53 protein-coding genes (2 of these 53 only partly in view) are annotated in these 56,312 nt (G+C 61.3%); 34 read left to right on the forward strand and 19 right to left on the reverse strand.

The features are described from left to right. From pyk to gcl, 5 genes are all read right to left on the reverse strand, one after another. Positions 1-59, reverse strand: partial view of a pyruvate kinase gene (gene pyk, locus BLU85_RS17475; protein ID WP_092201768.1) — the 5' end (the start) only. It extends 1,357 nt beyond the left edge of the window; 59 of the gene's 1,416 nt are visible here — the first part of the coding sequence; it begins with the start codon at positions 57-59; its stop codon lies beyond the left edge, outside the window. Further along, positions 49-1,329 carry a glycerate kinase type-2 family protein gene (locus BLU85_RS17480; protein ID WP_092201770.1) on the reverse strand — a complete coding sequence of 427 codons (1,281 nt, stop codon included), beginning with the start codon at positions 1,327-1,329 and terminating at the stop codon, positions 49-51. Before BLU85_RS17480 ends, pyk begins: the two co-directional genes overlap by 11 nt. 144 nt (positions 1,330-1,473) lie before the next feature. Beyond that, positions 1,474-2,364 (reverse strand): 2-hydroxy-3-oxopropionate reductase, encoded by an 891-nt coding sequence (locus tag BLU85_RS17485; protein WP_092201772.1) that lies wholly within the window; start codon positions 2,362-2,364, stop codon positions 1,474-1,476. Between the two features lie 116 nt (positions 2,365-2,480). Further along, entirely contained in the window at positions 2,481-3,275 is a 795-nt protein-coding gene (gene hyi, locus BLU85_RS17490; protein ID WP_092201774.1) for a hydroxypyruvate isomerase, read from the reverse strand. A 137-nt stretch (positions 3,276-3,412) separates the two neighbouring features. After that, positions 3,413-5,188 (reverse strand): glyoxylate carboligase, encoded by a 1,776-nt coding sequence (gcl, locus tag BLU85_RS17495; protein ID WP_060741149.1) that lies wholly within the window; start codon positions 5,186-5,188, stop codon positions 3,413-3,415. A gap of 268 nt (positions 5,189-5,456) precedes the next feature. Between gcl and BLU85_RS17500 the strand changes: the two genes are divergently transcribed. After that, positions 5,457-5,897 (forward strand): GlcG/HbpS family heme-binding protein, encoded by a 441-nt coding sequence (locus BLU85_RS17500; protein ID WP_092201777.1) that lies wholly within the window; start codon positions 5,457-5,459, stop codon positions 5,895-5,897. A gap of 216 nt (positions 5,898-6,113) precedes the next feature. Beyond that, on the forward strand, positions 6,114-6,572 hold the full coding sequence (locus tag BLU85_RS17505; RefSeq protein WP_092201780.1) for an REP-associated tyrosine transposase: 459 nt from the start codon (positions 6,114-6,116) through the stop codon (positions 6,570-6,572). 132 nt (positions 6,573-6,704) lie between these two features. Here BLU85_RS17505 and BLU85_RS17510 read toward each other — a convergent pair whose 3' ends face one another. After that, on the reverse strand, positions 6,705-7,310 hold the full coding sequence (locus BLU85_RS17510; protein ID WP_092201782.1) for a TetR/AcrR family transcriptional regulator: 606 nt from the start codon (positions 7,308-7,310) through the stop codon (positions 6,705-6,707). Positions 7,311-7,441: 131 nt separating this feature from the next. Between BLU85_RS17510 and BLU85_RS17515 the strand changes: the two genes are divergently transcribed. Further along, the gene (locus BLU85_RS17515; protein WP_092201784.1) at positions 7,442-8,356 is read left to right on the forward strand and encodes a DUF808 domain-containing protein; all 915 of its coding nucleotides are present in this window, start codon (positions 7,442-7,444) and stop codon (positions 8,354-8,356) included. A 132-nt stretch (positions 8,357-8,488) separates the two neighbouring features. Here BLU85_RS17515 and BLU85_RS17520 read toward each other — a convergent pair whose 3' ends face one another. Both BLU85_RS17520 and BLU85_RS17525 read right to left on the reverse strand, forming a co-directional pair. Next, positions 8,489-9,277, reverse strand: a complete 789-nt coding sequence (locus BLU85_RS17520) for an MlaA family lipoprotein (RefSeq protein WP_092201786.1) — start codon at positions 9,275-9,277, stop codon at positions 8,489-8,491. After that, positions 9,270-10,568, reverse strand: coding sequence for an alpha/beta fold hydrolase (locus tag BLU85_RS17525; RefSeq protein WP_092201788.1), 1,299 nt, complete (start codon positions 10,566-10,568; stop codon positions 9,270-9,272). Before BLU85_RS17525 ends, BLU85_RS17520 begins: the two co-directional genes overlap by 8 nt. A 423-nt stretch (positions 10,569-10,991) precedes the next feature. On the opposite strand from BLU85_RS17525, the gene BLU85_RS17530 reads away from it, so the two are divergent. The 3 genes from BLU85_RS17530 to BLU85_RS17540 all read left to right on the forward strand — a co-directional run bounded on the left by BLU85_RS17530 (position 10,992) and on the right by BLU85_RS17540 (position 14,130). Next, positions 10,992-11,846: a glycine betaine ABC transporter substrate-binding protein gene (locus tag BLU85_RS17530; protein WP_092201790.1), complete on the forward strand. Its 855-nt coding sequence runs from the start codon at positions 10,992-10,994 to the stop codon at positions 11,844-11,846. 317 nt (positions 11,847-12,163) lie between these two features. Beyond that, positions 12,164-12,475, forward strand: a complete 312-nt coding sequence (locus tag BLU85_RS17535; RefSeq protein WP_092201792.1) for a DUF485 domain-containing protein — start codon at positions 12,164-12,166, stop codon at positions 12,473-12,475. After that, positions 12,472-14,130, forward strand: coding sequence for a cation acetate symporter (locus BLU85_RS17540; RefSeq protein ID WP_092201794.1), 1,659 nt, complete (start codon positions 12,472-12,474; stop codon positions 14,128-14,130). Before BLU85_RS17535 ends, BLU85_RS17540 begins: the two co-directional genes overlap by 4 nt. A 305-nt stretch (positions 14,131-14,435) precedes the next feature. Here the strand turns inward: BLU85_RS17540 and gltA are convergent, their stop codons facing one another. Beyond that, positions 14,436-15,725 (reverse strand): citrate synthase, encoded by a 1,290-nt coding sequence (gene gltA, locus BLU85_RS17545; protein ID WP_003204440.1) that lies wholly within the window; start codon positions 15,723-15,725, stop codon positions 14,436-14,438. A gap of 365 nt (positions 15,726-16,090) precedes the next feature. On the opposite strand from gltA, the gene sdhC reads away from it, so the two are divergent. The 11 genes from sdhC to BLU85_RS17600 all read left to right on the forward strand — a co-directional run bounded on the left by sdhC (position 16,091) and on the right by BLU85_RS17600 (position 30,158). Then, positions 16,091-16,465: a succinate dehydrogenase, cytochrome b556 subunit gene (gene sdhC / locus BLU85_RS17550; RefSeq protein ID WP_003179220.1), complete on the forward strand. Its 375-nt coding sequence runs from the start codon at positions 16,091-16,093 to the stop codon at positions 16,463-16,465. Further along, on the forward strand, positions 16,459-16,827 hold the full coding sequence (sdhD, locus tag BLU85_RS17555; protein WP_003204438.1) for a succinate dehydrogenase, hydrophobic membrane anchor protein: 369 nt from the start codon (positions 16,459-16,461) through the stop codon (positions 16,825-16,827). Before sdhC ends, sdhD begins: the two co-directional genes overlap by 7 nt. A gap of 3 nt (positions 16,828-16,830) precedes the next feature. Further along, on the forward strand, positions 16,831-18,603 hold the full coding sequence (sdhA, locus tag BLU85_RS17560; RefSeq protein ID WP_092170923.1) for a succinate dehydrogenase flavoprotein subunit: 1,773 nt from the start codon (positions 16,831-16,833) through the stop codon (positions 18,601-18,603). Positions 18,604-18,614: 11 nt separating this feature from the next. Then, a complete protein-coding gene (locus BLU85_RS17565; protein ID WP_053123967.1) occupies positions 18,615-19,319 on the forward strand; it encodes a succinate dehydrogenase iron-sulfur subunit in 705 nt (234 codons plus the stop codon). A 262-nt stretch (positions 19,320-19,581) separates the two neighbouring features. Then, a complete protein-coding gene (locus tag BLU85_RS17570; RefSeq protein ID WP_092201796.1) occupies positions 19,582-22,413 on the forward strand; it encodes a 2-oxoglutarate dehydrogenase E1 component in 2,832 nt (943 codons plus the stop codon). A 43-nt stretch (positions 22,414-22,456) separates the two neighbouring features. Next, the gene (gene odhB, locus BLU85_RS17575; RefSeq protein ID WP_092201798.1) at positions 22,457-23,680 is read left to right on the forward strand and encodes a 2-oxoglutarate dehydrogenase complex dihydrolipoyllysine-residue succinyltransferase; all 1,224 of its coding nucleotides are present in this window, start codon (positions 22,457-22,459) and stop codon (positions 23,678-23,680) included. Between the two features lie 111 nt (positions 23,681-23,791). After that, a complete protein-coding gene (lpdA, locus tag BLU85_RS17580) occupies positions 23,792-25,228 on the forward strand; it encodes a dihydrolipoyl dehydrogenase (protein ID WP_092201800.1) in 1,437 nt (478 codons plus the stop codon). Positions 25,229-25,424: 196 nt separating this feature from the next. Then, positions 25,425-26,591: an ADP-forming succinate--CoA ligase subunit beta gene (sucC, locus tag BLU85_RS17585; RefSeq protein ID WP_003179235.1), complete on the forward strand. Its 1,167-nt coding sequence runs from the start codon at positions 25,425-25,427 to the stop codon at positions 26,589-26,591. After that, the gene (gene sucD, locus BLU85_RS17590; RefSeq protein ID WP_003179236.1) at positions 26,591-27,475 is read left to right on the forward strand and encodes a succinate--CoA ligase subunit alpha; all 885 of its coding nucleotides are present in this window, start codon (positions 26,591-26,593) and stop codon (positions 27,473-27,475) included. Before sucC ends, sucD begins: the two co-directional genes overlap by 1 nt. Before the next feature lie 399 nt (positions 27,476-27,874). Then, positions 27,875-29,188, forward strand: a complete 1,314-nt coding sequence (brnQ, locus tag BLU85_RS17595; RefSeq protein ID WP_092201802.1) for a branched-chain amino acid transport system II carrier protein — start codon at positions 27,875-27,877, stop codon at positions 29,186-29,188. Positions 29,189-29,420: 232 nt separating this feature from the next. Next, positions 29,421-30,158 carry a DUF599 domain-containing protein gene (locus BLU85_RS17600; protein WP_092170908.1) on the forward strand — a complete coding sequence of 246 codons (738 nt, stop codon included), beginning with the start codon at positions 29,421-29,423 and terminating at the stop codon, positions 30,156-30,158. Positions 30,159-30,228: 70 nt separating this feature from the next. On the opposite strand, the gene BLU85_RS17605 is transcribed toward BLU85_RS17600, so the two are convergent. Then, positions 30,229-30,480, reverse strand: a complete 252-nt coding sequence (locus BLU85_RS17605) for a hypothetical protein (protein WP_092201804.1) — start codon at positions 30,478-30,480, stop codon at positions 30,229-30,231. A gap of 158 nt (positions 30,481-30,638) precedes the next feature. Between BLU85_RS17605 and BLU85_RS17610 the strand changes: the two genes are divergently transcribed. The 4 genes from BLU85_RS17610 (at position 30,639) to BLU85_RS17625 (ending at position 34,440) form a co-directional block, all read left to right on the forward strand. After that, on the forward strand, positions 30,639-31,115 hold the full coding sequence (locus BLU85_RS17610; RefSeq protein ID WP_092201806.1) for a PaaI family thioesterase: 477 nt from the start codon (positions 30,639-30,641) through the stop codon (positions 31,113-31,115). Beyond that, entirely contained in the window at positions 31,112-31,573 is a 462-nt protein-coding gene (locus BLU85_RS17615; protein WP_092201808.1) for a PaaI family thioesterase, read from the forward strand. Before BLU85_RS17610 ends, BLU85_RS17615 begins: the two co-directional genes overlap by 4 nt. Positions 31,574-31,660: 87 nt before the next feature. Beyond that, the gene (htpG, locus tag BLU85_RS17620) at positions 31,661-33,565 is read left to right on the forward strand and encodes a molecular chaperone HtpG (protein WP_060743152.1); all 1,905 of its coding nucleotides are present in this window, start codon (positions 31,661-31,663) and stop codon (positions 33,563-33,565) included. Positions 33,566-33,711: 146 nt separating this feature from the next. After that, positions 33,712-34,440: a dienelactone hydrolase family protein gene (locus tag BLU85_RS17625; RefSeq protein WP_060741166.1), complete on the forward strand. Its 729-nt coding sequence runs from the start codon at positions 33,712-33,714 to the stop codon at positions 34,438-34,440. Positions 34,441-34,599: 159 nt separating this feature from the next. On the opposite strand, the gene BLU85_RS17630 is transcribed toward BLU85_RS17625, so the two are convergent. Continuing rightward, positions 34,600-35,460, reverse strand: a complete 861-nt coding sequence (locus BLU85_RS17630; RefSeq protein ID WP_092201810.1) for a pirin family protein — start codon at positions 35,458-35,460, stop codon at positions 34,600-34,602. Between the two features lie 126 nt (positions 35,461-35,586). On the opposite strand from BLU85_RS17630, the gene BLU85_RS17635 reads away from it, so the two are divergent. Beyond that, positions 35,587-36,597: an amidohydrolase family protein gene (locus BLU85_RS17635; protein ID WP_092201812.1), complete on the forward strand. Its 1,011-nt coding sequence runs from the start codon at positions 35,587-35,589 to the stop codon at positions 36,595-36,597. Positions 36,598-36,780: 183 nt separating this feature from the next. Further along, on the forward strand, positions 36,781-37,245 hold the full coding sequence (locus BLU85_RS17640; RefSeq protein ID WP_018610122.1) for a DUF3859 domain-containing protein: 465 nt from the start codon (positions 36,781-36,783) through the stop codon (positions 37,243-37,245). 238 nt (positions 37,246-37,483) lie between these two features. Here the strand turns inward: BLU85_RS17640 and fabB are convergent, their stop codons facing one another. The 5 genes from fabB to BLU85_RS17665 form a co-directional block, all read right to left on the reverse strand. Further along, the gene (gene fabB / locus BLU85_RS17645; protein WP_092201814.1) at positions 37,484-38,704 is read right to left on the reverse strand and encodes a beta-ketoacyl-ACP synthase I; all 1,221 of its coding nucleotides are present in this window, start codon (positions 38,702-38,704) and stop codon (positions 37,484-37,486) included. Positions 38,705-38,715: 11 nt separating this feature from the next. Continuing rightward, positions 38,716-39,231 carry a 3-hydroxyacyl-[acyl-carrier-protein] dehydratase FabA gene (gene fabA / locus BLU85_RS17650; RefSeq protein ID WP_003204400.1) on the reverse strand — a complete coding sequence of 172 codons (516 nt, stop codon included), beginning with the start codon at positions 39,229-39,231 and terminating at the stop codon, positions 38,716-38,718. A 248-nt stretch (positions 39,232-39,479) separates the two neighbouring features. After that, a complete protein-coding gene (locus tag BLU85_RS17655) occupies positions 39,480-41,381 on the reverse strand; it encodes an ATP-binding protein (RefSeq protein ID WP_092201816.1) in 1,902 nt (633 codons plus the stop codon). After that, on the reverse strand, positions 41,378-42,310 hold the full coding sequence (locus BLU85_RS17660; RefSeq protein WP_092201818.1) for an ABC transporter substrate-binding protein: 933 nt from the start codon (positions 42,308-42,310) through the stop codon (positions 41,378-41,380). Before BLU85_RS17660 ends, BLU85_RS17655 begins: the two co-directional genes overlap by 4 nt. After that, the gene (locus BLU85_RS17665) at positions 42,311-44,434 is read right to left on the reverse strand and encodes a TonB-dependent receptor plug domain-containing protein (RefSeq protein WP_092201820.1); all 2,124 of its coding nucleotides are present in this window, start codon (positions 44,432-44,434) and stop codon (positions 42,311-42,313) included. It lies immediately after the preceding gene. A gap of 199 nt (positions 44,435-44,633) precedes the next feature. Here BLU85_RS17665 and BLU85_RS17670 point away from each other — a divergent pair, with 199 nt between their 5' ends. The 8 genes from BLU85_RS17670 (at position 44,634) to BLU85_RS17705 (ending at position 50,967) form a co-directional block, all read left to right on the forward strand. Then, entirely contained in the window at positions 44,634-45,659 is a 1,026-nt protein-coding gene (locus BLU85_RS17670; protein ID WP_092201822.1) for an NAD(P)H-dependent glycerol-3-phosphate dehydrogenase, read from the forward strand. 31 nt (positions 45,660-45,690) lie between these two features. Continuing rightward, entirely contained in the window at positions 45,691-46,038 is a 348-nt protein-coding gene (locus BLU85_RS17675) for a DUF4389 domain-containing protein (protein WP_053123936.1), read from the forward strand. Next, positions 46,035-46,487, forward strand: a complete 453-nt coding sequence (sixA, locus tag BLU85_RS17680; protein ID WP_092201824.1) for a phosphohistidine phosphatase SixA — start codon at positions 46,035-46,037, stop codon at positions 46,485-46,487. Before BLU85_RS17675 ends, sixA begins: the two co-directional genes overlap by 4 nt. Before the next feature lie 52 nt (positions 46,488-46,539). Beyond that, the gene (locus BLU85_RS17685; protein WP_092201826.1) at positions 46,540-46,983 is read left to right on the forward strand and encodes a hotdog fold thioesterase; all 444 of its coding nucleotides are present in this window, start codon (positions 46,540-46,542) and stop codon (positions 46,981-46,983) included. A 292-nt stretch (positions 46,984-47,275) separates the two neighbouring features. Beyond that, a complete protein-coding gene (locus BLU85_RS17690; protein ID WP_013694026.1) occupies positions 47,276-48,070 on the forward strand; it encodes an alpha/beta fold hydrolase in 795 nt (264 codons plus the stop codon). Then, positions 48,067-48,918, forward strand: coding sequence for an alpha/beta hydrolase (locus tag BLU85_RS17695; protein WP_092201828.1), 852 nt, complete (start codon positions 48,067-48,069; stop codon positions 48,916-48,918). Before BLU85_RS17690 ends, BLU85_RS17695 begins: the two co-directional genes overlap by 4 nt. A gap of 129 nt (positions 48,919-49,047) precedes the next feature. Next, positions 49,048-49,866, forward strand: coding sequence for a DUF4892 domain-containing protein (locus tag BLU85_RS17700; protein ID WP_092201830.1), 819 nt, complete (start codon positions 49,048-49,050; stop codon positions 49,864-49,866). A 63-nt stretch (positions 49,867-49,929) separates the two neighbouring features. Next, the gene (locus tag BLU85_RS17705; protein ID WP_092201832.1) at positions 49,930-50,967 is read left to right on the forward strand and encodes an AI-2E family transporter; all 1,038 of its coding nucleotides are present in this window, start codon (positions 49,930-49,932) and stop codon (positions 50,965-50,967) included. Between the two features lie 35 nt (positions 50,968-51,002). Here BLU85_RS17705 and BLU85_RS17710 read toward each other — a convergent pair whose 3' ends face one another. Beyond that, a complete protein-coding gene (locus tag BLU85_RS17710; protein ID WP_092201834.1) occupies positions 51,003-52,046 on the reverse strand; it encodes a sensor histidine kinase in 1,044 nt (347 codons plus the stop codon). Continuing rightward, positions 52,046-52,804, reverse strand: coding sequence for a response regulator (locus tag BLU85_RS17715; RefSeq protein ID WP_092201836.1), 759 nt, complete (start codon positions 52,802-52,804; stop codon positions 52,046-52,048). Before BLU85_RS17715 ends, BLU85_RS17710 begins: the two co-directional genes overlap by 1 nt. Positions 52,805-53,093: 289 nt before the next feature. On the opposite strand from BLU85_RS17715, the gene pyrF reads away from it, so the two are divergent. Then, entirely contained in the window at positions 53,094-53,792 is a 699-nt protein-coding gene (gene pyrF / locus BLU85_RS17720) for an orotidine-5'-phosphate decarboxylase (protein ID WP_060741184.1), read from the forward strand. Positions 53,793-53,909: 117 nt separating this feature from the next. On the opposite strand, the gene BLU85_RS17725 is transcribed toward pyrF, so the two are convergent. Next, positions 53,910-54,914, reverse strand: a complete 1,005-nt coding sequence (locus tag BLU85_RS17725; protein WP_092201838.1) for an NADP-dependent oxidoreductase — start codon at positions 54,912-54,914, stop codon at positions 53,910-53,912. Between the two features lie 224 nt (positions 54,915-55,138). Between BLU85_RS17725 and BLU85_RS17730 the strand changes: the two genes are divergently transcribed. Both BLU85_RS17730 and BLU85_RS17735 read left to right on the forward strand, forming a co-directional pair. After that, positions 55,139-55,900, forward strand: coding sequence for an SDR family oxidoreductase (locus tag BLU85_RS17730; protein WP_092201840.1), 762 nt, complete (start codon positions 55,139-55,141; stop codon positions 55,898-55,900). A 206-nt stretch (positions 55,901-56,106) separates the two neighbouring features. Next, positions 56,107-56,312: the 5' end (the start) of an aminotransferase-like domain-containing protein gene (locus BLU85_RS17735; RefSeq protein ID WP_092201841.1), read on the forward strand. The gene runs 1,183 nt beyond the window's last position; only the first 206 of its 1,389 coding nucleotides appear in the window; it begins with the start codon at positions 56,107-56,109; its stop codon lies off the right edge, out of view.

The raw sequence follows: 56,312 nt of genomic DNA on the forward strand, positions 1-56,312 counted from the left end.
ATCCCACGGGTGGCGGGGCCGAGGGTCGCGAGGATCTTGACCTTTTTATCAGGCGTCATGTTGGGGGTTCTCGAGGATCAGGATGGCGCGAAAGTCGTTGACGTTGGTGCGGGTCGGTTCGGTGACGATCAGCGCATCCAGGGTGGCGAAGTAGCCGTAGCCATTGTTGTTGTCCAACTCGTCGCTGGCGCACAGGCCCAGTTTGGCGGCGCGGCGATAGCTGTCCGGGGTCATGAGGGCGCCGGCGTTGTCTTCGGAACCGTCGATGCCGTCGGTGTCGCCGGCCAGCGCATAGATGCCGGGATGGCCCTTGAGGCTGTCGGTCAGGCTCAGCAGGAATTCGGCATTGCGCCCGCCACGGCCATCGCCGCGCACGGTAACGGTGGTTTCGCCGCCGGAGAGAATCACGCACGGCGCCGCCAGCGGCTGGCCGTGCAAGGCGATTTGCCGGGCAATGCCGGCATGGACTTTCGCCACCTCCCTGGATTCGCCTTCCAGGTCGCCGAGGATCAACGGGCTGAAACCGGCCTGGCGAGCCTTCACCGCTGCGGCTTCCAGGGATTGCTGGGGACGGGCGATCAATTGGAAGTGGCTGCGGGCCAGGCTCGGGTCGCCGGGCTTGACGGTTTCCGACGCTGGGTTGTGCAGCCAGTCGCGCACCGACGCCGGCACATCGATGTGGTAGCGCTGGAGAATCGCCAGGGCTTCGGCCGATGTACTGGGGTCGGCCACCGTGGGGCCGGATGCGATGACCGTGGCCAGGTCACCCGGCACATCGGAAATCGCGTAGGTGTACACCGTCGCCGGCCAACAGGCCTTGCCCAGGCGCCCGCCCTTGATCGCCGAGAGGTGCTTGCGCACGCAATTCATCTCGCCAATGGTCGCACCGGACTTGAGCAAGGCTTTGTTGATCGACTGCTTGTCGGCCAGGGTGATGCCTTCGGCGGGCAAGGCGAGCAGGGCGGAGCCGCCGCCGGACAAGAGGAAGATCACCCGGTCGTCTTCGCTGAGATTGCTCACCAGCTCCAGTACCCGCTGGGCCACGGCCAGGCCCGCGGCGTCAGGCACCGGGTGGGCGGCTTCCACCACTTCGATTTTCTGGCAGGGCGCGCCATGGCCGTAGCGGGTCACCACCAGGCCGGACACTTCACCCTGCCAGCAGCGTTCGACCACTTGCGCCATGGCCGCCGCGGCCTTGCCGGCGCCAATGACGATCACCCGGCCGCTGCGGTCGCTGGGCAGGTAGTGTTCAAGGACGTGGTGCGGATGGGCCGCGTCGATGGCTGTGGCAAACAGCTCGCGCAGCAGTTGTTGCGGATCGACCGACATGGCGGACTCCCGGTTTTTTATTATGGGTGTTGATGCGGACCCTGTGGGAGCGAGCTTGCTCGCGATAGCGGTTTTACATTCAGCAACGATGTTGGCTGGGCTACCGTTATCGCGAGCAAGCTCGCTCCCACAGGGGGGCAGGGTTTATTTGTCGCGAATCGAGAAATTGGCCATGTGCTCCAACCCCTTGATCAGCGCCGAGTGATCCCAGTGGCTGCCGCCAATGGCCGCGCAGGTGCTGAACACCTGTTGGGCGTTGGCGGTGTTGGGCAGGTTGATGTTCAGTTCCTTGGCGCCTTGCAGGGCCAGGTTCAGGTCCTTCTGGTGCAGGCTGATGCGGAAGCCCGGGTCGAAGGTGCCCTTGATCATGCGTTCGCCGTGCACTTCGAGGATCTTCGACGACGCGAAACCTCCCATCAGTGCTTCACGGACCTTGGCCGGGTCGGCACCGTTTTTCGCGGCGAACAACAACGCTTCGGCCACCGCCTGGATGTTCAGGGCGACGATGATCTGGTTCGCCACCTTGGCGGTCTGGCCATCGCCATTGCCGCCCACCAGGGTGATGTTCTTGCCCATGGCCTGGAACAGCGGCAGGGCGCGCTCGAAGGCGGCGTTGTCGCCACCGACCATGATGCTCAGGGTCGCGGCCTTGGCACCGACTTCACCACCTGAGACCGGGGCATCGAGGTACTGTGCGCCTTTTTCATTGATCTTCGCCGCGAACGCCTTGGTGGCGGTGGGGGAGATCGAACTCATGTCGATCACCACCTTGCCCGCGCCCACGCCCGCCGCCACGCCGTCGGCGCGGAACAGCACGTCCTCGACCTGCGGCGTGTCCGGGACCATGACGATGATGAACTCGGCTTCCTGGGCCACTTCCTTCGGGTTGGCCAACGCCACCGCGCCACCGGCCAGCAGGTCGGCCGGAGCCGCGTCGTGGTGCTGGGACAGGAACAGGCTGTGACCGGCCTTTTGCAGGTTCAGTGCCATGGGGTGGCCCATGATGCCGGTGCCGATGAATCCGATTTTAGCCATGGGGAAATCCTCTTGTTTTTGTATTGCTTCAAGCAAATGGGAGACGGCTTTTTGTGGGAGCGAGCCTGCTCGCGATGGCGGCTCTACATTCAATAAAGATGTTGGCTGGACTACCGCTATCGCGAGCAGGCTCGCTCCCACAAGGTTTTCAGCCAGCCCAGGCCGGCTTCGGTGGTGGTCAGCGGCTTGTATTCACAGCCGACCCAACCCTGGTAGCCGATGCGGTCCAGGTGTTGGAACAGGAAGCGGTAGTTGATTTCCCCCGTGCCCGGCTCGTTGCGGCCCGGGTTGTCCGCCAGTTGCACATGGTTGATCTCGCCCAGGTGCGCCGACAGGGTCCGGGCCAGGTCACCTTCCATGATCTGCATGTGGTAGATGTCGTATTGCAGGAACAGGTTGGCGCTGCCCACCTGCTCACGGATCGACAAGGCCTGGGCGGTGTTGTTCAGGTAGAAGCCAGGAATGTCGCGGGTATTGATGGCTTCCATCACCAGCTTGATGCCTTTGGCCTGCAACTTTTCGGCGGCGTATTTCAGGTTGGCGACGAAGGTTTTCTCCACCAGGGTTTCACTGCAGTTCTGCGGACGAATCCCCGACAGGCAGTTGACCTGCGTGTTGCCCAGCACCTGGGCGTAGGCGATGGCCAGGTCGACACCGGCGCGGAATTCCTCGACCCGGTCCGGCAGGCAGGCAATGCCGCGCTCGCCCTTGGCCCAGTCGCCGGCCGGCAGGTTGAACAGCACTTGGGTCAGGCCGTGGGTGTCGAGCAAGGCCTTGAGTTCGGCGGAGCTGTAGTCATAGGGGAACAGGTATTCGACACCACTGAAGCCGGCCTTGGCGGCGGCTTCGAAACGGGCGAGGAAATCCTGCTCGGTAAACAGCATGGACAGGTTGGCGGCGAAACGCGGCATGGTGGTCTCCTGTGAATATTTATCAGGCCCCCTGGGGGAGCGGGCTTGCTCGCGATAGCGGTGTGTCTGCTTGCATCCAGGTTTGAATGTAGCGCCGTCATCGCGAGCAAGCTCGCTCCCGCAGGGACGCCGGTCGGTCAGTCGAGCAACGAAATGGCGGTCGGTGCATCGTTGCCCACAAGCGCCAAGTCTTCAAACTCATTGACGGCATTGATCTCGGTGCCCATGGAGATGTTGGTCACCCGCTCCAGGATGATCTCGACGATCACCGGCACCTTGAACTCCTCGATCATCGCTTGGGCCTGGCGCAGCGCCGGTTGGATACCCGCCGGTTCGAACACCCGCAGCGCCTTGCACCCCAGGCCCTCGGCCACGGCAACGTGGTCCACACCATAGCCGTTGAGTTCCGGGGCGTTGAGGTTGTCGAAGGACAACTGCACGCAATAGTCCATGTCGAACCCGCGCTGGGCCTGGCGAATCAGACCCAGGTAGGAATTGTTCACCACCACATGGATGTAGGGCAGTTTGAACTGCGCACCCACCGCCAGCTCTTCGATCATGAACTGGAAATCATAGTCGCCCGACAGCGCCACGACCTTGCGGCTCGGATCGGCCTTGACCACCCCCAGCGCCGCCGGAATGGTCCAGCCCAAGGGACCGGCCTGGCCGCAGTTGATCCAGTGGCGTGGCTTGTAGACGTGGAGGAACTGCGCCCCGGCGATCTGCGACAGGCCGATGGTGCTGACGTAGCAGGTGTCCTTGCCGAACACCTGGTTCATTTCTTCGTACACCCGCTGTGGCTTGACCGGCACGTTGTCGAAGTGGGTCTTGCGCTGCAGGCTGGCCTTGCGTTGCTGGCAGTCCTGCAGCCAGGCGCTGCGGTTTTTCAGTTTGCCGGCGGCTTGCCATTCGCGGGCCACTTCGATGAACACGGTCAGGGCCGAGGCGGCGTCGGAAACGATGCCCAGGTCAGGGGTGAAGACGCGGCCGATCTGGGTCGGCTCGATGTCCACATGAATGAACGTGCGGCCTTCGGTGTAGACGTCCACCGAACCGGTGTGACGGTTGGCCCAGCGGTTACCGACGCCCAGCACCACGTCCGACTTGAGCAAGGTCGCATTGCCGTAGCGGTGGGACGTTTGCAGGCCGACCATGCCGACCATCTGCGGATGATCGTCGGGAATGGTGCCCCAGCCCATCAGGGTGGGGATGACCGGGATACCGGTCAGCTCGGCGAACTCCACCAGCAGGTCGCTGGCATCGGCGTTGATGATGCCGCCGCCGGCCACCAGCAATGGACGCTCAGCCTGGTTGAGCATGGCCAGGGCTTTCTCGATCTGCACGCGGTTGGCCGCGGGTTTGGCCAGCGGCAGCGGTTGATAGGCGTCGATGTCGAACTCGATCTCGGCCATCTGCACGTCGAACGGCAGGTCGATCAGCACCGGGCCCGGGCGGCCGGAGCGCATCTCGAAGAACGCCTTCTGGAAGGCATACGGCACCTGGCCCGGCTCCAGCACGGTGGTTGCCCACTTGGTCACGGGTTTGACGATGCTGGTGATATCCACAGCCTGAAAGTCTTCCTTGTGCATACGGGCGCGGGGGGCTTGTCCGGTGATGCACAGAATCGGGATGGAATCGGCCGAAGCGCTGTAGAGCCCGGTCACCATATCGGTGCCGGCCGGGCCCGAAGTGCCGATGCACACACCGATATTGCCGGCCTTGGTCCGGGTGTAGCCCTCGGCCATGTGCGAGGCGCCTTCAACGTGGCGAGCGAGGACGTGATCGATGCCACCCACCTTCTGCAGGGCGGAGTACAGCGGGTTGATCGCGGCACCCGGGATGCCGAAGGCCGTGTCCACGCCTTCACGGCGCATCACCAGAACGGCAGCTTCGATTGCTCTCATTTTGCTCATTGTTTTGTGCCTCTTACGTTTTGTAATTGTATACAAGTGGCTTTGTGCAGAGTGTATTCATGGCGAACGACGCAGGTCAATCCCTTTCCTCAAGCACCTGTTTCATTCGTCGGAAGGTCAGGTTTTGCTGCTTTCTTCTATCAGTTAAGGTGATTTGTGAAAATTATTGTATACAAAAATATTCTATGTTGTGTTCTATTTATGGGGTTCGGTTTTGCTGAAAGTGAAGCCCTCAAGGCTTTTCCATAACAAAAGAAGGACAGCACCCATGAGCGTTCTAACTTTGAAAATCGCCGTCAATCTGGCCGGGCAAGCCCTTGCCGCCGGTCATGAAATCAGCGCTGCGCCCTTGACCGTCGCGGTCCTGGACAGTGGCGGGCACCTGATTGCCTTGCAGCGCGAAGACGGCGCCAGCCTGCTTCGCCCGCAGATCGCCATCGGCAAGGCCTGGGGCGCCATCGCCCTGGGCAAAGGCTCGCGCCTGCTCGCCCAGGACGCCCAACAACGCCCGGCGTTCTTTGCCGCTTTGAATGGGTTGGGACAGGGCAACGTCGTACCGGCCCCGGGTGGGGTATTGATCAGGGATCAGAACGGCAGGGTGCTGGGGGCGATTGGTGTCAGTGGCGATGTTTCGGATGTGGATGAGCAGGTGGCGGTCAGGGCGGTGGAGGCGTTGCAGTTGAGGGCGGATGTGGGGGTGGTCGCTTGATTTTGGGGTGAATGGACTGACGCCATCGCGAGCAGACTCGCTTCCACCAGATGGGCTGCGGCGAACACAATATGTATGAGATTTTGCAAATCTCCTGTGGGAGCGAGCCTGCTCGCGATAGCAATCGATCAGACACATCCGGGTAAAAAGTTGGCCCGCATCCAAGTGTCTTCAGGTCTAGGCTTGCTCAGGATTCGATCATCTAAGGGGCACGGAATGCCTGGTTCACCAGCGTCACATCGGCTGCGCCTTGGCCGTAGTGCTGAGTCCAACCGGACTTATTTATTGACCACTAATACATTTGGCCGAGAGCCAATCTTCAATGACTTTATCCTAGGCAGATTGGTTGTTGAACAGTTTCGGAAGGCGGAGGATCAAGGCTTCGCCAACTCATTGGCATGGGTCGTTATGCCTGATCACTTCCATTGGTTGATCGAATTGCGCAAAGGGTCATTGGGTGACTTGATGCAGAGGACAAAATCACTGAGCACCAAATCAGTGAAGCTGCGTCTCGATCGCAAGCTCAGCATTTGGCAGGCAGGCTTTCATGACCGCGCGCTACGACGGGAAGAGGACTTGGTAAAGCTTGCTCGATATGTTGTCGCCAACCCGTTACGGGCAGGTTTAGTGAAGAAACTTGGCGATTATCCATTGTGGGACGCCATTTGGGTTTGACTCATAACCGAGTCGCCGTCATCGCGAGCAGGCTCGCTCCCACAGTGATTTGTGTGTGCCTGTGAGTTTTGCGGCTGTTGAGGGCCGAAGTGTGGGAGCGAGCTTGCTCGCGATTGAAGCCGCCTCGGGCTATCAGTCTGGCTCACACCCTTTCAGCACCAACCGAATGATCGTCTGCGCAGCGGCTTCATAGTCGGCTTCGTCCAGCTTCGCCTTGCCGGTCACGGCGCTGATCTGCCAGTCGAAGTCGGCATAGGTCTGGGTGGCGGCCCAGATGCTGAACATCAGGTGGTTGGGGTCGATGGGGGCGATCTGGCCGCGGTCGATCCAGCTCTGGATGCAGGCGATGTTGTGCCGGGCCTGGGCGTTGAGTTGTTCCACCAGGTCGGGGCTCAGGTGGGGGGCGCCGTGCATGATTTCACTGGCGAAGACTTTCGAGGCGAAGGGCAGGTCGCGGGAGATGCGGATCTTGGAGCGGATGTAATGGCTCAGCACCTCGCCGGGCACGCCGTCGGCATTGAACGGGGTCGAGGCCTGGAGAATCGGCTCGATGATGCTTTCCAGTACCTCGCGGTAGAGGTTTTCCTTGGATTTGAAGTAGTAGTAGACGTTGGGTTTGGGCAGGCCTGCCTTGGCCGCGATGTCGCTGGTCTTGGTCGCGGCGAAGCCCTTGTCGGCAAATTCTTCGCTGGCGGCACGCAGGATCAATTCTTTGTTGCGCTCGCGGATTGTGCTCATAAACCCAGGGGTTCCTTGCCTGTTCTGGCGGTGGCGCATGGTAGCACCGGCTTCGCGCGGCGCTCAAGAATGCCCCAAGGCGCCGCGGCTCGCGGTATGCTGCGCGGCATTATTATTCAAGGAGCCCCTCCATGGCTGGAAGCAGTTTGCTGGTACTGATCGACGACATCGCCACCGTGCTCGACGATGTCGCGCTGATGACCAAGATGGCCGCCAAGAAAACCGCCGGCGTTCTCGGCGATGACCTGGCGCTCAATGCCCAGCAAGTGTCGGGCGTGCGTGCCGAGCGAGAGCTGCCAGTGGTGTGGGCGGTGGCCAAGGGATCGTTCATCAACAAATTGATCCTGGTGCCGTCGGCGCTGGCGATCAGCGCTTTCGTCCCGTGGTTGGTGACGCCGTTGTTGATGGTGGGCGGTGCCTATTTGTGTTTCGAGGGGTTCGAAAAACTGGCCCACAAGTTCCTTCACAGCAAGGCCGAGGACCAGGCCGAACATGCGCAACTGGTCGAGGCGGTGGCGGATCCGGCGGTCGATCTGGTGGCCTTTGAAAAGGACAAGATCAAGGGCGCGGTACGCACCGACTTCATCCTCTCGGCCGAAATCATCGCCATCACCCTCGGCACCGTCGCTGACGCAGCATTGACCCAGCAGGTGATCGTCCTGTCGGGCATCGCCATCGTCATGACCATTGGCGTCTATGGCCTGGTGGCCGGGATCGTCAAGCTCGATGACCTGGGACTCTGGTTGACGCACAAGCCAGGCCAGGCCGCCAAAAGCATCGGCGGTGCGATCCTGAGTGCGGCACCCTACATGATGAAAAGCCTGTCGGTGATCGGCACCGCGGCGATGTTCCTGGTGGGCGGTGGCATCCTGACCCATGGCGTGCCAGTGGTGCATCACTGGATCGAAGGCGTGACGGCCAGCGCCGGTGGTGCCGGGTTTATCGTGCCGACGTTGCTCAATGCCGTGGCTGGGATCGTTGCTGGGGCGGCGGTGTTGGCGGGGGTGATGGTGGTTGGCAAGGTCTGGAAAGCGCTGAAAGGCTGAGACCTGGCAACCCATGATCACTGTGGGAGCGAGCTTGCTCGCGATGAGGGCCTGACATTCAACATTTAGTTGTCTGACAGAGCGCTATCGCGAGCAAGCTTGCTCCCACAATGGGTTTGGGGTGGTCGAAAGTTACTCGGCGATCTGCAACTTGCGCGACTCGGTGTACACGTAGCGCACCTTCTCATACTCGAAGGGCGTGTTGAGTTGCCCGTAGCGGAAACTGGTCTGGTAGCGCTTGTCGACGCCGCGCAGGAGCAGCAATTCCGGGTGGTTGGAGCTGACTTCGGAGACGTTCAGGAAGTTGATCGCCGATTCGGCCGTGTAGTCCACCAGCAGGCCCGAGGTGTCGCGCAGGTTCGACGGGCCGAAGATCGGCAGCACGAAATACGCACCGGCCGGCACGCCATAGAAGCCGAGGGTCTGGCCGAAATCTTCGCTCTGGCGCGGCAGGCCCATGGCGGTGGCCGGGTCCCACAGGCCGGCGATGCCCACAGTGGTGTTGAGTAGCAGCCGCGCCGTGGTTTCCATTGAACGCTTGCCCTTGAATTGCAGCAGGCTGTTCATCAGGTTCGGCACGTCCCCCAGGTTGTTGAAGAAATTGCTGACCCCTGTGCGCACGAAGCCAGGGGTAATGTAGCGATAGCCGTCGACGACGGGCAGGAAGACCCATTGGTCGAAGCGGTAGTTGAAGTGATAGACCCGGCGGTTCCAGGATTCCAGCGGGTCATAGACGTTCAACGCGTTGAGGGTCGAGCGCTCGAACTCGCGCTGGTCAAGCCCCGGGTTGAACTTGAGTTTGGTCAGCGGTTCCTTGAAACCGTCCGAATCCACCACCACAGGCGCATTGGCTTTGCTGTTGTCGGCGTGGACCATGCCCGCACTCATTAACGCAGCGATAAGCAGCAGATATTTAGCCACGGAAAAACTCCAGCATGGCGTCGCTGTTGACGCGGTAGTTAAGGTTGCCGCAGTGGCCGCCCAGCGGATAAACCGTCAGGCGATCGCCAAAGGTCTTGCGCAGGAAGCCCAGGTCGCCCGGGCCGAGAATGACGTCGTCGGCATTGTGCATGACGGCAATCTTCGGGCTGTCGTGCAGGTAATCCTTCAGCGCGTACAGGCTGACCTGGTCGACCAGTTGCAGCAGGCTGCCGCCGTCGGTGCGCGCGCGCCACATCGGGATCACCTGCTCGGTGAGGTAACAGTCGAAATCGCATTGCAGCGCACGCTTGAGGAACGGCGTCAGGCTGGTGCTTTCGGTGATCGGGAACTTGGGGGGGATGATCAGGCCGCGACGGTTGATCAGGTCCGAGGTGAACGCGATGTCCGCCGCCGAGAAACGGAACGAGGTGCCGATCAACATCGCCATCTGTTCATTGCTCAGGTGCTGCTTGGACTGTTGGAAGTCATAGAGCAGGGCATCGTTGAGGTCGATGTAGCCTTTTTGCTGGAAGTAACGGGTCAGCTTGTTCAGTACCAGTTCATAGAAAGTCGTGGTGCTGTTGATGCCCTTGACTTCGGTCTGGACCAGTTTGTCCAGGTTGGTGATCGAGGTATAGAGGTTCACCGGTGGGTTCAGCAGCAGCACTTTCTTGAAATTGAAGCTGCGCCGGGTTTCGTCCAGGTGGGCGACAAAGGCCGCATCCAGGGCGCCGAGGCTGTAGCCGGTCAGGTAGTACTCGGTCACCGGCAGCTTGGGGTTCTGTGCGCGCACGGCCTGCATCACCCGGTACATGTCCTCGGCGTCTTCCTTGGAAATGCCCGGCGTGGCAAAGCGCGAAGCGGCACTCATGAAGTCGAAACTGGTGGGCGAGGACAACTGCACCACGTGGTAGCCGGCCTTGTAGTAGAGGCGCTTGAGGTATTCGTTGAGGGTGCTGTCGTAGCGTGCACCGGTGCCGGCGATCAGGAAGATCAGCGGCGCGGGCTTGTCCTGGGTGGCCATGCGGTAGGTGAGGCTTTTTACTGGCCAGAAGTTGTCCGGCAGGATGAACTCGCGTTCCGGGCGCAGGGTCAGGTTGTGGTCCGCCTGATTGATGTCTTCGATCAGCGGCAGCTCCGGACGCAGGTCCGGCGGCGTAGTGGCGATGGTCGCCTCGAACGGGTTGGTCAAGGGGTAGCCATAGCTGGCGGCGTCTATATCTGCCGCCAGCGCGGACGCACTCAGGATAAGGCCGCCGAGGAGGGCAGCGAAGCGCAAGGAACGGAGCATGACTGGATCCCTTAGAGGAAGGTGCCGAATGAAGTTCGCAGCCTATGACCACCGAAGCGGAGCCAAGTGCCATGATGGGCACAAAACAGGCACGGACGGGGCGCGATAGTAGCGGGACGATACACGGTCATGCGCAGTCGCGGCTAGTTATCTGGCATTTACCGGATTTGGCCTGCAAATCTCACGTGTGAGGAGGCGCCAATTGCCTGGAAACAATAGCTGGCGTTCTGATGTCGTTTCTCGTTGCTTCGACGTCGCAGACAGAGCAGGTTCCGTAGCGTCACAGGTTGATGATCGATCCTGTCAGTACTCCACTGGCGTTCAGACCGGTTTGAGGCGAGCGTGATGGGGGCGCTGAGCATCATAACTATACGTTGACGCCGCCCGGCATCCGCCGGGCGCAGCACTTTCGGGGAAGTAACGATGAAGATGCGACGACTCTTGGGCGCAGGTGCCGCACTGGTACTGGCCATCAGTTCCACCTTGGCCAGCGCCGAAACCAAAACCCTGAGCATCGGTTACGTTGACGGCTGGTCCGACAGCGTCGCGACCACCCACGTGGCCGCCGAAGTGATCAAGCAAAAACTCGGTTATGACGTGAAGCTGCAAGCGGTCGCGACCGGGATCATGTGGCAAGGTGTGGCCACCGGCAAACTCGACGCGATGCTCTCGGCCTGGCTGCCGGTGACTCACGGCGACTATTGGACCAAGAACAAGGACTTGGTGGTCGATTACGGCCCCAACTTCAAGGACGCAAAAATCGGCCTGATCGTGCCGGAGTACGTCAAGGCCAAGTCGCTCGAGGATCTCAAGACCGACGACTCCTTCAAGAAGCGCATCGTCGGCATCGACGCCGGTTCAGGCGTGATGCTCAAGACCGAACAGGCGATCAAGGATTACGACCTGACCGGTTATCAACTCAAGGCCAGTTCCGGCGCCGGCATGATCGCCGAGCTGACCCGTGCCGAGAAGAAAAACGAATCCATCGCGGTCACCGGTTGGGTGCCGCACTGGATGTTCGCCAAGTGGAAACTGCGCTTCCTGGAAGACCCGAAAGGCGTCTACGGCGCGGCTGAGACTGTAAACAGCATCGGCAGCAAGGAACTGGGCACCAAGGCCCCGGAAGTGGCCGAGTTCCTGAAGAAATTCCAGTGGGCGTCGAAAGACGAGATCGGCGAAGTCATGCTGGCGATCCAGGAAGGCGCCAAGCCGGACGCCGCTGCCAAGGACTGGGTCGCCAAGCACCCGGACCGCGTGAAGGAGTGGACCGGCAAGTAATCAATCTGATTTAGCTGGCTCGCGAAGCCGCATGACGTTGTGTCATGCGGCTTTTTTGTGCCTGCAATTCTTCGATGGGCGCCGGACCCCTTGTGGGAGCGAGCTTGCTCGCGATAGCGATGTGTCTGCTTGCATCGATGTTGAATGTGGCGCCGTCATCGCGAGCAAGCTCGCTCCCACAGGGGGGATTGCGAATAATGTGCGGAAAACTGGCAAAACCGTCATGTCGTTCTAATACTAAGGTCGTCTGGAACCTGGCCTTGAGCCGCATAGAGTAGGGTCGTTCCAATTAAATCTGTGCTGCGAGGATAAAAACAATGAACGACAGCATTTACCTCTCGATTCAAAACAGCCCGCGCTTCAAGGAGCTGGTGAGAAAAAGGGAAAGGTTCGCCTGGATTCTCTCGGCGATCATGCTTGGTCTGTATTCCGGCTTCATTCTTCTGATCGCCTACGGGCCACACATTCTCGGGGCCAAGATCACGCCTGAGTCCACCATCACCTGGGGTATTCCCATCGGTGTCGGCCTGATTGTCTCGGCCTTCATCCTGACCGGCATCTACGTGCGGCGCGCCAACGGTGAGTTCGACGACCTGAACAATGCGATTCTCAAGGAGGCTCAGCAATGATCCGGCGTCTACTGGCTCTATTGAGCATCGCGGCGTTCGCACCGGGCGCCTGGGCGGCTGACGCCCTGACCGGTGCCGTGCAGAAACAACCCCTCAACGTCGCGGCTATCCTGATGTTCGTGGCCTTCGTCGGCGCGACTTTGTATATCACCTACTGGGCGTCCAAGAAAAACAACTCGGCGGCCGACTATTATGCGGCCGGCGGCAAGATCACCGGCTTCCAGAACGGCCTGGCAATCGCGGGCGACTACATGTCGGCGGCGTCCTTCCTGGGCATTTCCGCGCTGGTGTTCACCTCCGGTTATGACGGCCTGATCTACTCCATCGGCTTCCTGGTGGGTTGGCCGATCATCCTGTTCCTGATCGCCGAACGCCTGCGTAACCTGGGTAAATACACCTTTGCCGACGTGGCGTCCTATCGCCTCGGGCAAACCCAGATCCGCAGTCTGTCCGCCTGCGGCTCGCTGGTGGTGGTGGCGTTCTACCTGATCGCGCAAATGGTCGGTGCCGGCAAGCTGATCCAGTTGCTGTTCGGCCTGGACTACCACGTTGCGGTGATCCTGGTGGGTATCCTGATGTGCCTCTACGTGCTGTTTGGCGGCATGTTGGCCACCACTTGGGTGCAGATCATCAAGGCGGTCTTGCTGCTGTCGGGTGCTTCGTTCATGGCCTTGATGGTCATGAAACACGTCAATTTCGACTTCAACATGCTGTTTGCCGAAGCGGTGAAGGTTCACCCTAAAGGCGAGGCGATCATGAGCCCCGGCGGTCTGGTGAAGGATCCGATCTCGGCCTTCTCCCTGGGCCTGGCGCTGATGTTCGGTACCGCTGGCCTGCCGCACATCCTGATGCGCTTCTTCACCGTGAGCGACGCCAAGGAAGCGCGCAAGAGCGTGCTGTATGCCACCGGCTTCATCGGTTACTTCTACATCCTGACCTTCATCATCGGCTTCGGCGCGATCCTGCTGGTCAGCACCAACCCGGCCTTCAAGGACGCGGCAGGTGCCTTGCTGGGCGGTAACAACATGGCGGCGGTGCACCTGGCCAACGCCGTGGGCGGCAGCATCTTCCTGGGCTTCATCTCGGCGGTAGCCTTTGCCACCATCCTGGCGGTAGTGGCGGGCCTGACCCTGGCCGGTGCCTCGGCGGTGTCCCATGACCTGTATGCCAGCGTGATCAAGAAAGGCAAGGCCAACGAGAAGGACGAGATTCGCGTCTCGAAAATCACCACCATCGCCCTGGCGGTGCTGGCGATCGGCCTGGGTATCCTGTTCGAGAAGCAGAACATCGCGTTCATGGTGGGCCTGGCGTTCTCCATCGCGGCGAGCTGCAACTTCCCGGTACTGCTGCTTTCGATGTACTGGAAGAAGCTGACCACTCGTGGCGCCATGATTGGCGGCTGGCTGGGCCTGGTCAGTGCCGTGGGCCTGATGATCCTCGGCCCGACCATCTGGGTGCAGATCATGGGGCACGAGAAGGCGATCTTCCCGTATGAATACCCGGCGCTGTTCTCGATGGCCATTGCGTTCGTCGGCATCTGGTTCTTCTCCATCACCGACAAGTCGGCTGAAGGCGCAAACGAACGGGCGCTGTTCTTCCCGCAGTTCGTGCGTTCACAGACTGGCCTGGGGGCGAGTGGGGCGGTTAAACATTGATGTAGCGGTCAGTGCTTGAAGAAATACCCCGGTCGAAAGGCTGGGGTTTTTTTTGTGCCGGGTTTAAGGGTGGCAGGGCTGCCGTCATCGCGAGCAAGCTCGCTCCCACAGGGGATCTCCAGTGAGCACGGGGTTTTTATTCACAACAGGTCAACTGTGGGAGCGAGCTTGCTCGCGATGGCGTCGGGTCTGTCAATGCCGCTTCTGGATCAGATGAAAAGAGGCATAAACAAAACAGCCCCCGCTCTTATATAAGAAGCGGGGGCTGTTTCGGTGCAGCTTGAGACCTTATTGCAAGGCAGGTCTTACTTGCGGTCTTCCAGCTGGGTGATGTCACGCGACTCGTAGCCGGTGTACAGCTGGCGCGGGCGGCCGATCTTGTACGGGCTGGAGAGCATTTCCTTCCAGTGGGAGATCCAGCCGACGGTCCGCGCCAGGGCGAAGATCACGGTGAACATGCTGGTTGGAATGCCGATCGCCTTGAGGATGATCCCCGAGTAGAAGTCGACGTTCGGGTACAGCGAGCGTTCGATGAAGTACGGGTCGGTCAGGGCGATCTCTTCCAGGCGCATGGCCAGTTCGAGTTGCGGATCGTTCTTGATCCCCAGTTCCTTGAGCACTTCGTCGCAGGTCTGCTTCATCACGGTGGCGCGCGGGTCGCGGTTCTTGTAGACCCGGTGACCGAAGCCCATCAGCTTGAACGGATCGTTCTTGTCCTTGGCCTTGGCGATGAACTTGTCGATGTTCGAGACATCGCCGATTTCATCGAGCATGGTCAGCACCGCTTCGTTCGCACCGCCGTGGGCAGGGCCCCAGAGTGCGGCGATACCGGCGGCGATACAGGCGAACGGGTTGGCACCCGAGGAGCCGGCCAGGCGTACGGTGGACGTGGAGGCGTTCTGCTCGTGGTCGGCATGGAGGATGAAGATCCGGTCCATGGCCTTGGCGAGCACCGGGCTGATCGGTTTGATCTCGCACGGGGTGTTGAACATCATATGCAGGAAGTTCTCTGCATAGGTCAGGTCGTTGCGCGGGTACATCATGGGCTGGCCCATGGAGTACTTGTAGACCATGGCTGCCAGGGTCGGCATCTTCGCCACCAGGCGGATCGCGGAAATTTCGCGATGCTGGGGGTTATTGATATCCAGGGAGTCGTGGTAGAAAGCCGAGAGAGCGCCGACAACGCCGCACATGACGGCCATCGGGTGGGCATCGCGACGGAAGCCGTTGAAGAAGGTCTTCAACTGCTCGTGAACCATGGTGTGGTTCTTCACGGTGCTGACGAACTGGGCTTTTTGCTCTGCGGTTGGCAGCTCGCCGTTGAGCAGCAGGTAGCAGGTTTCCAGGTAGTCCGATTTTTCAGCCAGTTGCTCGATCGGGTAGCCGCGGTGCAGCAGGATGCCGTTGTCGCCATCGATGTAGGTGATTTTCGACTCGCACGAGGCGGTCGACATGAAACCTGGGTCAAAGGTGAAACGGCCCGTGGCCGTCAGGCCCCGTACGTCGATTACATCGGGACCAACGGTGCCGGTTAAAATGGGCAGCTCGACGGGGGCTGCGCCCTCGATGATCAACTGCGCTTTTTTGTCAGCCATGTGGCCTCCTATTAATGCTTGAAATCATCAGACAGACCCCCCACGCAGGGCCCGCACCACTATAGTGAGATAAATCCGAAAGTCAATTTGCCTAAAGTCTTGCTCCAGAAGGCTTTAACCGCACTTTTTCCGCGAAATTACCTGCCGTTTACGCCTTTTGTGCCATATGTGCAATGCGCTATTAGGGGAAGGTGAACGCGTTGTCATTAGTAGCCTAACTGTCTATACTCGGCCACCGACCGCCAGGGGCTTTTGGGCCTGCTTTCTTGGGGGTCGTCACTCCCTGGGTGGTGAGTACCTGACCAGTGCGCGCCCCAACAACTTTGCCCTGATTGTTAGGGGCTCTTCAGTGTGAAAAAAAAGCCGTGAAAAGCCAACGACCTGTAAACCTAGACCTAAGGACCATCAAACTCCCAGTCACTGCTTACACGTCCATTCTTCACCGTATTTCCGGTGTCATCCTCTTCGTCAGCCTGGCCATCATGCTTTATGCATTGGACAAGTCGCTCGATTCGGAAGAAGGCTTCGGTCAGGTGAAAGCGTGTCTGACCAGTCCGCTAGCCAAGCTAGTGATTTGGGGCATCCTGTCCGCCTTGCTGTATCACTTGGTCGCCGGTGTGCGCCACTTGATCATGGACATGGGCATCGGTGAGACGCTGGAAGGCGGCAAGCTGGGCTCGAAAATCATTATCGCCGTGTCTGCGGTGCTGATCGTTCTGGCAGGAGTCTGGATATGGTAACCAACGTCACGAACCTTTCGCGTTCGGGCCTCTACGACTGGATGGCCCAGCGTGTGTCTGCGGTCGTTCTCGCGGCTTACTTCATTTTCCTGATCGGATATGTCGTGGCAAACCCTGGCCTGGGCTATGCCCAATGGCATGAACTGTTCGCAAACAACTGGATGCGTATCTTCAGTCTGCTGGCACTTGTCGCACTGGGCGCTCACGCCTGGGTCGGCATGTGGACCATCGCGACCGACTACCTGACGCCCATGGCGTTCGGCAAGTCGGCGACTGCCGTACGTTTCCTTTTCCAGGCAGTATGCGGCGTTGCGATGTTCGCTTACTTCGTCTGGGGTGTGCAGATTCTCTGGGGTATCTGATCCATGGCTAACATTCCAACGATTTCTTTCGACGCCATCATCATTGGTGGTGGCGGTGCCGGCATGCGCGCAGCGCTGCAACTGGCACAGGGCGGTCACAAGACTGCCGTGATCACCAAGGTTTTCCCGACGCGTTCGCACACCGTTTCCGCCCAGGGCGGCATCACCTGCGCCATCGCTTCGGCCGACCCGAACGATGACTGGCGCTGGCACATGTACGATACCGTCAAGGGGTCCGACTACATCGGTGACCAGGACGCTATCGAATACATGTGTCAGGAAGGCCCGGCCGCGGTGTTCGAGCTGGACCACATGGGCATGCCCTTCTCGCGTACCGAGCAAGGTCGTATCTACCAGCGTCCGTTCGGTGGCCAGTCCAAGGACTACGGCAAGGGCGGCCAGGCCGCGCGTACTTGCGCGGCGTCCGACCGTACCGGTCACGCACTGCTGCACACCCTGTACCAGGGCAACCTGAAAGCCGGTACCACGTTCCTGAACGAGTACTACGCCGTCGACCTGGTGAAGAACCAGGACGGCGCCTTCGTCGGTGTGATCGCGATCTGCATCGAAACCGGCGAAACCACCTACATCCGCGCCAAGGCCACCGTACTGGCGACCGGCGGTGCAGGCCGTATCTACGCATCCACCACCAATGCCCTGATCAACACCGGTGACGGCGTCGGCATGGCCCTGCGTGCTGGCGTGCCGGTACAAGACATCGAAATGTGGCAGTTCCACCCGACCGGCATCGCCGGCGCCGGTGTACTGGTGACCGAAGGTTGCCGTGGTGAAGGTGGTTACCTGATCAACAAGCACGGCGAGCGTTTCATGGAACGTTATGCGCCGAACGCCAAGGACCTCGCCGGTCGTGACGTTGTGGCTCGTTCGATGGTTAAAGAGATCATCGCCGGCAACGGCTGTGGCCCGAATGGCGACCACGTGATGCTCAAGCTCGATCACCTGGGCGAGGAAGTGCTGCACAGCCGCCTGCCAGGTATCTGTGAGCTGTCGAAGACCTTCGCCCACGTCGACCCGGTCGTCGCGCCGGTTCCAGTGGTTCCAACCTGCCACTATATGATGGGCGGCGTTGCCACCAACATCCACGGCCAGGCGATCACCCAGAACGCCGAAGGCGTGGACGAAATCATCCCTGGCCTGTTCGCAGTGGGTGAAGTGGCGTGCGTATCGGTCCACGGTGCCAACCGCCTGGGCGGCAACTCGCTGCTCGACCTGGTGGTCTTCGGTCGCGCTGCCGGCCTGCACCTGGAGAAAGCGCTGACCGACGGTATCGAATATGACGATGCCACCGACGCCAACATCGAAGCCGCCCTGGCGCGTCTGTCCGCTCTGAACGAGCGTACCGAAGGCGAAGACGTGGCAACCCTGCGCCGCGAGCTGCAGAACTGCATGCAGAACTACTTCGGTGTGTTCCGTACCGGCGAATACATGCAGAAGGGTATCGCCCAGCTGGCGCAATTGCGTGAACGAATCGCCAACGTGAAGATCAACGATAAGTCGCAGGCGTTCAACACTGCCCGTATCGAAGCGCTGGAATTGCAGAACCTGCTGGAAGTGGCCGAAGCCACCGCCATCGCCGCAGAAGTGCGTAAAGAGTCCCGTGGTGCCCACGCCCGCGAAGACTTCGAAGACCGTGACGACGAAAACTGGCTGTGCCACACCTTGTACTTCCCGGGTGAAAAACGCGTCGCCAAGCGTGCCGTGAACTTCTCGCCGAAGACTGTTCCGACTTTCGAACCAAAAGTCCGGACTTATTAAGGGTGACCGCTATGTTGCAAGTCAGTGTTTATCGCTACAACCCTGATCAGGACGCTGCGCCGTTCATGCAGGACTTCCAGGTCGATACCGGTGGTAAAGACCTGATGGTGCTGGACGTACTGGCCCTGATCAAAGAGCAGGACGAGGGTTTTTCCTATCGTCGCTCTTGCCGCGAGGGCGTTTGCGGCTCCGACGGCATGAACATCAACGGCAAGAACGGCCTGGCCTGCATCACGCCGCTGTCGGCCGTGGTCAAGGGCAACAAGCTGGTGGTTCGTCCGTTGCCAGGTTTGCCGGTTATCCGTGACCTGGTCGTCGATATGAGCATCTTCTACAAGCAATACGAGAAGGTGAAGCCATTCCTGCAGAACGACACGCCGGCTCCGGCCATCGAGCGTCTGCAGTCTCCGGAAGAGCGTGAGAAGCTCGACGGTCTGTACGAGTGCATCCTGTGCGCTTGCTGCTCGACCTCGTGCCCATCCTTCTGGTGGAACCCGGACAAGTTCCTGGGTCCGGCCGCCCTGCTGCAAGCGTACCGCTTCCTGGCAGACAGCCGTGACACCAAGACGTCCGAGCGTCTGGCTTCGCTGGATGACCCGTTCAGCGTATTCCGCTGCCGCGGGATCATGAACTGCGTCAACGTCTGCCCGAAAGGCCTGAACCCGACTAAGGCCATCGGTCACATTCGTAACATGCTGCTGCAAAGCGGCGTGTGATTCAGCTGCTGTACCCGTAGGACCGTTGTACCCGTAAAGGCCAGGGCGCGGGCTTCAACCCGCGTCTTGGCTATAACCAGAACAGCCGCTCACAAAGCGGTGGTTCTTATTTTGAAGAAATGAGACAAGCAGGGGCATCCGGGCTGGTACCCGGACTATCAGCGTGATCCTAAGTGGCTTGTTTTAGTCGCTGCACTCGGACTTCTGCAAGTTTGCTCGGTGTTTTCGCCGGTGGTGTTCCCCTAATCGAGGGTGACCAAGCATGCAAGAAAGCGTGATGCAGCGCATGTGGAACAGTGCCCACCTCTCCGGTGGTAACGCTGCCTATGTGGAAGAGCTCTACGAGCTCTACCTGCACGACCCTAACGCTGTGCCAGAAGAATGGCGCACCTACTTTCAGAAGCTACCGGCCGACGGTAATTCTGCCACTGATGTTTCGCACTCGACGATTCGCGATCATTTCGTGTTGCTGGCAAAGAACCAGCGCCGCGCTCAACCGGTGTCTGCCGGCAGCGTGAGCTCCGAGCACGAGAAGAAGCAAGTTGAAGTATTGCGACTGATCCAGGCCTACCGGATGCGTGGCCACCAGGCAGCCCAGCTTGACCCGCTGGGGCTGTGGCAGCGTCCTGCACCTGCAGACCTGTCGATCACTCACTACGGCTTGACCAATGCCGACCTTGATACGACCTTCCGTGCCGGCGACCTGTTCATCGGCAAAGAGGAAGCGAGCCTACGCGAAATTCACGAAGCGTTGCAGCAGACATATTGCCGCACCATCGGCGCTGAATTTACGCACATCACCGATTCCGAGCAGCGCCAGTGGTTCCAGCAGCGTCTGGAAAGCGTTCGTGGCCGTCCGACGTACTCCGCCGACATCAAGAGCCACTTGCTCGAGCGCGTCACCGCCGGTGAAGGCCTGGAGAAATACCTGGGCACCAAGTACCCGGGTACCAAGCGTTTCGGCCTGGAAGGCGGCGAAAGCCTGATTCCGATGCTCGACGAGCTGATCCAGCGTTCCGGTTCCTACGGCACCAAGGAAGTCGTCATCGGCATGGCCCACCGTGGCCGCCTGAACGTACTGGTCAACACCTTCGGCAAGAACCCGCGCGAGCTGTTCGACGAGTTCGAAGGCAAGAAGAAGGTCGAGTTGGGTTCCGGTGACGTGAAATACCACCAGGGCTTCTCGTCCAACGTGATGACCACCGGTGGCGAAGTGCACCTGGCCATGGCGTTCAACCCGTCTCACCTGGAAATCGTTTCCCCGGTGGTCGAGGGTTCGGTCCGCGCCCGCCAGGATCGTCGCAACGATCCGACCGGCGAGAAGGTACTGCCGATTTCCATCCACGGTGACGCGGCATTCGCCGGTCAGGGCGTGGTCATGGAAACCTTCCAGATGTCGCAGACCCGCGGTTTCAAGACCGGCGGCACCGTGCACATCGTGATCAACAACCAGGTTGGCTTCACCATCAGCAACCCGCTTGACTCGCGCTCCACCGAGTACGCGACCGACGTCGCGAAAATGATCCAGGCGCCGATTCTCCATGTGAATGGCGATGATCCGGAAGCCGTGCTGTTCGTGACCCAGTTGGCCATCGACTACCGCATGCAGTACAAGCGCGACGTGGTGATCGACCTGGTCTGCTACCGTCGTCGCGGCCACAACGAGGCCGACGAGCCAAGCGGCACCCAGCCCCTGATGTACCAGCAGATCGCGAAGCAGCGCACCACCCGTGAGCTGTATGCCGAGCGCCTGACCCAGGGCGGCGTTCTGGATGCCGCCCGCGTCCAGGAAAAAGTCGATGAATATCGCAATGCCCTGGACAACGGCCTGCACGTGGTAAAAAGCCTGGTCAAGGAACCGAACAAAGAGTTGTTCGTGGACTGGCGTCCATACCTGGGCCACGCCTGGACCGCGCGTCACGACACCCGCTTCGACCTCAAGACCTTGCAGGAGCTGTCCGCCAAGCTGCTGGAGATCCCGGAAGGCTTCGTGGTCCAGCGCCAGGTCGCGAAGATCTACGAAGACCGGCAGAAGATGCAAGCCGGCGGCCTGCCGATCAACTGGGGTTACGCCGAAACCATGGCGTACGCGACCCTGGCGTTCGAAGGTCACCCGGTCCGCATCACCGGCCAGGACGTAGGCCGCGGCACTTTCTCGCACCGCCACGCGGCGCTGCACAACCAGAAAGACGCCAGCACCTACATCCCGCTGCAACACCTGTACAAGGGCCAGCCACGTTTCGACCTGTACGATTCGCTGCTGTCCGAAGAAGCCGTCCTGGCGTTCGAATATGGCTACTCCACCACCGAGCCGAATGCGCTGGTGATCTGGGAAGCCCAGTTCGGCGACTTCGCCAACGGCGCCCAGGTGGTTGTCGACCAGTTCATCACCAGCGGCGAGCACAAGTGGGGCCGTCTCTGCGGTCTGACCATGCTGTTGCCACACGGTTATGAAGGGCAGGGGCCGGAGCACTCGTCGGCACGTCTGGAGCGCTACCTGCAGCTGTGCGCCGAGCACAACGTCCAGGTTTGCGTACCGACGACGCCGGCGCAGATCTACCACCTGCTGCGTCGTCAGGTCATCCGTCCGCTGCGCAAGCCGCTGATCGTGCTGACACCGAAGTCGCTGCTGCGTCACAAACTGGCGATCTCCACGCTCGAAGACCTGGCCGAAGGCTCGTTCCAGACCGTTATTCCGGAAATCGACACGCTGGACGCGGCGAAGGTGACTCGCCTGATCCTGTGCAGCGGCAAGGTCTACTACGACCTGCTGGAAAAACGTCGTGCCGAAGGCCGCGAAGACATCGCCATCGTGCGTATCGAGCAGCTCTACCCGTTCCCGGAAGAAGACCTGATGGAGGCCATCGCGCCTTACACCAACCTCACCCACGTGGTGTGGTGTCAGGAAGAACCGATGAACCAGGGCGCCTGGTACAGCAGCCAGCATCACCTGCGTCGCAGCATCGGCAACCATAACAAGGCCCTGGGCCTGGAATATGCCGGCCGTGATGCTTCCGCTGCACCTGCGTGTGGTTATGCGTCGATGCACGCCGAGCAGCAGGAAAAACTGCTGCAAGATGCTTTCACTGTTTAAGCCTTCGTGCTGACTGAAACCGAATTTTAAGGACCCACAGATAATGGCTATCGAAATCAAAGCCCCGTCATTCCCGGAATCGGTTGCCGATGGCACCGTTGCCACCTGGCACAAGAAACCAGGCGAAGCTGTAAAGCGTGACGACCTGATCGTCGACATCGAGACCGACAAAGTCGTTCTGGAAGTGTTGGCCGAAGCTGACGGCGTGCTCGGCGCAATCGTTGCCGAAGAGGGCGCTACCGTCCTGTCCAACCAGGTACTGGGCTCGATCGAAGAGGGCGGCGCCGCTGCCGCTGCTCCGGCTGCCGCTGCTGCTCCTGCCGCTGCCCAGGCCGCAGCGCCTGCTGCCGATGGCGAAGACGATCCAGTCGCCGCGCCTGCCGCGCGCAAGATCGCCGAAGAGAACGGCATCAACATCGCTTCCGTTGCCGGCACCGGCAAGGGCGGTCGTGTGACCAAGGAAGACGTGGTGGCAGCCGTCGCCGCCAAGAAAGCCGCGCCAGCCGCCGCACCGGCCAAGCCAGCCGCACCTGCCGCCGCCGCTCCGGTGTTCGCTGCCGGTGATCGCGTTGAAAAACGCGTTCCGATGACCCGCCTGCGTGCCAAGGTTGCCGAGCGTCTGGTCGAAGCACAGTCGAACATGGCGATGCTGACCACCTTCAACGAAGTCGACATGACCGAAGTCATGGCCCTGCGTTCGAAGTACAAGGATCTGTTCGAGAAGTCCCACAATGGCGTACGCCTGGGCTTCATGTCGTTCTTCGTCAAGGCTGCCACCGAAGCGCTGAAGCGCTTCCCGGCGGTCAACGCGTCGATCGACGGTTCCGACATCGTCTACCACGGTTATGCCGATATCGGCGTCGCGGTTTCCAGCGACCGTGGCCTGGTGGTTCCGGTGCTGCGCAACGCCGAACTGATGAGCCTGGCCGAAATCGAAGGCGGCATTGCCACCTTCGGCAAGAAGGCCCGTGACGGCAAGCTGTCCATCGAAGAGATGACCGGCGGTACGTTCACCATCACCAACGGTGGTACATTCGGTTCGATGATGTCGACCCCGATCGTCAACCCGCCACAGGCGGCTATCCTGGGCATGCACAACATCCTGCAGCGTCCGATGGCGATCAACGGTCAAGTCGTGATTCGTCCGATGATGTACCTGGCACTGTCCTACGATCACCGCCTGATCGACGGCAAAGAAGCCGTGACGTTCCTGGTCACCATCAAGAACCTGCTTGAAGATCCGGCTCGCCTGCTGCTGGATATCTGATTTTCGCCGCGAGGGCCGGTCTGTCGACCGGCCTCTTGCTGAAACAACCGGTTTCGTCCCTCGACGGTCATCACAAGTGATCGTCCGGTTTGATTCGAAAAGGAATGACTCATGACTCAGAAATTCGACGTGGTAGTGATTGGTGCGGGCCCTGGCGGCTACGTAGCGGCCATCAAGGCTGCGCAACTGGGCCTTACCACTGCCTGCATCGAGAAATACACCGATGGCGAGGGCAAGCTGGCCCTCGGCGGTACTTGCCTGAACGTCGGTTGCATTCCTTCCAAGGCGCTGCTGGACAGCTCCTGGAAATACAAGGAAGCGAAAGAAAGCTTCAACGTTCACGGTATCTCTACCGGTGAAGTGAAGATGGACGTCGCCGCGATGGTTGGCCGCAAGGCTGGCATCGTCAAGAACCTGACCAGCGGTGTTGCCACCCTGTTCAAGGCCAACGGTGTGACCTCGATCCAGGGCCACGGCAAGCTGCTGCTGGGCAAGAAAGTCGAAGTGACCAAGCCAGACGGCTCGGTTGAAGTGATCGAAGCCGAAAACGTCATCCTGGCGCCAGGCTCGCGTCCGATCGACATTCCGCCGGCTCCGGTCGACCAGAAGGTGATCGTCGATTCCACCGGTGCCCTGGAATTCCAGAGCGTACCAAAACGCCTGGGCGTGATCGGCGCCGGCGTGATCGGCCTCGAGCTGGGTTCGGTATGGTCGCGCCTGGGCGCGCAAGTGACCGTTCTCGAAGCCCTCGACACCTTCCTGATGGCCGCTGACGCTGCGGTTTCCAAGGAAGCGCTGAAAACCCTGACCAAACAGGGCCTGGACATCAAGCTGGGCGCCCGCGTGACCGGATCGAAGGTCAACGGCGAAGAAGTCGTGGTCAACTACACCGACGCCAATGGCGAACAGACCATCACTTTCGACAAGCTGATCGTTGCGGTCGGCCGTCGTCCGGTGACCACCGACCTGCTGGCTGCCGACTGTGAAGTGACGCTGGATGAGCGTGGTTTCATCCAGGTTGACGATTTCTGCGCCACCACCGTGCCAGGCGTCTACGCCATCGGTGACGTGGTCCGCGGCATGATGCTGGCGCACAAGGCGTCCGAGGAAGGCATCATGGTCGTCGAGCGCATCAAGGGCCACAAGGCCCAGATGAACTACGACCTGATCCCATCGGTTATCTACACCCACCCGGAAATCGCATGGGTCGGTAAAACCGAGCAGGCCTTGAAAGCCGAAGGCGTTGAAGTTAACGTCGGCACCTTCCCGTTCGCCGCCAGTGGCCGTGCCATGGCAGCCAACGATACCGGTGGTTTCGTGAAAGTCATCGCCGATGCCAAGACGGATCGCGTATTGGGCGTTCACGTGATTGGCCCAAGCGCTGCCGAGCTGGTACAGCAAGGCGCGATCGGTATGGAATTCGGCACCAGCGCTGAAGACCTGGGCATGATGGTCTTCTCCCATCCGACCCTGTCCGAAGCCTTGCACGAAGCGGCCCTGGCCGTAAATGGCGGCGCCATCCACGTGGCCAACCGCAAGAAGCGTTAATAGACAATAAGAAACCACGGCGGTATGGCCCGTCGTGAGCCTTGCGAGCAAGACTCACCGCGGAATATCCGCTGGACGCAGCCTTGCGTAGCGGCACCGGTTGACCGGAACGCTACGCAAGCAGCAGTCACAGGTGGTGCGGCACCAGAACGGTGCAGCACCGAATGCGCAGTACCTAACGAAGACGGTAATAAGCATGAATCTTCACGAGTATCAGGGTAAGCAGCTGTTCGCTGAATACGGCCTGCCAGTATCCACCGGCTACGCGGTAGACACCCCGGAAGCGGCAGCAGAAGCTTGCGACAAAATCGGCGGCAGCGAATGGGTTGTCAAAGCCCAGGTTCACGCCGGTGGTCGCGGTAAAGCGGGCGGCGTCAAGCTGGTTCGCAGCAAAGAAGACGCCAAAGCCTTCGCACAGCAGTGGCTGGGCAAGCGTCTGGTGACTTACCAGACTGATGCCAACGGTCAGCCAGTCACCAAGATCCTGGTTGAATCGTGCACTGATATCGCTAAAGAGCTGTACCTGGGCGCGGTCGTTGACCGTTCGAGCCGCCGTATCGTGTTCATGGCTTCCACCGAAGGTGGCGTGGACATCGAGAAAATCGCTCACGATACCCCTGAGAAAATCCTCAAGGCCACCATCGATCCACTGGTTGGCGCACAGCCATTCCAGGGTCGCGAGCTGGCATTCCAGCTGGGCCTGGAAGGCAAGCAGGTCACTCAGTTCGCCAAGATCTTCGTAGGTCTGGCCAAGCTGTTCCAGGACCACGACCTGGCACTGCTGGAAGTGAACCCGCTGGTGATCAAGGCCGACGGCGACCTGCACTGCCTCGATGCCAAGATCAATATCGACGCCAACGCCATGTACCGTCAGCCTAAGCTGAAGACTTTCCACGATCCGTCCCAAGACGATCCGCGCGAAGCGCACGCTGCCAAGTTCGAACTGAACTACGTAGCCCTGGAAGGCAACATCGGCTGCATGGTCAACGGTGCCGGCCTGGCCATGGGTACCATGGACATCGTCAACCTGCATGGCGGCAAGCCAGCCAACTTCCTCGACGTGGGCGGCGGTGCTACCAAGGAACGCGTTACCGAAGCGTTCAAGATCATCCTGTCCGACACCAACGTCGCCGCAGTACTGGTCAACATCTTCGGCGGCATCGTTCGCTGCGACATGATTGCCGAAGGCATCATCGGCGCCGTGAAAGAAGTCGGCGTGAAAATCCCGGTTGTTGTTCGCCTCGAAGGCAACAACGCTGAGCTGGGCGCTAAAGTACTGGCAGAAAGCGGTTTGAACATCATCGCTGCTACCAGCCTGACCGACGCTGCTCAACAAGTCGTCAAAGCTGCGGAGGGCAAATAATGAGCGTCCTGATCAATAAAGACACCAAGGTTATCTGCCAGGGCATTACCGGTTCGCAAGGTAGTTTCCACACCCAGCAAGCCATCGAATACGGCACCAAGATGGTTGGCGGCGTAACGCCAGGCAAAGGCGGCACCGAGCACCTGGGTCTGCCCGTGTTCAACACCGTGAAAGACGCTGTAGCTGCCACTGGCGCCACCGCCAGCGTGATCTACGTTCCGGCTCCTTTCTGCAAGGACTCCATCCTTGAAGCAGCGTTCGGCGGCATCAAGCTGATCGTCTGCATCACCGAAGGCATCCCGACCATCGACATGCTGGAAGCCAAGGTCAAGTGCGACGAGCTGGGTATCACCCTGATCGGCCCTAACTGCCCAGGCGTGATCACCCCAGGCGAATGCAAGATCGGCATCATGCCAGGTCACATTCACTTGCCAGGCAAGGTCGGTATCGTTTCCCGTTCCGGCACCCTGACCTACGAAGCTGTTAAGCAGACCACTGACGCCGGTTTCGGTCAGTCGACTTGCGTCGGCATCGGCGGTGACCCGATCCCGGGCTCGAACTTCATCGACATCCTGAAGCTGTTCCAGGAAGACCCGAAGACCGAAGCGATCGTCATGATCGGTGAGATCGGCGGTTCGGCTGAAGAAGAAGCGGCTGCCTACATCAAGGCCAACGTGACCAAGCCGGTTGTGTCCTACATCGCGGGTGTGACTGCTCCTCCGGGCAAGCGCATGGGCCATGCTGGCGCAATCATCTCTGGTGGCAAAGGCACTGCAGACGAGAAATTCGCTGCACTGCAAGACGCAGGCGTGAAAACCGTGCGTTCGCTGGCAGACATCGGCAAGGCCCTGGCCGAGCTGACTGGCTGGGAAATGAAGAAGTAAGCTTCGGCTGACCTTTTCGTTCCAGCAACAAAGGCCACCTTCGGGTGGCCTTTGTCGTTTCTGGATCCGTGGCGCCAGGAAGGGTCTCATCGCGAGCAAGCTCGCTCCCACAGTCGAGCGCATTTCATTGTGGGAGCGAGCTTGCTCGCGATGACGGAATGACAGCCCGCCAACCATTTACATGCAAAAACGCGACACGGGGACGTCGTGCATCGGATAGTTCGCCCCTTTACAGTGCGTTTTATCGCCGGATTCGTTAGGCTAGCAGCCATTTTTGCGACCGCTGCCCACAAGGAAGCGCCGCGCTAAACGGGTCGGTCCCATACGGATCGGCAGCATTTCCCTTTACCCTCGGGGAAATCCCTCTCTAAATTCCGATTCAGTAGTGTGGTTTCCTTAATGAAAGTGTTGAAAGGCCAGGACATCCTGGCGCTTGGTTTCATGACATTTGCCCTGTTCGTCGGGGCTGGCAACATCATCTTCCCGCCTATCGTCGGTTTGCAGTCCGGGCCTCATGTCTGGATGGCGGCGCTGGGCTTTTTGATCACGGCGGTCGGGCTGCCGGTCATCACGGTCGTGGCACTGGCCAAGGTGGGCGGGGCGATGGACGCCTTGAGCAGCCCCATCGGCAAGGTCGCCGGCGGGTTGCTGGCGGCGGTGTGCTACCTGGCCGTTGGCCCGTTGTTCGCCACACCGCGTACCGCTACCGTTTCGTTCGAAGTCGGCCTGGCGCCATTGACCGGCGAAAGCCCGCTGGCACTGTTCCTGTATAGCGCCGCGTATTTCCTGCTGGTGTTCTTCATCTCGCTCTACCCGGGCCGGCTGCTGGACACCGTCGGACGTTTCCTCGCTCCCCTGAAGATCATCGCCCTGGCCGTGCTCGGTATCGCCGCGTTTGCCTTGCCGGCCGGCGATATCGGCGTGGCGACCCCCGAATACGTGGCGGCGCCGTTCTCCCAGGGCTTCATCAATGGTTACCTGACCATGGATACCTTGGGCGCATTGGTGTTCGGGATCGTCATCGTCAACGCAATCCGTTCCCGAGGCGTCGAGTCGCCGGCCTTGATCACCCGCTACGCGATCATCGCCGGGCTGATTGCCGGGGTGGGCCTGGCGCTGGTCTACGTCAGCTTGTTCCGTCTCGGTTCGGGCAGTCATGAAGTGGCCATGGGCGCGACCAACGGCGCGGCGGTGCTGCATGCCTATGTGCAACACACCTTCGGCAGCCTGGGCAGCGGTTTCCTGGCGGTGCTGATCTCCCTGGCGTGCCTGGTGACTGCGGTCGGCCTGACCTGCGCCTGCGCCGAGTATTTCAGCCGCGTTTTGCCGCTGTCCTACAAGACCCTGGTGGTGATCCTGGCGGCCTTTTCGCTGCTGGTGTCCAACCTGGGCCTGACCAAGCTGATCGCATTCTCTATTCCGGTCCTCACCGCGATCTACCCGCCGTGCATCGCCTTGGTGGCCTTGAGCTTCTGCAAGGACTTCTGGCACGAGCAGGGGCGCATCGTTGGCCCGGTGATGCTGGTGTCGTTCCTGTTTGGCCTGATCGATGCGCTCAAGGGCGCCGGGCTGGCGGATTGGATGCCGACGCAACTGGCCCACTTGCCGCTGAGCGAACAAGGCCTGGCCTGGCTGGTGCCTTCGGTGATGACCCTGGCGGTCGCGGTGGTGTGTGATCGCCTGCTGGGCAAGCGCAGCGAAGCACTGGCTTAAACAACTTCAGGCAGATTCACCGGCCACCACCGAAATGCCCCGTATCAATCGATACGGGGCATTTTTTTGAGTGCGGTGTCTTTTTTCGTGGGCTGTGGGAGCGAGCTTGCTCGCGATAGCGCCGGAACTGCTGACATCGAAGTGAAAGTTAATCCGCTATCGCGAGCAGGCTCGCTCCCACAGGGTTCGCTGATACCATTGCGATAGATTTTGTTTTGTCACAGGAAATCGAATGTCATTCATCCAAGCCAACCTGATCCATCTGCTTGCCGCCGCCTGGTTCATCATCTGCTGGGCGGGCTACACCCGTTACGCGACCTGGAAGGCCCGCGATACGGCCTGCCTGGCCAGTGTCATGCACCTGTACCGCGAAGACTGGATGCGCCGCATGCTGCTGCGCGAGAACCGCATCGCCGATGCCAGCGTGATCGGCAACCTGGAGCGCAACGCCTCATTCTTCGCCTCCAGCACGCTGATCATCCTGGCTGGCATCCTGACGGTGCTCGGGGCGTCGGATCGGGCGGTGTCGTTACTGGCGGACATCCCCATGGTGCAACAGGCTTCCCAGGGCATGGCGGAGGTCAAGTTGCTGTGCCTGGCACTGGTGTTCGTGTATGCGTTCTTCACCTTCAGTTGGTGCATGCGCCAGTACAACTTCGCGGCGGTACTGATTGGCTCGGCACCGATGATCGGTGAGCGGCATGTCTCGGAGCAGGAGCGCAAGGCCTTTGCCCTAAGGGCGGCGCGAGTCATTTCCATGGCGGCCAACCAATTCAACTTCGGCCTGCGTTCCTACTATTTCGGCATGACCATGTTGGCGTGGTTCGTCAGCCCCTGGTTATTCATGTTGATGAGTGCCGGCGTGGTGTTCGTGCTGTATCAGCGCGAGTTTCACTCCGATGTGCTGGACGTGATGGTCTATACCCCCACGCAAGCACCAGTGCCCGAGGTTGGCAAGGAAGCGGCCTGACAGGCGCCGCCAAATCACAGGCAAAAGAAAACCCGCACCAGGCGGGTTTTCTTTTACAGCTAAAACCGTATCAGTTGGTTTTAGGCGCGGTGGCAGGTGCTTGTTCCTGCTGGGCGGCGCTGTTCGATTCAGACTGAGCTTTGGCGGCTTCGGCGTTTTCTTTAGCCGCGTCGTTCACTTTATCCTGTGCTTTGTTCATGTCTTGCTGAGCTTGCTCAGCGTGTTGTTGGGCATCTTGAGCTTTGTCCTCGGATTTTTTATCGCAGGCAGCGAGACCGAGGGAGGCGGCCAACATCAAGGCAATAGCAAAAGTCTTACGCATGGGGTGTTTCTCCTTATGGAAATAACTACTGGCCTTTTGAGCGACCCCCCTCGGGTTAAGTTCCTCTTTTGCTACAGATATATAACTTCGCACGGTCGCGGAACTTTAGCGAACTCGCCTGTTGCCAGGCCTCTAAATAAACAAGGGCATTGATGGACATGGCTGAAGATCCCGTTTTTGAGCGTGCCACCCGTTTTTTATCGGCCCTGCGGCATTGTCAGGTGTTGGGCTTGAAGTTGCACAGCGCCAGTCGTGATGGGCTGACGCTCATCCTGCCGTTCAGCCCGCAAATCGTCGGCAATCCCCTGACGGGCATCATCCATGGTGGCGCGTTGACCTCATTGATGGACAGCGCGTGCGGCATGTCGACCTTGTGTGTGCTGCCGCAATTCGAAGTCTGTCCCACCCTCGACCTGCGCATCGACTACATGCACGCCGCCGAGCCCCACAAGGACGTCTACGGTTTCGCCCAATGCTATCGGGTAACCCCGGACGTGATCTTCACCCGCGGTTTCGCCTATCAGGACGACCCCGAGCAACCCATCGCCCATGTGGTGGGCACGTTCATGCGCCTGGGCCAGCATGCCAGGGGCATGGGGAAGGCCAGTCCGTTGACTGCCGTGGGCCAGCCATGACCGAGACCATCCAGGAACAACTGCGCCGGGCCTGTGAACAGGGCGACTACGCGCTGCTGCTCGCCTCGATCCCCTATGCCCAGCTCATCGGCGTCGAGTGCACGCGCCAGGGCGACGACTGGGTGTTTCGCCTGCCGGCCAACAAGGACAACATTGGTAACCCTTTACTGCCGGCTATCCACGGTGGAGTCATCGCCGGCTTCATGGAATTGGCGGCCGCCGTTCATCTGTTGATCGCCACCGGCACGCCGGGGGTGCCAAAGATCATCGACTTTTCCCTGGATTACCTGCGCACCGGGCAGTTTCGCGACACCTATGCCAAATGCCAGGTCTGGCGCCAGGGCCGGCGGGTCGCCAATGTCGCGATCACCGCCTGGCAAGATGTCGAGGCCGAACCCATCGCCACCGCCCGGGCGCATTTCAAGATCCAGGAGCCTTCGAAACCGGAACGCCCTTGAAATCATCAGCGTCGCCCCCACCTTGAGGACATCCCGCCGCCAATCTCTGCGAGGCGGACACCACCATCCACTTGGAGTTTGATGACCATGAGCGTGGAAACTCAAAAGGAAACCCTGGGCTTCCAGACCGAGGTGAAGCAACTGCTGCACCTGATGATTCACTCGCTGTATTCGAATAAGGAAATTTTCCTTCGCGAGCTGATTTCGAACGCCTCTGACGCTGTCGACAAATTACGTTTCGAAGCCCTTTCCAAGCCTGAACTGCTGGAAGGCGGCGCCGAGCTGAAAATCCGTGTGAGCTTCGACAAGGACGCGAAAACCGTCACCCTCGAAGACAACGGCATCGGCATGAGCCGCGAAGAGGTGATCACGCACCTGGGCACCATCGCCAAGTCTGGCACTGCCGACTTCATGAAGAACCTGTCCGGCGACCAAAAGAAAGATTCCCACCTGATCGGTCAGTTCGGCGTCGGTTTCTATTCCGCGTTCATTGTGGCCGACCAGGTCGAAGTGTTCAGCCGCCGTGCCGGCCTCGCTGCGAGCGAAGGCGTGCATTGGTCGTCAAAGGGCGAGGGCGAGTTTGAAGTCGCCACCGTCGACAAGGCTGATCGCGGCACCCGCATCGTGCTGCACCTCAAGTCCGGTGAAGACGAGTTCGCCGATGGCTGGCGCCTGCGCAACATCATCAAGAAGTACTCCGACCATATCGCGCTGCCCATCGAGCTGCCGAAGGAAGTCACCGCTGCCGAAGGCGAAGAAAAGCCTGAAGTGGAATGGGAAACCGTCAACCGCGCCAGTGCCCTGTGGACCCGTCCGCGCACCGAAGTGAAAGACGAGGAATATCAGGAGTTCTACAAGCACATCGCCCACGACTACGAGAACCCGCTGAGCTGGAGCCATAACAAGGTCGAAGGCAAGCTGGAATACAACTCGCTGCTGTACGTGCCGGCCCGTGCGCCGTTCGACCTGTACCAGCGCGAAGCGCCACGTGGCCTGAAGCTGTATGTTCAGCGTGTGTTCGTGATGGACCAGGCCGAGTCGTTCCTGCCGCTTTACCTGCGCTTCATCAAGGGCGTGGTGGATTCCAACGATTTGTCGCTGAACGTTTCGCGGGAAATCCTGCAGAAAGATCCGATCATCGATTCCATGAAGTCGGCACTGACCAAGCGCGTGCTGGACATGCTGGAAAAACTGGCGAAGAACGAGCCCGAGCAGTACAAGAGCTTCTGGAAAAACTTCGGCCAGGTCATGAAAGAAGGCCCGGCCGAGGACTTCGCCAACAAAGAGAAAATCGCCGGCCTGCTGCGCTTTGCGTCGACCCAGGGTGACGATGGCGAGCAGATCGTTGGCCTGGCCGATTACCTGGCCCGCGCCAAGGAAGGCCAGGACAAGATCTACTACCTGACCGGTGAAACGTATGCACAGGTCAAGAACAGCCCGCACCTGGAAGTCTTCCGCAAGAAAGGCATCGAAGTGCTGCTGCTGACCGACCGCATCGACGAGTGGCTGATGAGCTACCTCAACGAATTCGACGGCAAGAGCTTCGTCGACGTGGCCCGTGGCGACCTGGACCTCGGCAACCTGGATTCGGAAGAAGACAAGAAAGCCGCCGAAGAAGTCGCCAAGAGCAAGGAAGGCCTGGTCGAGCGGATCAAGACGGCCCTGGGCGATGCTGTCAGCGAAGTGCGTGTCTCGCACCGCCTGACCGATTCTCCGGCGATCCTGGCCATCGGTGAGCAGGACCTGGGCCTGCAGATGCGCCAGATTCTCGAAGCCAGCGGCCAGAAAGTCCCGGATTCCAAGCCGATCTTCGAATTCAACCCGGCCCACCCGCTGGTGGAAAAACTCGACAACGAGCAGAGCGAAGAGCGTTTCGGCGATCTGTCGCACATCCTGTTCGACCAGGCGGCCCTGGCGGCCGGCGACAGCCTGAAGGATCCGGCGGCGTATGTGCGTCGCCTGAACAAGCTGTTGGTTGAACTGTCAGCTTAATCTGACGCAGGAAAGTCCCTTGTGGGAGCGAGCTTGCTCGCGATTTCGGTCCAACATTCAACAGATACGTTGACTGGTCTACCGTCATCGCGAGCAAGCTCGCTCCCACAAGGGCTTCTTGAATGTTTCATCAGGAGGAGTCTGTCATGAGTCAGGTTACGGTTCGTTCGCTGGTCTATCAGATCGATGGTCAAAGTTATGAAGGTCGCCTGGCCTTCGACGTCAACCAGCAGGGCCCGCGCCCGGGTTTGCTGATGGCGCCGAACTGGATGGGCGTAGGGGCAGGTGCCGAGGAGATCGCCAAGTCGGTGGCGGCCAACGGCTATGTGGTGTTGATCGCCGACTTGTACGGGCAGACGGTGCGCCCGAGCAATGCCGATGAAGCGGGGGCGGCGATGATGCCCCTCAAGAACGACCGGGCCTTGTTGCGCAAGCGCATGCAGGCCGCGTTCGAACAACTGCAGAGCCAGGGTGATGCACAGGTCGACACGGCGAGACTGGCCACGTTCGGCTTCTGCTTCGGGGGTTGCTGCGCCCTGGAGCTGGCTCGCAGTGGCGCCCCGCTGAAGGCGGCGATCTCCTTTCACGGCACCCTGGATACACCGAACCCGGCCGATGCGCAGAACATCAAGGGTGCGGTATTGGTGCTGCATGGCGCCTCCGACCCGCTGGTGCCGAAAGAGCAGCTACCGGCTTTCGAAGATGAAATGAACGCGGCCGGGGTGGATTGGCAATTGCTGAGCTACGGCGGTGCGGTGCACTCGTTCACCGACCCGCAGGCCAATATGCCGGGCAAGATGATGTACAACGCCAAGGTCGCCGGACGCGCGTTCCGGTCGATGCATAACTTGCTGGATGAAGTATTCAAGGGCTGAGGTTGGGTTCTGGATTTGAATCTCTTGTTGTCTGACATAAAGCCATCGCGAGCAAGCTCGCTCCCACATTGGATTTGAGTGATCACGGATTTGCGTTCACAGCGGATCATTGTGGGAGCGAGCTTGCTCGCGATGGCGGCCTGACAAGCAATCCTGAAATCAGGGCAACTCGATCCGCTCGCTTTCCCCGGGCACGGTCGGCCAGTCTCCGGCTGCCCAGCGCCGGCGGGCTTCGTCGATCCGGGCCGGGTCGCTGGCTACGAAGTTCCAGTTCATCCGACGCGGTCCATCCAGTGGCGCGCCACCGAACAGCACGGCATGGCAATCGCTGTCGGCAAACAGCGTCATCTCTTCCCCTGTTGGCAATATCACCAGGGAATGGGCTTCTACCGGCTCGCCATCCAGTAACGCCTCGCCGCTCAACACATACAGGGCCCGCTCTTCGTGCTCGGTGGGAATCAGCAACGTCGTCGCGGTCTGCAGGTGCAGTTCGGCATACAGCGTGGGCGAGAGCACCGGCACCGGCGATTCCAGGCAAAAGCCTGACCCGGCGATCATGCGGATGCTGACCCCCAGGTGCTCACTGACCGGCAGGCTCTGTGCCGGATGATGGCTGTAGTGCCCCGGACCTTGTTCGTAGGCTTTGGGCGAGGCCAGCCAGACTTGCAACCCATGCATGACGAAAGGGCTGCCCAGCAGGGACTCGGGGGTGCGTTCGACGTGGGCGATGGCGCTGCCGGCGGTCATCCAGCTGACATCCCCGGCGTCCACCACCTGGTCGGAACCCAGGCTGTCCTTGTGCTGGAGTTTGCCTTCGAACAGGTAGGTGAGGGTGGACAGGCCGATATGCGGGTGCTGGCGGATGTTCATGCCTTTGCCGGCCGGGTAGGTGGTTTGCAGCATGTGATCGAAAAACACGAAAGGTCCGACGCTGCGGCATTTGGCGGACGGCAGCGGGCGAAGAATCGGCTGGCCTTCGACGTCTTCGGCGCGGGGGCGAACGGTCAGGGGCGTGGTCATGTTGTCTTCCAGGTTGAACAACGGTTGCGCGAAGCATAACCCGTCGCCGGTGGACGCGGCAGATGCGCCTTGAACCGCAGCGGGACGGTGAGGGTCTATGTTGCTCATGGCTTCTGGAGACTGCCCGTGCCTTTGCCCCGTTTGATCTTTGCCTGGCTGCTGGTCGTTGCGAGTGGCGGCGCCGCGGCCCGCGAATATGCCTACAGCGATGCGCACCTGCATTACGTCGATTTCTTTCAGGAAACCGCCGGCATGCCCAAGCTGCTCCAGGCGATGGCGGACAATCGCATCGAGCATGTGATGATTTCCGGTGTTCCGGTGGCCAAGAAATGGCATGAAGACGAGCCCAAGCGCCCGCGGTATTACGCCGGTGACGATGCAGACGCCTATTGGTACAGCGCCACCGATGTGATCGTTGCGGCGGCAGTGAGCAAGCTGACCGAGGAACAACGCCAGCGCTTCCATCCTTTCCTGTCGGGCTTCAATCCCAACGACAAGAACTCCGCCGCCCACATCCAGCGCATGCTCGATCTTTACCCGGGGTTGTGGCAAGGCATCGGCGAAGTCTTCACCCGCCATGACGACCTGACGGCGCTGACCTCGGGCGATACCCCACGGGCCAACAACGAAGCCATGACCCGGATCTATCACCTGGCGGCCGAGAATGACCTGCCGGTGATGCTGCATTCCAACATCACCTCCAAGCGTGAAAGAAATCCCCTGTACCTGGCGGAGATCGAGGAACCGTTGCGCAACCACCCGCATACGCGTTTCATCTGGGCCCATGCAGGCACCAGCATGGAAATCCATCGCCACCAGACCCGCCTGGATTTTCTGTTGCCGACCCTGACCCGCATGCTTGAAGCCTATCCCAATCTGTACATCGACCTGTCCTGGAGCCTGCTTACGCCTTACTTGCTGGACGAGGCGGGCAAGCCCCGGGACGAGTGGGTAAAGCTGGTGGAGCGCTTTCCTGAGCGCTTCATGGTGGGCTCGGATGTGGTCGGGCGTTTCAACAAGTTGGGCAAGGCGTTGCACGGCTTCGATCCGTTCCTCGATGCCTTGCCGGAAGAGGTGGCCAGGAAAGTGGCGCGGGATAATTTCCTGGCGGTGTTGCCGCGTTCCGTCGCCCGCTGAATTGGCTGTGTGGCGAGGGAGCTTGCTCCCGTTCGGTTGCGCAGCAACCGCAAGAACTGGGGGCCGCTGCGCAGCCCAGCGGGAGCAAGCTCCCTCGCCACGGGATGATCGCTGTGCATGTTTGTCATCAGCCTGTCACTGCGGCGTCATACCCTCGCGCTCATCTCAATCAAGGAGCGCACTATGCACCTCACCCGTTCAAGCGCACTGGTCGCGCTGTTGTTGACCTGCGGCCTGGCACAGGCCGAAGTCCGTGTCGAAGGCCCGGTGGAATACGGTGTCTTCGAAGGGCCGCAAGCCGAGCTGCAATCGGGGGAGCGGGTCCTGCGGCGCAGCAATGAGCAGATCCGCCAGACCGAAAGCGTGCCGGCGAAGCTGGGCACCAAGTTCGGCATGCGTTATCAATTGGCGGGCAAGGTCGCAGACGACCAGCCGTTGACCCTGTTGTACTTCACTCCCGGTATCCGCACCCCCGATGGTGTGCGCCACGACAAGTTCGAAGTCATCCAGAAACTGGTGCCCGGCGCGCCTCAGGACGTCATGGCCTATGAATTCACCGAAAGCCACGAAGTGGTGCCGGGGGAGTGGCGGTTCATGGTGTTCCAGGGCGATCGGTTGCTGACGCAGCAGCGGTTTGTGGTGCGCTGAATTCCATTCACCACAGACCTGATGTGGGAGCGAGCTTGCTCGCGATTGCGGTAGGCCAGTCAACTTATCTGTTGTATGACACACTGCAATCGCGAGCAAGCTCGCTCCCACAAGGGAACTGTGGCGAATTGGCAGGCAAAAAACGCCCCGAACCAGTCGGGGCGTTTTTTATTGATTTGCTAGGCGCTGGCAAAGCCTGCGATCTTTTCGCTTAAAAGATCGCAGCCTGCGGCAGCTCCTACGCGCCCTGCCAGCGCTTCATCACCAGGGTGGCGTTGGTGCCACCGAAGCCGAAGCTGTTGCTCATCACGGTATTGATGGTGGCGTTTTCGCGAGTCTTGGTCAGGATGGGCAGGTCGGCCACTTCCGGATCCAGTTCGTCGATGTTGGCGGAACCGGCCATGAAGTTGCCTTCCATCATCAGCATGCAGTAGATCGCTTCGTGAACGCCAGCGGCGCCCAGGGAGTGACCCGACAGGCTCTTGGTGGAGCTGATGGCCGGAGCCTTGTCGCCGAACACTTCGCGTACGCCTTTCATTTCCATCACGTCGCCCACTGGGGTCGAGGTGCCGTGGGTATTCAGGTAGTCGATCGGTGCATCGATGGTGGCCATGGCCATCTGCATGCAACGCACGGCACCTTCACCGCTTGGCGCGACCATGTCGTAGCCGTCGGAAGTCGCGCCGTAGCCGACAATTTCCGCGTAGATCTTCGCGCCACGGGCCAAGGCGTGTTCCAGCTCTTCGACCACGACCATGCCACCACCGCCGGCGATGACGAAGCCGTCACGGTCGGCATCGTAGGCGCGGGAAGCTTTTTCCGGGGTGTCGTTGCGCTTGCTGGACAAGGCGCCCATGGCGTCGAACAGGAACGACTGGCTCCAATGTTCTTCTTCACCGCCACCGGCGAACACGATGTCCTGCTTGCCCAACTGGATCTGCTCGACCGCGTTGCCGATGCAGTGAGCACTGGTGGCGCAGGCGGAGGAGATCGAATAGTTGATGCCCTTGATCTTGAAGGGCGTAGCCAGGCAGGCCGAAACGGTGCTGCCCATGGTCCGCGTGACGCGGTAGGGGCCAACGCGCTTGACGCCTTTTTCGCGCAGGATGTCCAGCGCTTCCATCTGATTCAGGGTCGAGGCGCCGCCGGAACCGGCGATCAGGCCGGTACGCACGTTGGACACTTGCTCTTCGGTCAGGCCGGAATCAGCGATGGCGTCCTTCATGGCCAGGTAGGCGTAGGCCGCCGCATGGCCGACGAAACGGTAGATCTTGCGATCGATCAGTTCTTCGAGATTGAGGTCAATGGAGCCGGAAACCTGGCTACGCAGACCCATTTCGGCGTATTCCGGGTTGAACCGGATGCCAGGGCGACTTGCACGCAGGTTAGCGGAGACGGTCTCTTTGTCATTGCCCAGGCACGAAACGATGCCCAGACCAGTGATAACGACGCGGCGCATGCGGATAACCCTTAGAAGTTGTCAGTGGAGGTGAAAACGCCGACCCGGAGGCCTTCGGCGGTATAGATCTCGCGACCGTCAACGGCAACCGAACCATCGGCAATGGCCATGTTCAGCTTGCCCTTGAGGACGCGTTTGATATGAATGTTATAGGTGATTTTCTTGGCGGTCGGCAGGACCTGACCAAAGAACTTCACTTCGCCCGAACCCAAGGCGCGACCGCGGCCCGGCAGGCCTTGCCAGCCGAGGAAGAAACCGACCAGTTGCCACATGGCGTCCAGGCCCAGGCAGCCCGGCATCACCGGATCACCTTCGAAGTGGCAGGCGAAGAACCACAGGTCCGGAGTGATATCCAGCTCGGCGACCAATTCACCTTTGCCGTACTTGCCACCCTCTTCGCTGATATGGGTGATGCGATCCACCATCAGCATGTTCGGGGCGGGCAGTTGCGCGTTACCTGGGCCGAACAGCTCACCGCGACTGCAGCGCAGCAGGTCTTCCCGGGTAAAGGCGTTTTGTTTGGTCATGCGAGCTCCTCAATAGTCCCATGCGGCAGGGTGGGGCAAATCTTCCCGGCCGATCGAAGCGTTCATGCCTCGAATCGACAGCCTACTCATAGACTATTGCGTTGTAGTGAAAGTCACAGCACACGGGAAATGAATGTACACCTGTGCACTGAAATTTTTATTCAAGCCCCGATCGAGGCTTGTTCGGGTGCCTAAGACTGCCGCACTTTCGCCTTTCACGCCAGTCACAGATGGTCCGGTGAGCGGTTCTAATTCACCCAGCGCTGCAGAATCTGCTGCAGGTCGTTCCTTTTGAACGGCTTGGCCAGGTAATCGTTCATGCCCGCCGCGAGGCAGGCTTCGCGATCGCCCTGCAAGGCGTTGGCCGTCAGGGCGATGATCGGCACCTCGCCGCAGCCCGGCAACTGCCGGATCTGCCGGGTGGCTTCGTAGCCATCGATGATGGGCAAGCGGCAATCCATGAGGATCGCTTCGAAGATCAGGCTTTCGGCGCTGCGTACGGCCTGGGCGCCATCGGTGGCGACGCTGACGGTGAAACCCAGGCTGCGCAGCATGGCTTCGATCACCGTCTGGTTGACCGGATTGTCTTCCACCAGCAACACGTTACGACCTTCGCCATCGCCGCTACCGGTGGGCAGGCGCGGTGCCAGGGTCGGCGGCGCCTGGCGCGACAGGGCCAGGGGGATCTCGAGGGTGAACACCGAGCCCTGGCCTTCTTCGCTCTGGGCCCGCAGCGTCCCGCCCATGCGTTCGGCCAGGGTGCGGGCGATCGGCAGGCCCAGGCCAGTGCCGCCGTAGCGCCGGGAAATCGAACTGTCGGCCTGCTGGAAGGCGTCGAACATGCGCTCCAGGCTTTCGGCGGGGATACCAATGCCACTGTCGCGCACCGTGCAGGTGAACCACAGCAGTTCGTGGTCCAGGGCCTGCCATTGGCATTGCACGGTGACACGGCCTTGCTCGGTGAATTTCAGCGCGTTGCCGATCAGGTTCACCAGGATCTGCCGTATCCGCGTCGGATCGCCCTGCACCTGCAAGGCCTGCATGTCGTCCGGGACCAGCAGGTCCAGGCCCAGCTTGCGCTGCGCGGCGCTGTGCTGGAACGACTGCGCGCAACTGCCCACCAGTTCGGCCAGGTTGAACGGAATGTGCTCCAGTTCCAAGGCCGAGCGTTCGATACGCGAGAAGTCGAGGATGTCGTTGATCACCTTCAGCAGGTGCTCGGTGGATTCCGACGCCAGTGCCGTGTACTCGTGCTGTTCGTCGGTCATGCGGGTGGTTTCCAGCAGCTGCAGCATGCCCAGTACGCCGTTCATGGGCGTGCGCAGTTCATGGCTCATCATCGCCAGGAACTCGGACTTGGCGCTGTTGGCTTTTTCCGCTTCCTCGCGGGTCTTGATCAACTGTGCCATGGCCTGGTGCTGTTCGCGGCTGGCTTGTTCCAGGCCGTCGGCCAGGTTGTTGATGTGCCGCGACAAGGCCCCCAGTTCGGCATCATCGACGACGGGCAGCGGGGTGCTGTAGTCGCCTTGCTGGATGGCCTTGACCGCGTTGCCGATGTCGCGGATCGGCCGGGACAGGTTGGTCGCCAGCCGGCGCGCCACCAGGAAGGTGAACAGCAGGGCGAACAGCGCCAGGATGGCCGCCTTGAACAGGATCTCCTGCTGCCGCTGGCTGAAGGCGTCACTGGACATGCCGACGATCACGCGGCCCAGGTAATCTTCGCCGGGCGCCTCGACGGCGGTGCTGTTGCCTTGCAGGAAGTCATTGTTCAGGGCAATGCGCTGCAGGCGCACCGGGGCCTGGAAGACTTCGATCTGTTGGGCACGGCTGTGGGCCTGCTCGGGTTGTTCGACGTACACCAGGACCTTGTCGGTGCTGTCCTGGACCTCCAGGAAGCGCACGTGCGGGGTCGCCAGGGTCGCGGTGAGCAGGCTTTCCAGCACTTCGTTGTTGCCGGAAATCACCCCGTACTCCGTGGCGGGGGCCAGTTGGTTGGCGATCAGTTGCCCGGTGTGATTGAGCTCCTGGCGCAAGTCCTGGATCCGCACGAAGGTAAAGAAGCTGATCAGCAGCACGGTCAGCAGCAACGCCGGACCGAGGGCGATGAGCTGGGTGCGGGTATTGATGTCCCAACGACGACGCAAGGTCATGGGCGGTGTTCTCCTTCGGCCAACGTTGCCGCGACGGATTCGGCGTCAATCGGTTCGATCCCCAGCGAGCGGGAGACCTGCCGGTTGCCCAGGACTTTGAAGCGGTCCGGATACAGCGTGCGTGGCCAGGTCGTGGCGGGGCGGTCGAGCAGCTCGTCGAGAATCGCCAGCCAGTCTTGCTGGTCGCTGTAAGTGCTGGCCAGACTGCCGGCCTTGACGAATGCCGCACTGGGCCCGATCAGCGCACGTTGCCGGGCATAGCTGCTGAGCAACAGGTTCTTCACCGTCTTGGGGTTGTACAAGTCGGGGTCATCGAGGCCCAGCAGCACGTCGCTCTGGCCCAGCAAGTTTTGCAGGGGACGGCTGTCGCTGGTGTCGTCCCAGCGTTCGCTGACGATAACCAGGCCCAGCGGTGCCGCGGCCTGGCGGATCTCCTTGAGCAGGAATTCACTGTGGGCGTCGTACAGCACGCCGACCTGTCGCACTTGCGGCAGGATGGTGCGGATCAGCCGCAATTGCCGGGCCATCGGTGGATCGCTCCACAGCAGGCTCAGGTGCGCGGGCGTGGCCTCGCCCAGGCGCTCGCGGGCTTGCTGGCGGCTGATGCGCAGGACCAGGGTGGCCGGGCCCCGGGCGTCTTGCAGGCGCCAATCCAGGCTGGGCAGGTCAAGCAGAACCAGGCGGACATTATCCGGCAACTTGTCCGGCGCCGGCAGGTTGGCCAGCGGCGTAAACCGCACGCTGTCTTCGGGGCGCAGGGCTTTCAGGGCCTGGGTGAAAGACTGCACGCCGGGGCTGTCCTCGGCGCCGGTCAACAGGATTTCGGCGGCCCGGGCTTGGAGGGTTGTCAGCCAACCGGCAAACACCAGGCACAGGGCCAGCGTCAGGTGGCCATGAAATGGCATCTTGCGGAGGGAGTGCCGGGACATCTAGAACGACAACTCCGCGCTGAAGTACACGACATGGCGGGCGTCGTAGCGGTTGTCGACGAAGGTCATAGGCTGGTTGTCCAGGCGCTGCTGCAGGACGCCTGCCAGTTCCAGGCTGGCCTTGCCCAGGGGAATGCGCCGGGCGATGCGGGTGTCCACCCGTTCGAAGCGATAGCCGTTGAGGTCGTCGGCGGCGTAATAGAACAGCGCGCTGTTCCAGCCTTGGCCCCAGTCCCTTAGCCAGCCGGCCGAGCCGCTGTTGCGGGCGGTCAGTTGTTCGTCGAGGGGGTTGCTGGCCTGGGCGTCGACATAGGCATAGGTCAGGCGCAGGCGGTCGGCGCTGGTCATGCGCCAGTCGAACTGGGTCTCGACCCCGGAGAACTGTGATTCGTTGGAGTTGCTGGCAATGTACTGATTGTTGCGCAGCGGCTCGCTGATCATGCCGGTGATTTCGTCATGGAACAGTTTCACATCGACCGCCAGGCCCAGGTCCACGAAGTAGCCGTTGTAGCCCAGCTCCCGCGAGCGCATGTGTTCCTGTTCCAGGTTGCCCGGGCCGCGGGTCTGGACGAAGTAACGGGCACTGTTCTGGCCGAAGGCGGCGGGTTGCAGGTTGGTGACCTGATAGCTCCAGTTGACGTTGTTCTCGAACATGTCCGGCGAGCGCACGGCCTCGGAGTACACCGCCCGCAGGCCATGGCGTGGAGTGATCAGGTAATTGACGGCGATCCGCGGAGTCAGCGAGCTGCCGGTCAGGCGGGTGTCTTCGAACATCGCGCCGCCCTGCAACAGCCAATGCTCGGTGGCCCGCCATTCGAGCTGGCCGAACAGGCGCCAGGTGGTGTCATCCAGGGTGCCGTTGAAGTACGTCTCCGAGTCGGCCCGGTCGTAGCGATAGTTGGCCCCGGTGACCAGTCGCAGGCTGTCGGACAGGCTCAGGGTGTCCTGGATCTCCAGGTCGTAGCGCGATTCCCGGGTGCTCTGGTCGATATCGCCGCACAGGGTTTGCGAGGCGCCGTTGCGCCACTGGTCGAGCACCTGATTGGCCAACGCCTGTTCCTGTGGCGTGCCGGTTGGCGCGCCGGTGCTGGTGTAGTTGGAGATATTGCGCGCCAGCTTCTCGGCATAGTTGGGGTTGAGCTGCCACAGGTCGGTCAGTTGCGGGCTGAAGGAGACCTCGGCGTCACAGGCGCGCCAGGTCTGCTGGCGATCCCAGTGTTGGATCGAGCCCTGTACATAAAGGCTGTGATCGGGGTCCAGGTCCAGGTTCCAGCGCAGTGAGCCGGCGTAGTCCTTGGCGATGACGTCGGAGTTATCCCCAGCGGCGGTAATCCCGGCAAACACAGGGTGGTAGGTATAAGGCCGCTGGTTGGTCCCATCCTTGGCGTTCAATTGCCAGTCGAGGCTCTGCCGTTCGTCCAGGGTCTGGCTGACGGACAGGTTGAAGCGGTTCAGGCGGCGGCTGTCGCGGTAGTCGGCGCCGTTGCGGTCGCTGTCAAAGCCATCGTCTTCCTGGCCGGACAGCGACAGCCGCAGGTCGCCGCCTTCCCAGCCGCTGCCCTGGCTGGCGTACCAGTCACTGATGCCACGCTGGCCCCGGGTGATTTTCAGCCGGGTGCCGTGGCTGTCGGCCGGGGCGCGGGTGATGATGTTGACCACCGCCATCAGCGCGTTGGCGCCATAACTGACGGTGTTGGGGCCGCGGAAGACTTCGATCCGCTCGATGTCTTCCATGGCCACCGGAATATCGCTCCAGTCCACCGTGGCCAGGCCGGCGCGGTACACCGAGCGGCCGTCGATCAGCACTTGCATGCGCCGGGCTTCGCTGGCATTGGTGCCATGGTAGTTCACGGCCGCCTGGTTGCCTGTGATGTTGCCGACCATCATGCCCGGCACCAGGCGCAGCAGTTCGCTGATGTCCCGGGCGCCGCTGGCCTTGATCAACTCGCTGTCGAGCACGGTCATGCTGCCCGGCACCGCCGCTGGCGATTGCTTCAGGCGCGTGGCCGTCAGCACCTGGGGCAGGGGCTGGCTGTCCACGAACAAGTCGTCAGCCAGCACTGGCGGGCTGATGATCAGTGCCAATAGCAGGGACGAACCTGAGCGGGAAGGGCCAACGGACACGGCACAGCCTATGGGAATGGGTGGGTGACGGGCATGTTAACTGAGCTGAACGACTTTTCCATTCACGTTGACAGCATTTTCCTAGGAATTAATGGTCAGCTTCCTACAGCTGGCGGTAATTGTTGCCGGGGCTGGTCGCCATCCGGCCGCTCCGTATAATGCCCCGCATTGCCACTTGGTATGGATGAACGGATTGCATATGACTGAACAGCGCCCGATTGCGGTCCTGGGGGGTGGGAGTTTCGGTACCGCCGTGGCTAACCTGCTGGCCGAGAACGGTCACCCGGTGCGCCAGTGGATGCGTGACCCGGAACAGGCCGAGGCCATCCGGGTCAACCGCGAGAACCCGCGTTACCTCAAGGGCATCAAGATCCGCCCGGAAGTGGTACCGGTGACTGACTTACAGGCCACCCTGGAGGGCAGCGACCTGTTCTTCGTCGCCTTGCCGTCCAGTGCCTTGCGCTCGGTGCTGGCGTCTCATGCCGAGCGCTTGAGCGGCAAGTTGTTGGTGAGCCTGACCAAGGGCATCGAAGCCCAGACCTTCAAGCTGATGAGCGAGATTCTCGAAGAAATCGCCCCCAAGGCGCGGATCGGTGTGATTTCCGGGCCGAACCTGGCGCGGGAAATCGCCGAGCACGCCTTGACCGCCACGGTGGTCGCCAGCGAGGACGAAGCGCTGTGCCAACGGGTCCAGGCCGCACTCCATGGCCGCACCTTTCGGGTCTACGCCAGCGCCGACCGTTTCGGGGTGGAGCTGGGCGGGGCGCTGAAGAACGTCTATGCCATCATCGCCGGCATGGCGGTGGCGCTGGGCATGGGGGAGAACACCAAGAGCATGCTGATCACTCGCGCGCTGGCGGAAATGACCCGCTTCGCCGTCAGCCAGGGTGCCAATCCGATGACCTTCCTGGGATTGGCCGGGGTGGGCGACCTGATCGTCACCTGTTCCTCGCCCAAGAGCCGCAACTACCAGGTCGGTTTTGCCCTCGGCCAAGGCTTGAGCCTTGACGAGGCCGTGTCGCGCCTGGGTGAAGTGGCTGAAGGGGTCAACACCCTCAAGGTGCTCAAGGCCAAGTCCCAGGAGGCGGGGGTGTATATGCCGCTGGTCGCCGGGCTGCACGCGATTCTGTTCGAAGGGCGCACGCTTGAGCAGGTGATCGAGCTGTTGATGCGTGGCGAACCGAAGACCGACGTCGATTTCATTTCCACCAGCGGTTTCAACTGAACCGCTAATTGACCGCAAGCAGGAGCGAGCCATGAACGATCCGCAAGGGCAACCCCAATACGAATCCATCCTGCTGCGTGTGCTGTGGATGGTGGTCTATCTGCTGGTCTGGCAGGTGGCGCAATTCATCCTCGGCGCCGTGGTGCTGGTGCAATTGATTTATCGGCTGATCTACGGCGCGCCCAGTGCCAGCCTGATGAATTTCGGCGACAGCCTGAGCCAGTTCCTGGCGCAGATCGGCCGCTTCGGCACCTTCCACAGCGACCAGAAGCCTTGGCCGTTCGCCGACTGGCCGACCCCACGCACGCCTGAAGGCGAAGCGCCACACGCCGTGGCTCCGGCACCGCATCCCGTCCGGGACGAGGAGCCGAAGCTATGAAACTGTGGGTATTGCGTCACGGTGAGGCAGAGCCCCATGGTGTCCGTCCCGATCCGGAACGGGTCTTGACGGTGCACGGCCGCGAGGAGGTGTTGCTCAGCGCCGGCCGGTTGATGGGCGAGCCGTTGCGGGCCATCTACGCCAGCCCTTATGTGCGGGCCCAGCAGACCGCGCAACTGGTACGCGAAGCACTGGGGTTCGAACCTGAACTGATCACCGTTGATTGGCTCACGCCAGAGACCCGGCCGGCGGAGGTGCTAAGGCATCTGGAGGATCAGGACGATGTACTGCTGGTCAGCCATAACCCATTGGTGGGCAGCCTGCTGGGCTTGCTGCAGCACGGCCATCTGCAACAACCCGAGCAAGTGCAAACCGCCGGCCTGGCCGAGCTGGAAGGCGATATGCCGCTGGCCGGGGCGATGGTGCTCAAGGGCATCAGGCACCCCTGAACAGAGCGGTTGCAGGACTGGGCAAGACAACAATCACACAGGAAGGGCAACGATGAGTCTGTGGCGCACCACCCCCAACATCGAGAAACTGAACGCGGCCGGTAAAAACACCATCAGCGAAGTGCTGGACATTCGGTTCGAGTCCTTCGACGACGAATCCCTGACCGCCAGCATGGTGGTCGATCAGCGCACCCATCAGCCGTTCGGCCTGCTGCATGGCGGTGCTTCGGTGGTGCTGGCCGAAACGGTCGGCTCCATGGCTGCCTATCTCTGCGTGGACACCAGCAAGTTCTATTGCGTGGGCCTGGAGATCAACGCCAACCATCTGCGCGGTGTGCGCAGTGGACGGGTGACCGCCACGGCCCGGGTGGTCCACCTGGGGCGCACCACCCAGGTCTGGGACATCCGCCTGGTCAACGACGAGGGCAAGGTCAACTGCGTGTCGCGCCTGACCATGGCGGTGGTGCCGGTGGGTGAGCAGCCGCCGGGACGGTGAAGCCCGATTGATGTTTGTGACGGATGGGCAGCTCTTGTGGCGAGAGCGCTTGCTCCCGCTGGGGTGTGTAGGAGCTGTCGAGTGCAACGAGGCTGCGATCTTTCCCCAGACACTTGAGTCCCAAGTGAAAGATCAAAAGATCGCAGCCTTCGGCAGCTCCTACGGCGCAGGCTTGCATCGCCCGACACCATAGCCCAAGCCCGACTGTCATCATTCCTGTCAGTTACGGTCATTGCCGCGCCGTCGGGTTCTGCGGACAATCTGCCGCAGTTCCCCCAATGGATCGGCTGTCATGTCGCAACAGATTTTTTTCGCCCACGCCAACGGTTTCCCCTCGGCCACTTACGGCAAGCTGTTCGCCGCATTGGCGCCGCAGTACCAGGTCGCGCATCTGGAACTGCATGGCCATGACCCGCGTTTTCCGGTGGACGATAACTGGCACAACCTGGTGGACGAACTGATCCATCACCTGGAGCAGCAACCGGCACCGGTGTGGGGCGTTGGCCACTCCCTGGGCGGCGTGCTGCACCTGCACGCGGCGCTGCGCTGCCCGCAGTTGTATCGCGGCGTGGTCATGCTTGATTCGCCCGTGCTGACTCGTACCGACCAGTGGGTGATCCTGGCCGCCAAGCGCCTGGGGTTCATCGATCGCCTGACCCCGGCGGGCCGGACGCTGGGGCGGCGCGAGGAGTTCGCTGACCTGGAATCCGCCCGGCAGTATTTTGCCGGCAAGACACTGTTTCGCGGCTTTGACCCGGATTGCTTCGACGCCTACCTGCAACACGGCCTGCAACAAGTCGGCGACCGGTTGCGCCTGCGCTTCGACCCGGCCACGGAAATCAGTATCTACCGCGGCGTGCCGCACACCAGCCCGGGACGGCCCCGTAAGCTCAAAGTGCCGCTGGCGGTGGTGCGCGGCCGGCAGAGTCGTGTGGTGATGCGGCATCACACCCGTTCGGTGGGGCGTATGCTCCATGGCGAATCCCTGAGCATGCCCGGCGGCCATATGTTTCCCCTCGAACGCCCACAAGACACGGCCAATCTGCTCAAGAACCTGTTCCAGCGCTGGGAAGGGCGTAGCGCATGAGCATGGTCGAGGAGGTCCGCCTGAGCCTGCCTCACATCGAGTTGGCGGCTCATTTGTTCGGCCCGGAAGACGGGCTGCCGGTGATTGCCCTGCACGGTTGGCTGGACAACGCCAACAGCTTCGCCCGTCTGGCGCCCAGGCTCGCGGGGCTGCGGGTGATCGCCCTGGACATGGCCGGTCACGGTCATTCCGGGCATCGACCGCCGGGCGCCAGCTATGCCTTGTGGGACTACGTCCATGATGTGCTGCAAGTGGCCGAACAACTGGGCTTGAAGCGCTTCGCCCTGCTGGGGCATTCCATGGGCGCCATTGTCTCGCTGGTGCTGGCCGGTTCCCTGCCGGAACGGGTGACGCACCTGGGGTTGATCGACGGAGTGATTCCTCCTACAGCCAAAGGCGATAACGCGGCCGAACGCATGGGCATGGCCCTGCAAGCCCAGTTGGATTTGCAGCAAAAACGCAAGCCGGTCTATAAAACCCTCGACCGGGCCATCGAAGTGCGTATGAAGGGGTTGGTAGCGGTCAGCCGCGAGGCCGCCGAGTTACTGGCCCAGCGTGGCCTGATGCCGGTGCCCGGGGGCTATACCTGGCGCACCGACAACCGCCTGACCCTGCCATCGCCCCTGCGCCTGACCGAGGAGCAGGCCATGGCGTTCGTTGCGCGGGTCGCTTGTCCGGCGCATCTGGTGGTGGCGGCCGACGGCATGCTGGCCCAGCACCCGGAACTGCTGGAGCGTCTACCCTTCAGTCATGAGCAGTTGCCGGGCGGCCATCATCTGCACCTTAACGATGAGGTCGGTGCCGGGCTTGTAGCAGACTGTTTCAATCGGTTCTTCACTGTTCCTTGACTTGCGCCGGGCAACTGTCGAGGCTGGGCGGGTTGAAAGGGAGACAACCATGACAGACCTCTGTTTGCCAGCCTCGCGGTGCATCGGCGACGCCCGTCGCGTCCAAGTGTCCCAGGCCAAGCCGATCCGATGAAATTATCCGTTCACTTACTCGTCCTGCTGGTGCTGGCCTGCTTCAGCCCGGCGTCGTTCGCGGCCGATGTGCCGGGCAGTCGCGACCTGGATCGCGTGCCACGCATGCCCGATGCACAGATCGTCGATTATCGGCAAACCAGCGACCTGGAACGTGTCTACCCCATGGGCTCGATCCGCAAGATCAGCGGCCAGTTGCGCTTTGACGGCCAAGTCGATGCCCGTGGGAATGTCACGTCGGTCACCTATGAGCTGCCGCCGGAACATTCCGCGACCCAGGCCTTCACCGCGGCGCGCGAAGCGTTGCAGAAACAGGGCGCCGAGCTGTTGTTCTGGTGCCAGGCCCGCGATTGCGGCGAAAGCAGCCTGTGGGCCAACGACGTCTTCGGCAATGCCAAGCTCTATGGCGCCGACAACGGCCAGGCCTTCCTGCTGCTGCGCCTGGCGCCGCCCGCGGACAACACGCTGATTGCGCTGTATGCCATCACCCGTGGCAATCGTAAGGCCTACCTGCACGTCGAGCAGTTCGAGGCGAATGCTGCGTTGGGGGACTTGCTGCCGACATCGGCCACCCTGTTGCGCCAGCTCAAGGACACCGGAGTCCTGGACTTGCCGCGTCTTGCCGGCGAGCCGGACGACACCTGGTTGCGCCTGTTGTCCCGGGCGCTGAACCTGGACACGGGCCTGCGGGTCAGTATCGCCGGGCCCCGGGCCGAGGACTGGCTCGAGGCGCTGGCGGGCCAGGGCGTCCGGGCGGCGCGCATGGAGGCCGCCAGCGGCGAGGCGGCGGGATTGCACCTGGAGTTGCTGCGCTAAGCTGTCTCGGGGCGGTGGTTTCACAGCCGTGCCCCGGTCCTGTTCATTTTTTCGAGACCCTACATGCTCAATAACGATCGGCTGTTGGTGCAGATCCTGCTTCTGGTGTTGTTCGGCGCAAGCCTCTGGGTCATGGCGCCGTTCTGGTCGGCGCTGTTCTGGGGCGCGGTGCTGGCGTTCGCCAGCTGGCCGTTGATGCGCCTGCTGACCCGCTGGGTCAATGGTCGCGAATCCCTGGCGGCGGCGTTACTGACGGTGGGCTGGATGCTGTTGGTGGCGGTGCCGCTGGTGTGGCTGGGTTTCAACCTGGCCGACCATGTGCGCGATGCCACCGCGTTCATCAGGGACGTCCAAGTCGATGGCTTGCCCGAAGCCCCTGACTGGCTTGCCGCTATTCCCCTGGTGGGGGGGCGGCTGGTGGGCATCTGGAACAGCATCGATCAGCAGGGCGCGGCCATGATGGTGTCCATCAAGCCGTACCTGGGACAGGTCGGCAACTGGCTGTTGGCCCGCAGTGCGCAGATTGGCGGCGGCATACTCGAACTGACCCTGAGTATTGTGTTCGTGTTCTTTTTCTATCGCGACGGCCCGCGCCTGGCGGCGTTCGTCCATGGTTTGCTGGAACGTCTGATCGGCGACCGTGCCGGTTACTACATCGAACTGGTGGCCGGTACAGTGCAGCGGGTGGTCAACGGCGTGATCGGCACCGCGGCGGCCCAGGCCGTGCTGGCGCTGATCGGCTTCCTGATCGCCGGGGTGCCGGGGGCGCTGGTACTGGGAATCGCCACGTTCCTGCTGAGCCTGATCCCCATGGGGCCGCCCCTGGTATGGATCCCCGCCACGGCTTGGCTGGTGTGGAAGGGGGAATACGGGATGGCGGTGTTCCTCGGCATCTGGGGCACCTTCATCATCAGTGGCGTGGACAACGTGCTCAAACCCTACCTGATCAGCCGTGGCGGAAACCTGCCCCTGGTCATCGTGTTGCTGGGGGTGTTCGGCGGGTTGATCGCCTTCGGTTTCATCGGCCTGTTCATCGGCCCGACCCTGTTGGCGGTGGCGTACAGCCTGTTGACGGACTGGAGCAAGAGCCAGGTGCGATAGTTTGAGTGCCTCGCTCCCACAGGGCAGACAAGGGCTTAGCGGCGAGGCAGGCTGATCACCGCCGTCAACCCACCCCCGGGCGTTTCTTCCAGGCTCAACTGCCCGCCCAGGCGTTCGCTGGCTTCCCGGGCGATGGTCATGCCCAGGCCGACACCGCCGGAGTTGCGATTGCGCGAGCCTTCCAGGCGGAAAAAGGGCTCGAACACCGCCTCGCGTTTGTCCGCCGCAATACCGGGGCCGTGGTCGATGACCCGGATCGATACCTGGTGTGGCTGGTCTTGCAGGACAATCAAGGCATGGCCGGCGTAGCGCAGGGCGTTGTCGATGAGGTTGTTGAGGCACGAGCGCAGTGCCATGGGTTGCACCTGCAGTGGGGCGCAAGCGCCGCTGACCTGCACATCGGCGCCCTGGTCCTGGGCGTTTTCGCTCAATGACTCCACCAAGGCCTGCACGTCCATCCATTGCAGCGCTTCACTGGTGCGTTGTTCGTGCAAGTAAGTCAGGGTGGCATCGAGCATGCCGATCATGTCGTCCAGGTCCTGGCGCATCTGGCCTTGCAGCTTGATGTCATCGATCTGTTCCAGGCGCAGCTTGAGCCGCGAGAGCGGCGTGCGCAGATCGTGGGACACCGCGCCGAGCATGCGCGAACGCTGCTGCACCTGCTCGCGGATCCGTTGCTGCATCAGGTTGAACGTATGGGCTGCCTGCCGTGCCTCACGGGGGCCGTTTTCATCCAGCGGCGGGCTGTCGAGGTTTTCGCTCAGGCGCTCGGCGGCATCGCTCAGGCGTTGGATCGGTCGGGTCAGGAGCTTGGCGCCGTACCAGGCCGCGATGATCAGGAACACGAATTGAAAGGTCAGTGGCACCACCGGGCCACCGAACCAGGGACGCGGACGATGGTTGGGGGGCGGGCCGAAGCGCGGAGGGGCTTCGCCTTGTTGGCTCATTCCTGGCGGTGGCCCGGGGGGCGGCTGGTCGTAATGGAAAAACCAGGCAAAGGCCAACAGATGCGCCAGGACAATCGCCAGTAGCAGCACGCCAAACAGGCGGCCAAACAGTGAGTCCAGGCGCAGTCGCATCAACCGATGTCCCGGGCGTCGAACAAGTAGCCTTCACCGCGTACGGTCTTGATCAGTTGGGGGGCCTTGGGATCGTCGCCCAGCTTCTGGCGCAGGCGCGATACCAGCAAGTCGATGCTGCGGTCGAACGCTTCGATGGAGCGGCCGCGTGCCGCGTCCAGCAGCTGTTCGCGGCTGAGCACCCGGCGCGGCCGTTCGATGAAGACCCACAACAGGCGAAACTCGGCGTTGGACAGGGGGACCACCAGCCCATCGACCGAGATCAGTTGGCGCAGCACGCTGTTGAGCCGCCAGTTGTCAAAACGGATATTGGCCCGTTGCTCGGTACGGTCGTCACGTACCCGGCGCAGGATTGTCTGGATACGCGCCACCAGTTCACGGGGTTCGAACGGCTTGGCCATGTAGTCATCGGCGCCCAGTTCCAGGCCGATGATGCGGTCGGTGGGTTCGCAGCGGGCGGTGAGCATCAGGATCGGGATGTCCGATTCGGCGCGCAACCAGCGACACAACTGCAAACCGTCTTCACCCGGCAGCATCAGGTCGAGCACGACCACGTCGAAGTGCTCGGCCTGCATCGCCTGGCGCATGGCCGCGCCATCGGTCACGCCGCTGGCCCGTATGCTGAAACGGGCCAGGTAGTCGATCAGCAGCTCGCGGATCGGCACGTCGTCGTCGACGATCAGCGCACGGGTGCTCCAGCGCTTTTCGTCGTCGGACACTTTTTGATCGTCAGAATTTGCAACAGGGGTGTTCTGCATGGATGCATCATCTGCCAGGTAGGCTGCCAACCGCGAAGAAGGCGGCGAGGTAGAGGCTTCAGCATAGGCGTCGTGCCGCGCGGCGTGAAGCGCTGAAAGAGCGGGTTGCGGCGGCGGACGGTAGCGTGTCGACGTGTTGTACGCATGTCATGAATGTATCGGCTTCGACACAAAGGCCGCTATCGTCCATGCTGCTGGGGGGCGATGAGATTTACCGATCATCGGGTCCCGCACGGGCGCTCGTTCCGCTACAATGCGCGCCGATTTCGACTTGCCTGAGAGCCCGCTCATGTCCGCCTGCCAGACGCCCATTATCGTCGCCCTGGATTTCCCCACCCGTGACGCCGCCCTGAAGCTGGCCGACCAGTTGGACCCCACGCTTTGCCGGGTCAAAGTCGGCAAGGAACTGTTCACCAGTTGCGCTTCGGAAATTGTCGGGACCCTGCGTGACAAGGGTTTCGAAGTGTTCCTGGACCTGAAGTTCCACGACATTCCCAACACCACCGCCATGGCGGTCAAGGCGGCTGCGGAGATGGGCGTATGGATGGTCAACGTGCATTGCTCCGGTGGCCTGCGCATGATGGCGGCCTGCCGTGAAGTGCTGGATCAGCGCAGCGGCCCGAAACCGTTGCTGATCGGCGTGACCGTGCTGACCAGCATGGAGCGCGAGGACCTGGCCGGGATCGGACTGGACATCGAGCCTCAGGAGCAGGTGCTGCGGTTGGCGGCGCTGGCGCAGAAGGCCGGCCTGGACGGTCTGGTCTGTTCGGCCCTGGAAGCTGGCGCCCTGAAAGCGGCCCACCCGTCGTTACAACTGGTGACCCCGGGGATTCGTCCGGCGGGCAGCGCCCAGGACGACCAGCGTCGCATCCTGACCCCGCGTCAGGCGCTGGATGCCGGTTCCGACTACCTGGTGATCGGTCGCCCGATCAGCCAGGCCGCCGATCCGGCGCAGGCGCTGGCGGCGGTCGTGGCCGAACTGGCCTGAGCAAACTGATATCCCTTGTGGGAGCGAGCTTGCTCGCGATAGCGGTATGTCAATCAATAGCAATGTTGACTGACAGGGCCTCATCGCGAGCGAGCTCGCTCCCACAGTTGTTTTGTGTCAGACCTTGAGTACGAGTTTTCCGAAGTTTTCCCCGCTGAACAATTTGGTCAGCGTCTCGGGGAAGGTCTCCAGCCCTTCCACAATGTCTTCCTTGCTCTTGAGCTGCCCCTTGGCTATCCAGCCGGCCATTTCCTGCCCGGCGGCGGCGAACTGCGCGGCGTAGTCCATCACCACGAAACCTTCCATGCGGGCCCGGTTGACCAGCAGTGACAGGTAGTTGGCGGGGCCCTTCACCGCTTCCTTGTTGTTGTACTGGCTGATGGCACCGCAAATCACCACGCGGGCCTTGAGGTTCAGGCGGCTGAGCACGGCATCCAGGATGTCGCCCCCGACGTTGTCGAAATACACATCCACGCCTTTGGGGCATTCGCGCTTGAGGCCGGCGTGGACGTCTTCGTTCTTGTAGTCGATGGCGCCGTCGAAGCCCAATTCATCGACCAGGAATTTGCATTTGTCGGCACCGCCAGCGATGCCCACCACACGACAGCCTTTGATCTTGGCAATCTGCCCGGCGATGCTCCCCACCGCACCGGCGGCGCCCGACAGCACCACGGTCTCGCCGGCCTTGGGCGCGCCGACCTCCAACAGAGCGAAATAAGCGGTCATGCCGGTCATGCCCAGGGCGGACAAATAACGTGGCAGCGGTGCCAGTTTCGGATCGACTTTGTAGAAACCCCTTGGCTCGCCGAGGAAATAATCCTGCACACCCAGGGCACCGTTGACGTAGTCCCCGACCGCGAACCCCGGGTTGTTCGAGGCAATCACTTGGCCGACACCCAGCGCCCGCATCACTTCACCGATGCCTACCGGCGGGATGTAGGACTTGCCCTCGTTCATCCAGCCGCGCATGGCCGGGTCCAGGGACAGGTATTCGTTCTTCACCAGGATCTGGCCGGCTGCCGGTTCGCCCACCGGTACTTGCTGATAGGTGAAAGTCTCGCGGGTCGCGGCGCCTACCGGGCGTTTGGCGAGCAGGAACTGGCGATTGGTCTGGGCAGTCATGGTTGGCACTCAAGATGAATGAAGACTTGTTGATAGACCTTCGAGGCGTTTGCCGCAAGGTTCGCCGCCCCAGCGAATGCACTTCGATCCAACCCAGTGATAGTGCCTCCAGGGCCCTTATCACTGGCGCCCATGAATGTCCAACCGGCATCTGGATAGTGCTGCCGTGCCGCGCCAGGCTGTGGCTACACTGGCGCGACCCCGCATTCTTCGAGGAACAGACAATGAGCATGACGTTTTCCGGACAGGTCGCCGTGGTAACCGGCGGCGCCGCCGGCATTGGCCGCGCCACGGCCCAGGCGTTCGCGGCAGAGGGCCTGAAAGTGGTCGTGGCCGACCTGGACGTGGCAGGCGGCGAGCGTACGGTGCAGTCGATTCGCGATGCGGGCGGCGAAGCGGTATTCGTGCGCTGCAACGTGACGCTGGAAAGCGATGTGCAGCAGCTGATGGACCAGGTGATCAAGACCTATGGGCGCCTTGACTACGCCTTCAACAACGCCGGGATCGAGATCGAGAAGGGCAAATTGGCTGATGGTACCCTCGATGAGTTCGACGCGATCATGGGGGTCAATGTGAAGGGCGTCTGGTTGTGCATGAAGTACCAGTTGCCCCTGCTGCTGGCCCAGGGCGGCGGTGCCATCGTCAACACGGCCTCGGTGGCGGGCCTGGGCGCTGCGCCGAAGATGAGCATCTATGCCGCTTCCAAGCACGCTGTGATCGGCCTGACCAAATCGGCCGCCATCGAATACGCCAAGAAGAAGATCCGCGTGAATGCAGTGTGTCCGGCGGTGATCGATACCGACATGTTCCGTCGTGCCTATGAGGCGGATCCGAAAAAGGGCGAGTTCGCCAATGCCATGCACCCGGTGGGGCGTATCGGCAAGGTCGAGGAAATCGCCAGCGCCGTGCTCTATTTGTGCAGCGATGGCGCGGCGTTCACCACCGGCCACTCCCTGGCGGTGGACGGCGGCGTCACGGCGTTCTGAGGACGTTTCCCTGAGCTTGTAGGAAGAAGCCCGCACTGGTTGCGGGCTTTTTCTTTGGCCGGGGGAAACATCCTCGGAGCGGCCTATCAATGTGTTTCAAAGGGTGAGAATCGGCGGTTTTGGCGACGTTGTCGTACATCGTTCGCGGGTGGCCTGTGCTTAACTGTTTCCGGAAATAAAACAAACGCTTAGGAGTTTGGTTACTCATGGAGTTGAGAATCGACCGGCAGGCCTTGGTGCCTGTCGTGCAGCAAATCGTCGACGCACTGACCGGCTGGATCCGACAGGATGCGGTGCAACCGGGGACTCGCCTGCCGTCCGTGCGCCAACTGGCGCGGCAGAACCTGCTCAGCCAGTCCAGCGTCAATGAAGCGTGTGAGCGCCTGGTTGCCCAAGGTCTGTTGGCGTCCCG

Source organism: Pseudomonas sp. NFACC14 (assembly GCF_900106885.1).
In the GTDB taxonomy this organism is placed as follows: Bacteria; Pseudomonadota; Gammaproteobacteria; order Pseudomonadales; family Pseudomonadaceae; genus Aquipseudomonas; species Aquipseudomonas fluorescens_AA.

What these genes read in the sequence shown, in the direction of transcription:
- odhB (WP_092201798.1), top strand. Translation starts at nt 22,457, where the DNA reads ATGGCTATCGAAATCAAAGCCCCGTCATTCCCGGAATCGGTTGCCGAT.
- BLU85_RS17670 (WP_092201822.1), top strand. Translation starts at nt 44,634, where the DNA reads ATGACTGAACAGCGCCCGATTGCGGTCCTGGGGGGTGGGAGTTTCGGT.
- fabB (WP_092201814.1), bottom strand. Translation starts at nt 38,704, where the DNA reads ATGCGCCGCGTCGTTATCACTGGTCTGGGCATCGTTTCGTGCCTGGGC.
- sucD (WP_003179236.1), top strand. Translation starts at nt 26,591, where the DNA reads ATGAGCGTCCTGATCAATAAAGACACCAAGGTTATCTGCCAGGGCATT.
- BLU85_RS17655 (WP_092201816.1), bottom strand. Translation starts at nt 41,381, where the DNA reads ATGACCTTGCGTCGTCGTTGGGACATCAATACCCGCACCCAGCTCATC.
- BLU85_RS17610 (WP_092201806.1), top strand. Translation starts at nt 30,639, where the DNA reads ATGGCTGAAGATCCCGTTTTTGAGCGTGCCACCCGTTTTTTATCGGCC.
- BLU85_RS17640 (WP_018610122.1), top strand. Translation starts at nt 36,781, where the DNA reads ATGCACCTCACCCGTTCAAGCGCACTGGTCGCGCTGTTGTTGACCTGC.
- hyi (WP_092201774.1), bottom strand. Translation starts at nt 3,275, where the DNA reads ATGCCGCGTTTCGCCGCCAACCTGTCCATGCTGTTTACCGAGCAGGAT.
- BLU85_RS17515 (WP_092201784.1), top strand. Translation starts at nt 7,442, where the DNA reads ATGGCTGGAAGCAGTTTGCTGGTACTGATCGACGACATCGCCACCGTG.
- BLU85_RS17525 (WP_092201788.1), bottom strand. Translation starts at nt 10,568, where the DNA reads ATGCTCCGTTCCTTGCGCTTCGCTGCCCTCCTCGGCGGCCTTATCCTG.
- BLU85_RS17700 (WP_092201830.1), top strand. Translation starts at nt 49,048, where the DNA reads ATGAAATTATCCGTTCACTTACTCGTCCTGCTGGTGCTGGCCTGCTTC.
- BLU85_RS17630 (WP_092201810.1), bottom strand. Translation starts at nt 35,460, where the DNA reads ATGACCACGCCCCTGACCGTTCGCCCCCGCGCCGAAGACGTCGAAGGC.
- lpdA (WP_092201800.1), top strand. Translation starts at nt 23,792, where the DNA reads ATGACTCAGAAATTCGACGTGGTAGTGATTGGTGCGGGCCCTGGCGGC.
- BLU85_RS17715 (WP_092201836.1), bottom strand. Translation starts at nt 52,804, where the DNA reads ATGCAGAACACCCCTGTTGCAAATTCTGACGATCAAAAAGTGTCCGAC.
- BLU85_RS17690 (WP_013694026.1), top strand. Translation starts at nt 47,276, where the DNA reads ATGTCGCAACAGATTTTTTTCGCCCACGCCAACGGTTTCCCCTCGGCC.
- BLU85_RS17685 (WP_092201826.1), top strand. Translation starts at nt 46,540, where the DNA reads ATGAGTCTGTGGCGCACCACCCCCAACATCGAGAAACTGAACGCGGCC.
- pyrF (WP_060741184.1), top strand. Translation starts at nt 53,094, where the DNA reads ATGTCCGCCTGCCAGACGCCCATTATCGTCGCCCTGGATTTCCCCACC.
- BLU85_RS17705 (WP_092201832.1), top strand. Translation starts at nt 49,930, where the DNA reads ATGCTCAATAACGATCGGCTGTTGGTGCAGATCCTGCTTCTGGTGTTG.
- htpG (WP_060743152.1), top strand. Translation starts at nt 31,661, where the DNA reads ATGAGCGTGGAAACTCAAAAGGAAACCCTGGGCTTCCAGACCGAGGTG.
- BLU85_RS17660 (WP_092201818.1), bottom strand. Translation starts at nt 42,310, where the DNA reads ATGTCCCGGCACTCCCTCCGCAAGATGCCATTTCATGGCCACCTGACG.
- gltA (WP_003204440.1), bottom strand. Translation starts at nt 15,725, where the DNA reads ATGGCTGACAAAAAAGCGCAGTTGATCATCGAGGGCGCAGCCCCCGTC.
- BLU85_RS17725 (WP_092201838.1), bottom strand. Translation starts at nt 54,914, where the DNA reads ATGACTGCCCAGACCAATCGCCAGTTCCTGCTCGCCAAACGCCCGGTA.
- BLU85_RS17565 (WP_053123967.1), top strand. Translation starts at nt 18,615, where the DNA reads ATGTTGCAAGTCAGTGTTTATCGCTACAACCCTGATCAGGACGCTGCG.
- BLU85_RS17615 (WP_092201808.1), top strand. Translation starts at nt 31,112, where the DNA reads ATGACCGAGACCATCCAGGAACAACTGCGCCGGGCCTGTGAACAGGGC.
- BLU85_RS17505 (WP_092201780.1), top strand. Translation starts at nt 6,114, where the DNA reads ATGCCTGGTTCACCAGCGTCACATCGGCTGCGCCTTGGCCGTAGTGCT.
- BLU85_RS17695 (WP_092201828.1), top strand. Translation starts at nt 48,067, where the DNA reads ATGAGCATGGTCGAGGAGGTCCGCCTGAGCCTGCCTCACATCGAGTTG.
- BLU85_RS17625 (WP_060741166.1), top strand. Translation starts at nt 33,712, where the DNA reads ATGAGTCAGGTTACGGTTCGTTCGCTGGTCTATCAGATCGATGGTCAA.
- BLU85_RS17500 (WP_092201777.1), top strand. Translation starts at nt 5,457, where the DNA reads ATGAGCGTTCTAACTTTGAAAATCGCCGTCAATCTGGCCGGGCAAGCC.
- BLU85_RS17540 (WP_092201794.1), top strand. Translation starts at nt 12,472, where the DNA reads ATGATCCGGCGTCTACTGGCTCTATTGAGCATCGCGGCGTTCGCACCG.
- BLU85_RS17485 (WP_092201772.1), bottom strand. Translation starts at nt 2,364, where the DNA reads ATGGCTAAAATCGGATTCATCGGCACCGGCATCATGGGCCACCCCATG.
- sucC (WP_003179235.1), top strand. Translation starts at nt 25,425, where the DNA reads ATGAATCTTCACGAGTATCAGGGTAAGCAGCTGTTCGCTGAATACGGC.
- sdhD (WP_003204438.1), top strand. Translation starts at nt 16,459, where the DNA reads ATGGTAACCAACGTCACGAACCTTTCGCGTTCGGGCCTCTACGACTGG.
- fabA (WP_003204400.1), bottom strand. Translation starts at nt 39,231, where the DNA reads ATGACCAAACAAAACGCCTTTACCCGGGAAGACCTGCTGCGCTGCAGT.
- BLU85_RS17530 (WP_092201790.1), top strand. Translation starts at nt 10,992, where the DNA reads ATGAAGATGCGACGACTCTTGGGCGCAGGTGCCGCACTGGTACTGGCC.
- gcl (WP_060741149.1), bottom strand. Translation starts at nt 5,188, where the DNA reads ATGAGCAAAATGAGAGCAATCGAAGCTGCCGTTCTGGTGATGCGCCGT.
- BLU85_RS17730 (WP_092201840.1), top strand. Translation starts at nt 55,139, where the DNA reads ATGAGCATGACGTTTTCCGGACAGGTCGCCGTGGTAACCGGCGGCGCC.
- brnQ (WP_092201802.1), top strand. Translation starts at nt 27,875, where the DNA reads ATGAAAGTGTTGAAAGGCCAGGACATCCTGGCGCTTGGTTTCATGACA.
- BLU85_RS17605 (WP_092201804.1), bottom strand. Translation starts at nt 30,480, where the DNA reads ATGCGTAAGACTTTTGCTATTGCCTTGATGTTGGCCGCCTCCCTCGGT.
- BLU85_RS17600 (WP_092170908.1), top strand. Translation starts at nt 29,421, where the DNA reads ATGTCATTCATCCAAGCCAACCTGATCCATCTGCTTGCCGCCGCCTGG.
- BLU85_RS17675 (WP_053123936.1), top strand. Translation starts at nt 45,691, where the DNA reads ATGAACGATCCGCAAGGGCAACCCCAATACGAATCCATCCTGCTGCGT.
- sixA (WP_092201824.1), top strand. Translation starts at nt 46,035, where the DNA reads ATGAAACTGTGGGTATTGCGTCACGGTGAGGCAGAGCCCCATGGTGTC.
- sdhA (WP_092170923.1), top strand. Translation starts at nt 16,831, where the DNA reads ATGGCTAACATTCCAACGATTTCTTTCGACGCCATCATCATTGGTGGT.
- BLU85_RS17535 (WP_092201792.1), top strand. Translation starts at nt 12,164, where the DNA reads ATGAACGACAGCATTTACCTCTCGATTCAAAACAGCCCGCGCTTCAAG.
- BLU85_RS17480 (WP_092201770.1), bottom strand. Translation starts at nt 1,329, where the DNA reads ATGTCGGTCGATCCGCAACAACTGCTGCGCGAGCTGTTTGCCACAGCC.
- BLU85_RS17510 (WP_092201782.1), bottom strand. Translation starts at nt 7,310, where the DNA reads ATGAGCACAATCCGCGAGCGCAACAAAGAATTGATCCTGCGTGCCGCC.
- BLU85_RS17570 (WP_092201796.1), top strand. Translation starts at nt 19,582, where the DNA reads ATGCAAGAAAGCGTGATGCAGCGCATGTGGAACAGTGCCCACCTCTCC.
- BLU85_RS17710 (WP_092201834.1), bottom strand. Translation starts at nt 52,046, where the DNA reads ATGCGACTGCGCCTGGACTCACTGTTTGGCCGCCTGTTTGGCGTGCTG.